The 56491-nt window shown below is 68.7% G+C and carries 58 protein-coding genes and 1 pseudogene (1 of these 59 cut by a window edge); 16 read left to right on the top strand and 43 right to left on the bottom strand.

What is annotated here, in order from left to right:
- From OXS27_RS18745 to OXS27_RS18700, 10 genes are all read right to left on the bottom strand, one after another.
- Window positions 1–1001, bottom strand: the start of a protein-coding gene (locus OXS27_RS18745; protein ID WP_267358222.1) for a response regulator. 1387 nt of this gene lie to the left of the window's left edge; 1001 of the gene's 2388 nt are visible here — the first part of the coding sequence; its start codon is at window positions 999–1001; its stop codon lies off the left edge, out of view.
- A gap of 50 nt (window positions 1002–1051) precedes the next feature.
- Complete coding sequence (gene rarD / locus OXS27_RS18740; protein ID WP_267358221.1) at window positions 1052–1948, bottom strand: EamA family transporter RarD; 897 nt, start codon at window positions 1946–1948, stop codon at window positions 1052–1054.
- 108 nt (window positions 1949–2056) lie between these two features.
- A complete protein-coding gene (locus tag OXS27_RS18735) occupies window positions 2057–3751 on the bottom strand; it encodes a methyl-accepting chemotaxis protein (protein ID WP_267358220.1) in 1695 nt (564 codons plus the stop codon).
- A 346-nt stretch (window positions 3752–4097) separates the two neighbouring features.
- Entirely contained in the window at window positions 4098–4700 is a 603-nt protein-coding gene (locus tag OXS27_RS18730) for a pyridoxamine 5'-phosphate oxidase family protein (RefSeq protein WP_267358219.1), read from the bottom strand.
- Complete coding sequence (locus tag OXS27_RS18725; protein ID WP_243918587.1) at window positions 4697–5029, bottom strand: lipid-A-disaccharide synthase N-terminal domain-containing protein; 333 nt, start codon at window positions 5027–5029, stop codon at window positions 4697–4699. The genes OXS27_RS18730 and OXS27_RS18725 overlap by 4 nt, the downstream gene beginning before the upstream one ends.
- The gene (locus OXS27_RS18720) at window positions 5023–5790 is read right to left on the bottom strand and encodes a glycosyltransferase (protein ID WP_267358218.1); all 768 of its coding nucleotides are present in this window, start codon (window positions 5788–5790) and stop codon (window positions 5023–5025) included. Before OXS27_RS18720 ends, OXS27_RS18725 begins: the two co-directional genes overlap by 7 nt.
- Window positions 5787–7508: a glycosyltransferase family 39 protein gene (locus tag OXS27_RS18715; protein ID WP_267358217.1), complete on the bottom strand. Its 1722-nt coding sequence runs from the start codon at window positions 7506–7508 to the stop codon at window positions 5787–5789. The genes OXS27_RS18720 and OXS27_RS18715 overlap by 4 nt, the downstream gene beginning before the upstream one ends.
- Before the next feature lie 263 nt (window positions 7509–7771).
- Window positions 7772–9205: an MmgE/PrpD family protein gene (locus OXS27_RS18710; protein ID WP_267358216.1), complete on the bottom strand. Its 1434-nt coding sequence runs from the start codon at window positions 9203–9205 to the stop codon at window positions 7772–7774.
- Window positions 9202–10386 (bottom strand): cystathionine beta-lyase, encoded by a 1185-nt coding sequence (metC, locus tag OXS27_RS18705; protein ID WP_243918593.1) that lies wholly within the window; start codon window positions 10384–10386, stop codon window positions 9202–9204. Before metC ends, OXS27_RS18710 begins: the two co-directional genes overlap by 4 nt.
- Window positions 10387–10493: 107 nt before the next feature.
- On the bottom strand, window positions 10494–10667 hold the full coding sequence (locus OXS27_RS18700; RefSeq protein ID WP_243998565.1) for an Rmf/CrpP family protein: 174 nt from the start codon (window positions 10665–10667) through the stop codon (window positions 10494–10496).
- A 102-nt stretch (window positions 10668–10769) separates the two neighbouring features.
- On the opposite strand from OXS27_RS18700, the gene OXS27_RS18695 reads away from it, so the two are divergent.
- The gene (locus tag OXS27_RS18695; RefSeq protein ID WP_243918603.1) at window positions 10770–11039 is read left to right on the top strand and encodes a hypothetical protein; all 270 of its coding nucleotides are present in this window, start codon (window positions 10770–10772) and stop codon (window positions 11037–11039) included.
- Between the two features lie 175 nt (window positions 11040–11214).
- On the opposite strand, the gene ntrC is transcribed toward OXS27_RS18695, so the two are convergent.
- The 3 genes from ntrC to dusB are packed head-to-tail and all read right to left on the bottom strand — an operon-like array spanning window position 11215 to window position 14894.
- The gene (ntrC, locus tag OXS27_RS18690; protein ID WP_243918605.1) at window positions 11215–12681 is read right to left on the bottom strand and encodes a nitrogen regulation protein NR(I); all 1467 of its coding nucleotides are present in this window, start codon (window positions 12679–12681) and stop codon (window positions 11215–11217) included.
- 48 nt (window positions 12682–12729) lie between these two features.
- Complete coding sequence (locus tag OXS27_RS18685; protein WP_243918607.1) at window positions 12730–13872, bottom strand: ATP-binding protein; 1143 nt, start codon at window positions 13870–13872, stop codon at window positions 12730–12732.
- On the bottom strand, window positions 13869–14894 hold the full coding sequence (gene dusB / locus OXS27_RS18680) for a tRNA dihydrouridine synthase DusB (protein ID WP_267358215.1): 1026 nt from the start codon (window positions 14892–14894) through the stop codon (window positions 13869–13871). Before dusB ends, OXS27_RS18685 begins: the two co-directional genes overlap by 4 nt.
- A 168-nt stretch (window positions 14895–15062) precedes the next feature.
- Here dusB and OXS27_RS18675 point away from each other — a divergent pair, with 168 nt between their 5' ends.
- A complete protein-coding gene (locus tag OXS27_RS18675) occupies window positions 15063–16391 on the top strand; it encodes a bifunctional 2-C-methyl-D-erythritol 4-phosphate cytidylyltransferase/2-C-methyl-D-erythritol 2,4-cyclodiphosphate synthase (protein ID WP_267358214.1) in 1329 nt (442 codons plus the stop codon).
- 3 nt (window positions 16392–16394) lie between these two features.
- Here the strand turns inward: OXS27_RS18675 and OXS27_RS18670 are convergent, their stop codons facing one another.
- Window positions 16395–16793 carry an MAPEG family protein gene (locus OXS27_RS18670; RefSeq protein WP_267358213.1) on the bottom strand — a complete coding sequence of 133 codons (399 nt, stop codon included), beginning with the start codon at window positions 16791–16793 and terminating at the stop codon, window positions 16395–16397.
- Window positions 16794–16896: 103 nt separating this feature from the next.
- Here OXS27_RS18670 and OXS27_RS18665 point away from each other — a divergent pair, with 103 nt between their 5' ends.
- Window positions 16897–17394: a CinA family protein gene (locus OXS27_RS18665; protein ID WP_267358212.1), complete on the top strand. Its 498-nt coding sequence runs from the start codon at window positions 16897–16899 to the stop codon at window positions 17392–17394.
- Between the two features lie 14 nt (window positions 17395–17408).
- Window positions 17409–18626, top strand: a pseudogene (locus OXS27_RS18660) (FAD-dependent oxidoreductase).
- Window positions 18627–18902: 276 nt separating this feature from the next.
- Here OXS27_RS18660 and OXS27_RS18655 read toward each other — a convergent pair.
- The 7 genes from OXS27_RS18655 to OXS27_RS18625 all read right to left on the bottom strand — a co-directional run bounded on the left by OXS27_RS18655 (window position 18903) and on the right by OXS27_RS18625 (window position 25958).
- The gene (locus OXS27_RS18655; protein WP_243918617.1) at window positions 18903–19361 is read right to left on the bottom strand and encodes a type II toxin-antitoxin system RatA family toxin; all 459 of its coding nucleotides are present in this window, start codon (window positions 19359–19361) and stop codon (window positions 18903–18905) included.
- A gap of 16 nt (window positions 19362–19377) precedes the next feature.
- A complete protein-coding gene (lipA, locus tag OXS27_RS18650; protein WP_267358211.1) occupies window positions 19378–20355 on the bottom strand; it encodes a lipoyl synthase in 978 nt (325 codons plus the stop codon).
- A 137-nt stretch (window positions 20356–20492) separates the two neighbouring features.
- Complete coding sequence (locus tag OXS27_RS18645) at window positions 20493–21224, bottom strand: MIP/aquaporin family protein (protein ID WP_243918621.1); 732 nt, start codon at window positions 21222–21224, stop codon at window positions 20493–20495.
- 193 nt (window positions 21225–21417) lie between these two features.
- Window positions 21418–22923 carry a glycerol kinase GlpK gene (glpK, locus tag OXS27_RS18640; RefSeq protein ID WP_267358210.1) on the bottom strand — a complete coding sequence of 502 codons (1506 nt, stop codon included), beginning with the start codon at window positions 22921–22923 and terminating at the stop codon, window positions 21418–21420.
- A 54-nt stretch (window positions 22924–22977) separates the two neighbouring features.
- Entirely contained in the window at window positions 22978–24510 is a 1533-nt protein-coding gene (gene glpD, locus OXS27_RS18635) for a glycerol-3-phosphate dehydrogenase (protein WP_267358209.1), read from the bottom strand.
- A gap of 84 nt (window positions 24511–24594) precedes the next feature.
- Window positions 24595–25416 carry a DeoR family transcriptional regulator gene (locus tag OXS27_RS18630; RefSeq protein ID WP_267358208.1) on the bottom strand — a complete coding sequence of 274 codons (822 nt, stop codon included), beginning with the start codon at window positions 25414–25416 and terminating at the stop codon, window positions 24595–24597.
- A gap of 293 nt (window positions 25417–25709) precedes the next feature.
- Window positions 25710–25958, bottom strand: a complete 249-nt coding sequence (locus OXS27_RS18625) for a hypothetical protein (RefSeq protein WP_243918650.1) — start codon at window positions 25956–25958, stop codon at window positions 25710–25712.
- Window positions 25959–26166: 208 nt separating this feature from the next.
- Between OXS27_RS18625 and OXS27_RS18620 the strand changes: the two genes are divergently transcribed.
- From OXS27_RS18620 to OXS27_RS18585, 8 genes are all read left to right on the top strand, one after another.
- The gene (locus OXS27_RS18620; protein ID WP_243918630.1) at window positions 26167–26661 is read left to right on the top strand and encodes a chemotaxis protein CheW; all 495 of its coding nucleotides are present in this window, start codon (window positions 26167–26169) and stop codon (window positions 26659–26661) included.
- A 6-nt stretch (window positions 26662–26667) separates the two neighbouring features.
- Window positions 26668–28194: a protein-glutamate O-methyltransferase CheR gene (locus OXS27_RS18615; protein ID WP_267358204.1), complete on the top strand. Its 1527-nt coding sequence runs from the start codon at window positions 26668–26670 to the stop codon at window positions 28192–28194.
- 325 nt (window positions 28195–28519) lie between these two features.
- Window positions 28520–29071, top strand: coding sequence for a chemotaxis protein CheW (locus tag OXS27_RS18610; RefSeq protein WP_267358202.1), 552 nt, complete (start codon window positions 28520–28522; stop codon window positions 29069–29071).
- A gap of 89 nt (window positions 29072–29160) precedes the next feature.
- A complete protein-coding gene (locus tag OXS27_RS18605) occupies window positions 29161–30834 on the top strand; it encodes a methyl-accepting chemotaxis protein (RefSeq protein WP_267358200.1) in 1674 nt (557 codons plus the stop codon).
- A 13-nt stretch (window positions 30835–30847) separates the two neighbouring features.
- The gene (locus OXS27_RS18600) at window positions 30848–33061 is read left to right on the top strand and encodes a response regulator (RefSeq protein ID WP_267358198.1); all 2214 of its coding nucleotides are present in this window, start codon (window positions 30848–30850) and stop codon (window positions 33059–33061) included.
- Window positions 33058–34125, top strand: a complete 1068-nt coding sequence (cheB, locus tag OXS27_RS18595; protein ID WP_267358196.1) for a chemotaxis-specific protein-glutamate methyltransferase CheB — start codon at window positions 33058–33060, stop codon at window positions 34123–34125. Before OXS27_RS18600 ends, cheB begins: the two co-directional genes overlap by 4 nt.
- Window positions 34122–35843, top strand: a complete 1722-nt coding sequence (locus OXS27_RS18590; RefSeq protein WP_267358194.1) for a response regulator — start codon at window positions 34122–34124, stop codon at window positions 35841–35843. Before cheB ends, OXS27_RS18590 begins: the two co-directional genes overlap by 4 nt.
- Complete coding sequence (locus tag OXS27_RS18585; RefSeq protein ID WP_243920229.1) at window positions 35840–37726, top strand: response regulator; 1887 nt, start codon at window positions 35840–35842, stop codon at window positions 37724–37726. The genes OXS27_RS18590 and OXS27_RS18585 overlap by 4 nt, the downstream gene beginning before the upstream one ends.
- A 479-nt stretch (window positions 37727–38205) precedes the next feature.
- Here the strand turns inward: OXS27_RS18585 and rplQ are convergent, their stop codons facing one another.
- The 5 genes from rplQ to rpsM all read right to left on the bottom strand — a co-directional run bounded on the left by rplQ (window position 38206) and on the right by rpsM (window position 41775).
- Complete coding sequence (gene rplQ, locus OXS27_RS18580; protein WP_243920231.1) at window positions 38206–38616, bottom strand: 50S ribosomal protein L17; 411 nt, start codon at window positions 38614–38616, stop codon at window positions 38206–38208.
- Between the two features lie 200 nt (window positions 38617–38816).
- Window positions 38817–39836, bottom strand: a complete 1020-nt coding sequence (locus tag OXS27_RS18575) for a DNA-directed RNA polymerase subunit alpha (protein WP_243920233.1) — start codon at window positions 39834–39836, stop codon at window positions 38817–38819.
- A 109-nt stretch (window positions 39837–39945) separates the two neighbouring features.
- Entirely contained in the window at window positions 39946–40818 is an 873-nt protein-coding gene (locus tag OXS27_RS18570) for an MBL fold metallo-hydrolase (RefSeq protein WP_267358191.1), read from the bottom strand.
- Window positions 40819–40843: 25 nt separating this feature from the next.
- Window positions 40844–41233, bottom strand: a complete 390-nt coding sequence (rpsK, locus tag OXS27_RS18565) for a 30S ribosomal protein S11 (RefSeq protein ID WP_007557606.1) — start codon at window positions 41231–41233, stop codon at window positions 40844–40846.
- Window positions 41234–41406: 173 nt separating this feature from the next.
- Window positions 41407–41775: a 30S ribosomal protein S13 gene (rpsM, locus tag OXS27_RS18560; RefSeq protein ID WP_012319166.1), complete on the bottom strand. Its 369-nt coding sequence runs from the start codon at window positions 41773–41775 to the stop codon at window positions 41407–41409.
- A 254-nt stretch (window positions 41776–42029) separates the two neighbouring features.
- On the opposite strand from rpsM, the gene OXS27_RS18555 reads away from it, so the two are divergent.
- Window positions 42030–42386 carry a hypothetical protein gene (locus OXS27_RS18555; RefSeq protein WP_243920236.1) on the top strand — a complete coding sequence of 119 codons (357 nt, stop codon included), beginning with the start codon at window positions 42030–42032 and terminating at the stop codon, window positions 42384–42386.
- Between the two features lie 15 nt (window positions 42387–42401).
- Here the strand turns inward: OXS27_RS18555 and OXS27_RS18550 are convergent, their stop codons facing one another.
- From OXS27_RS18550 to OXS27_RS18470, 17 genes are all read right to left on the bottom strand, one after another.
- Window positions 42402–42632, bottom strand: a complete 231-nt coding sequence (locus OXS27_RS18550) for a hypothetical protein (protein ID WP_243920238.1) — start codon at window positions 42630–42632, stop codon at window positions 42402–42404.
- A gap of 93 nt (window positions 42633–42725) precedes the next feature.
- Complete coding sequence (locus OXS27_RS18545; RefSeq protein ID WP_243920240.1) at window positions 42726–43328, bottom strand: adenylate kinase; 603 nt, start codon at window positions 43326–43328, stop codon at window positions 42726–42728.
- Window positions 43329–43497: 169 nt separating this feature from the next.
- On the bottom strand, window positions 43498–44844 hold the full coding sequence (gene secY, locus OXS27_RS18540) for a preprotein translocase subunit SecY (RefSeq protein WP_243920242.1): 1347 nt from the start codon (window positions 44842–44844) through the stop codon (window positions 43498–43500).
- Window positions 44845–44998: 154 nt separating this feature from the next.
- Window positions 44999–45502 (bottom strand): 50S ribosomal protein L15, encoded by a 504-nt coding sequence (gene rplO / locus OXS27_RS18535; RefSeq protein ID WP_243998621.1) that lies wholly within the window; start codon window positions 45500–45502, stop codon window positions 44999–45001.
- A gap of 10 nt (window positions 45503–45512) precedes the next feature.
- Entirely contained in the window at window positions 45513–45704 is a 192-nt protein-coding gene (rpmD, locus tag OXS27_RS18530) for a 50S ribosomal protein L30 (RefSeq protein WP_020096280.1), read from the bottom strand.
- Between the two features lie 12 nt (window positions 45705–45716).
- Window positions 45717–46304 carry a 30S ribosomal protein S5 gene (rpsE, locus tag OXS27_RS18525; protein ID WP_043355033.1) on the bottom strand — a complete coding sequence of 196 codons (588 nt, stop codon included), beginning with the start codon at window positions 46302–46304 and terminating at the stop codon, window positions 45717–45719.
- Between the two features lie 158 nt (window positions 46305–46462).
- Window positions 46463–46825, bottom strand: a complete 363-nt coding sequence (rplR, locus tag OXS27_RS18520) for a 50S ribosomal protein L18 (protein ID WP_010686176.1) — start codon at window positions 46823–46825, stop codon at window positions 46463–46465.
- Between the two features lie 10 nt (window positions 46826–46835).
- Entirely contained in the window at window positions 46836–47369 is a 534-nt protein-coding gene (rplF, locus tag OXS27_RS18515; RefSeq protein ID WP_243920245.1) for a 50S ribosomal protein L6, read from the bottom strand.
- A 23-nt stretch (window positions 47370–47392) separates the two neighbouring features.
- Complete coding sequence (gene rpsH / locus OXS27_RS18510; RefSeq protein WP_007557585.1) at window positions 47393–47788, bottom strand: 30S ribosomal protein S8; 396 nt, start codon at window positions 47786–47788, stop codon at window positions 47393–47395.
- A gap of 10 nt (window positions 47789–47798) precedes the next feature.
- Entirely contained in the window at window positions 47799–48104 is a 306-nt protein-coding gene (gene rpsN / locus OXS27_RS18505) for a 30S ribosomal protein S14 (protein ID WP_243920247.1), read from the bottom strand.
- A 40-nt stretch (window positions 48105–48144) separates the two neighbouring features.
- Entirely contained in the window at window positions 48145–48711 is a 567-nt protein-coding gene (rplE, locus tag OXS27_RS18500; protein ID WP_243920249.1) for a 50S ribosomal protein L5, read from the bottom strand.
- On the bottom strand, window positions 48704–49018 hold the full coding sequence (gene rplX / locus OXS27_RS18495; RefSeq protein ID WP_243920250.1) for a 50S ribosomal protein L24: 315 nt from the start codon (window positions 49016–49018) through the stop codon (window positions 48704–48706). The genes rplE and rplX overlap by 8 nt, the downstream gene beginning before the upstream one ends.
- On the bottom strand, window positions 49018–49386 hold the full coding sequence (rplN, locus tag OXS27_RS18490) for a 50S ribosomal protein L14 (protein WP_007557579.1): 369 nt from the start codon (window positions 49384–49386) through the stop codon (window positions 49018–49020). Before rplN ends, rplX begins: the two co-directional genes overlap by 1 nt.
- Before the next feature lie 470 nt (window positions 49387–49856).
- Entirely contained in the window at window positions 49857–50234 is a 378-nt protein-coding gene (locus tag OXS27_RS18485) for a hypothetical protein (RefSeq protein WP_267358176.1), read from the bottom strand.
- A gap of 127 nt (window positions 50235–50361) precedes the next feature.
- Window positions 50362–51069 (bottom strand): amino acid ABC transporter permease, encoded by a 708-nt coding sequence (locus OXS27_RS18480; protein ID WP_267358174.1) that lies wholly within the window; start codon window positions 51067–51069, stop codon window positions 50362–50364.
- Complete coding sequence (locus tag OXS27_RS18475) at window positions 51066–51827, bottom strand: amino acid ABC transporter permease (protein WP_267358172.1); 762 nt, start codon at window positions 51825–51827, stop codon at window positions 51066–51068. Before OXS27_RS18475 ends, OXS27_RS18480 begins: the two co-directional genes overlap by 4 nt.
- A complete protein-coding gene (locus OXS27_RS18470) occupies window positions 51814–52617 on the bottom strand; it encodes an ABC transporter substrate-binding protein (RefSeq protein WP_267358170.1) in 804 nt (267 codons plus the stop codon). Before OXS27_RS18470 ends, OXS27_RS18475 begins: the two co-directional genes overlap by 14 nt.
- 740 nt (window positions 52618–53357) lie before the next feature.
- Between OXS27_RS18470 and rpsL the strand changes: the two genes are divergently transcribed.
- From rpsL to fusA, 3 genes are all read left to right on the top strand, one after another.
- Window positions 53358–53729, top strand: coding sequence for a 30S ribosomal protein S12 (gene rpsL, locus OXS27_RS18465; RefSeq protein ID WP_007557568.1), 372 nt, complete (start codon window positions 53358–53360; stop codon window positions 53727–53729).
- 128 nt (window positions 53730–53857) lie between these two features.
- Complete coding sequence (rpsG, locus tag OXS27_RS18460; RefSeq protein WP_007557567.1) at window positions 53858–54328, top strand: 30S ribosomal protein S7; 471 nt, start codon at window positions 53858–53860, stop codon at window positions 54326–54328.
- Window positions 54329–54358: 30 nt separating this feature from the next.
- Window positions 54359–56434, top strand: a complete 2076-nt coding sequence (gene fusA, locus OXS27_RS18455; protein WP_243920257.1) for an elongation factor G — start codon at window positions 54359–54361, stop codon at window positions 56432–56434.
- The last annotated feature ends 57 nt before the right edge of the window (window positions 56435–56491 follow it).

Below are 56491 nucleotides of genomic sequence, written 5' to 3'. Positions count from 1 at the left end.
AGCACGTCGTTGATCAACGACAGGAGATGGCGGGCGGCCGCCTCGATCTTGCGCAGGTCCGGCAGGAGGGCGGCCTGGCCGATATCCTCCAGTTCCTCGCCGAGCATCTCGGAATAGCCGATCACCGCCGAGAGCGGCGTGCGCAGTTCATGGCTCATGTTGGCGATGAACTGGCTCTTGGCGAGGTTGGCGGCCTCGGCGGCTTGGCGCGCCCGCTCCACCGCCTCCTCGGCTTCCTTGCGCTCGGTGACGTCGACGCAGGTGCCGACCCATTCCCGCAGGGAGCCGTCTTCGGCCAGCACCGGAACGCCGCGCACCTCCATCGCACGCCAGGCCCCGTCGTGGCGGCGCAGGCGATACTCGACCTCGTAGGTGGATCGCGCCTCCACGCAGGCCGCCCATTCGTCGGCGGCGTGGCCCCGGTCGTCGGGATGGACCGCATCGAGCCAGCCCCAGCCCTGGTAGGCCTCCTCGGTCTGCCCGGTGTAGATGCTCCAGCGGACCTGCGGCGGGGTCAGCTCGCCCGCGGCGTTGGTGTTCCAGATCACGGCCGCGGAGGCATCCACCAGCGCGCGGAAGCGCTGCTCCGAGTGGCGCAGGCGCTCCTCGATGGCGCGGCGGCCGGAGATGTCGGTGTTGGTCCCGTACCAGCGCAGGACCCGCCCGGATGCGTCGCAATGCGGCCGGGCCTTCGACAGGAACCAGCGGTAGACCCCGTCCTGGCCGCGCAGCGGGAACGTGTCCTCCCAGGAGGTCCCGAGGGCGATGGCGGCCTGATAGCGCTCGGTCACCGCCGCGACATGGTCGGGATGATGGACCTTGCTCCAGCCCCAGCCACGCATCTCCTCGAGGGAGGTGCTAGTATAGTCGTACCAGCGCTGATTGTACCAGATGATCGTGCCGTCGGCCTCGGCGATCCAGGCGAGCTGCGGCAGCGTCTCGGCGAGGATCCGGTAGTCGGCATCCGTGACGGCCTCGGCGCCGCCCTCTCTGTCGCTCATCGGCTGCGCATCATCCCCTATCGGCCCCGAAAGACCCGTACCGGTATGCCTTATACACGCATCGCGTCTGGATCCGACCGCACCGGTGCGGAGGCCGGATTGCGCCGGCCCCGGAAGGCATCGATCGTGTAGAGGACGAGCGCCACCCAGATCAGGGCCAGCATCAGGGCGCGGTGCGGCTCCACGCGCTCGCCGTAGGCCAAAACGCTGAGGCCGAGCAGGCAGGTCGGGGCGACGTATTGCAGCAGGCCGAGGGTGGTGAGGCGCAGCCGCACCGCCGCGGCGGCGAACCAGATCAGCGGCAGCGCCGTCGTGAGCCCCGTCAGCATCAGGAGCGCGCGGCTTGCGGTTTCCGCAGGCAGGAACGGCTCCGGCGTGAGGACGAGCCACACGATCGCCGCCGGCAGGAGCAGCAGAGTCTCGGCCAGGAAGCCGACCAGCGCGTCGACCCCGACGATCTTCCGGACGAGCCCGTAGAGCGCGAAGGACACCGCCAGCGACAGGGACATGAGCGGCAACTCGCCGGCCCAGATCACCGCGACCCCGACGCCGGCTGCCGCGACCGCGACGGCCGCCGCCTGCATCGGCCGCAGCCGCTCGCCGAGCACCACCCGCGCGAGCGCCACGCTGACCAGCGGGTTGATGTAGTAGCCGAGGCTCGCGTCGAGCAGATGCCCGCTGCTGACGGCGTAGAGGTAGATCAGCCAGTTCACGCCGATCATCGCGGCCGAGAGCAGAAGCAGGGCGTGGCGCGGGCGCAGGGGCAGCGGCAGGATGAGGCGGTGGCGCGCCGCCAGGATCAGGGCCAGGGTGCCGGCGAACAGGCTCGACCAGACGATGCGCTCGGCCAGAATGTGGTTCGGGCTGTAGGCCCCGAGCAACCGGAAATGGATCGGGACCACCAGGCCCCAGCTCAGATAGGCGGCGAGCGCGTAGACAAGGCCCACGGTGTTCTCCCGGGCGACCCGGTCGGGCGGCCGGGAGCCGGGGCTTTAACCCGGGTAGGGTGACGGCGTCAGTGGGACGGATGCAGGGCTGCCATCAGGGAGATGGCGTCACGCCGCCCGGATCGTGGCGAGGAAGCGCCGGACCTCGCCGCCGAGATCCTCCGACTGGCGCGCCAGCGCGGCCGTGGCGGCGAGGACCTGATGGGCCGCCGCACCGGTCGCCTCCGAGGCCTCCGCGACGCCCGCCATGTTGCTGGTGACTTCGCTGGCGCCGGTGGCGGCCTGCGTGACGTTGCGCACGATCTCCTGCGTGGCCGCCCCCTGCTGCTCGACCGCGGCCGCGATCGAGGTGGCCACCGTGTCGATCTCGCGGATCCGTGCCGTGATCGTGGCGATGACCGAGACCGCCTGGCCGGTCGCCCCCTGGATCTGCCCGATCTGCTCCGAGATCGCTCCCGTCGCCCGGGCCGCCTGGGCGGCGAGTTCCTTGACCTCGCCCGCCACGACGGCGAAGCCGCGTCCCGCCTCGCCGGCGCGGGCCGCCTCGATCGTGGCGTTGAGCGCCAGCAGGTTGGTCTGGCTCGCGATGGCGGCGATCAGCTCGACCACGGCGCCAACCTTGCCGGCGGCGGCGCTGAGGTCCTGCACCAGGGCTGCGGTCTGATCGGCCTCCGCGACGGCATTCTGGGCGAGCGTGGCGGAGCCGCTGACTTGCCGCCGGATCTCCAGCACCGAGGAGCCCAGCTCCTCGGCCGCGCTCGCCACCGTGGTGACGTTGGTGGCGGCCTCCTCGGCGGCGGCCGCCACATGGGTCGAGCGATCGGCGGTCCGCGCGGCGGTGTCGGTCATGGTCCGGGCGGTGGCCTGCAGGGTGGCGACCGAGGCTGAGACCAGGCCGATGATCCGACCGACCGTCGCCTCGAAGCCGTCGGCGAAGGTCAGCAGCGTGCGGCTGCGATCGGCGGCCGCCGCCGCGTCGGCCACCCGCTTGGTCTCCGCCTGCTCGGCCGTCCTGCGGGAGACCAGGGTCTTGATCCCCTCCACCGCCTTGCCGATGGCGCCGATCTCGTCCCCGCGCCGAGCCTCCGGAACCTCCGTGGTCAGTTCCCCCTCCGACATCGCCTGCAAGGCAACCGTCAGACGGCCGAGCGGGCGCGTGACGCCGAGATTCGTCACCATCAAGCCGATCAGAATGCTGACCGCAATGCCGGCCGCCGATAGGCCGATCACCCAGAGCAGGGTCGATCGGATGTCGGAGCTGAGCGTCGCCGAGCCCGTCTCGATCGCGGCACCCAGATCGTTCGTGAAGGCGTCGAGTTCGGTGAACAGCGTTGTCTGCAGAGGATCCACCTTCTTGTGGGCGAGGGTCAGCGCCTGGGCGCTCATGCCCTTCTTGACCATGGCGCACATTTCGCCGGTGAACTTGGCGTAGGTATCGAGTAGCTCGGCGATCCGTTCGGTCCGGTCGTGAAAGGCCGCCGGGGCGTTTCGGCGCACGCCGTCGATGAGCTTGCCGGCCTCAGCCGGAAGCAGCTCGAAGGCCGCGCCGATCCGGTCGGACTCGTCTGGATCGGCCTCGCCGAGGGCGCGGAAAGCCACGTAGCTCATCTGATAAACGGTGCGGCCGAGGCGCGCCGCCATCGTGGCGGCGGTGGCATCGCGGCCGAGATAGGTGCTGTAGGTCGCGTCGGCAGCGACCATCCGCTTTGAAATATAATACAGATAACCGGCTGAATTCGCGGCGATGAAGGTGAAGGCGAATACAATCTTCAGTGATATGGAATTTCTGAACAGACGATTCACGGCCAAAGCTCCGAGAAAATCTGTGCTTATATCGCGCGCACTAAAGAAGTCGATAACAATTCTGCCCATTGATGGGCGTCAGATCAAAATCGGGACAGCCTCGATAGGATCTCTATTCAGCGATGCAGAGAGATCAATTAATGCAATTTATAGTCTATGATCTTGTCTCGCGAAAGTCGCGCGAAACATCATAGCTGACCATCGCACGATGTGCTTTTGCCGACGCGCTGATCGACCCACGGATCGCGCTCCCCCACGCGACGATGCCCTCGCCCATCAGCTGCCGTAGGACGAGGCTACGATCGGGGCGCGGGCTTCGCGCGATCTGCCGGAGCGTGTGGTCCAGTCAGGGTGCGAGCCATGTCCCGCACCAGCCGGACGCATCTCTGCTCCACGCCGCCCGGCGATGGCCGCGGCGATCGAGATAAAGGAACTCCAACCGCTCGGCCCTGAGCAGCACGGCGGCGAAATGCGGCCGGCCGACCGTAGCGGCGGCGGTCTCGTCCGGCATCGTGTAGGCGTCCCCGGCCGGGAGCGTGGTCCCAGGGCCGGGCTCGGCCCCGTAGCAGACCCGGCTCATCGCTCGCGATCCTGTCCAGGCCGCCTCCGCCACGGCATCGTCGGTGTGGAGGGTGGCGTGGCCCTCCACGCGGATCTGGGTCTTGGCCGCCGCATCATACGCCATGAGCGCGCAGGCCGGGTTCACGGCGATCTCGGCTGCCTTGCCGGACCGGCGATCGCAATGGAACCGGAGGGTCCCGGTTTCCGGATCGGCTTCGCGCAGCACCACGGTGCGCAGTCGCGGCGCGCGATCCGTGCCGAGCGTCGCCAGCGCCGGCAGGTGGAACCCGCTGCGCCCCAAAGCGGCGCCCTCGGCCAGGAGCCGCCAGAGTTCGGCGAAGCTGGCATCGCGGTCGTCGTAGAAGGCCGGCAGCGGCGGGCGGGTCATGCCGCACCTCGTTTCCGTTGCCGCTCGCGGAAGATCAGCGCGAGGTTGCGCAGATAGATGCCGGTGGACAGGCTCTGGCCGATGATGATCACCGGTTCGCGCCGGACGAAGCCGTAGACCAGGGTCATCAGCCCGCCGAGGATCGACAGGAACCAGAAGGACAGCGGCATCACGCTCCGCCCTGCCCGCTCGCTGGCGATCCATTGCAGGATGAAGCGCGAGCCGAACACCACTTGGGCGACGATGCCGAACACCAGCCAGAAATCCATCCGGGTGATGAACACGTCGTAGAAGTAGTCCGGCAGATCGTGGGCGAGCTGGATCAGCATCCGACGTCCTGGTCTGCCGGCGTCCCGGCCGGCGCGGCGATTTCGTCCGGGTGCGGGTCGGCGCGCTTGCGCCGGATCAACCACCAGACACCCGCGAGATCGAGCAGCCCGACCCAGAGGCGGTCGAACAGCCCGTAATTCGAAACGCCGGTCAGCCGCGGCCGGTCGACCACGTCGCGGTGGACCACGGCAAAGCCTTCCCGGGCAACGAGCGCCGGCATGAACCGGTGCAGCGCGTCGAAATAGGGCAGTCGCAGATAGACGGCGCGGCGAAAGACCTTGAGGCCGCAGCCGGTGTCACGGGTGGAATCCTTGAGGATGCGCCCGCGCACGCCGTTGGCGATCCGCGACTGGAGCATCTTGAACGGCCCGTCCTTGCGCCCGCGTCGCTGGCCCTGGGCGAGCCCGGTTCCGGGACCGGCAGCATCGAGGGCTTCGAGCAGGATCGGGATGAAGGCCGGATCGTTCTGGCCGTCGCCGTCGAGGGTCGCGACGGTCTCACCGCGCGCCGCCAGGACACCGCTGCGTACGGCAGCGGACTGGCCGCCGCCCCGGCTATGGCGCAGCACCCGGAACCAGGGCCGCCCCACCCGCGCCGCAGCCAGCGCCGTCGGGGTGGCGTCGGTGGAGCCGTCATCGACGCAGATCAGCTCGAAGGCGAGGCCCGCGCAGGCAGCCTCGATCTCGGCCACCAGAGGCGCGACGTTGCCGGCCTCGTTGCGCATCGGCACGACGACGCTGAGACGGAGGGGCTCGCTCACGGTGCCACCCCGTAGGCCGTCACGAACACCCGCCGGCCGGTGTTGAGGTTGAAGCCCTCGACCTCGGCCATCGGCGCGGGCGCCCCACTGCCCACCGGCCAGGCGGCGTTGAAGTCGTCGCGGTCCCGGGCCTCGACGAACAGCAGCCGGCAGCCGCCAGCCTCCAGGAACTCCCGTGCCGCCGACCCGTCCGGCGGCAGGGCGAGGCCGGTGCCGATCAAGAAGACGAGGCTCGGCTCCCGGTAGCCGAGGCTGGCCACCTGCGGAGTGGCACAGGGCATCCGGTCGCGCAGGGCGGCGAGACGCGGCGAGACCTTGAGGGCCGGCAGCGAACGCTGCGCCACCCCCAGCACCGCCGGACCGAGGAGGCACGAGGCGAGCACCCCGAGCACCAGGGCGCGCTCGGCGGACCCCTGCGCGAAGGCCAACCACGCGAGCATCGCTACCGCGCAGGCGGCGGCGAGCAGGGGCAGCGCCGGCCAGGGGATCGTGTGGCTGTCGAGGCGCCAGCCGACGATGCACAGGCCGATGGTCAGCGCCACGGGGATCGCCGGCACCAGCAGCGCGGTCAGGCGGGCGCCGCGCAACCGTGGATCCAGCGCCCCCCGGGACAGGGCCAGTACGGTGAGGATCGCCAGCCACGGCATCAGCGGCAGGACGTAGTGAGGCAGTTTGGTCGGCACCGCCTCGAAGATCAGCCACGCGGGTAGCACAGCGGCGATCAGGAAGGCGATGGCGGGCTCGCGCCGGGCCCGCCACGCGAAGGGCAGGCTCATGGCGGCGAAGACGGCACCGGGCCAGAAGATCGCGAAGAACGCGAGCGTGTAGGCCCCGGGCGGTCCCCAGTGCCGCTCAGCCGCGCCGCCGACCTTGCCGAGCATGTCGTGCCCGATCGCCTCGGCGTAGAAGGCGCTGCCGCTCTTCCACGCGATGGCGGCGAACCAGGGGGCGACCACGGCCAACGTCAGGACGAGGCCCGGCAGCGGCCGCAGGGGCAGCAGCCAGCGCCCGGAACGCGCCACGACCGACAATCCGAGCGCCGGCAGGGCGACGAAGAGCGGCACCATCGGCCCCTTCACCAGGATGCCCAAAGCCATCCCGAGCCAGAAGGCGGCAAAGACCGGGCCGGACGGTGACCGGCCCGCGCGCGCCGCCAGCCACGTCCGGGCCAGCGCGCCGAGGCTCGCCGTGGCGCAGGCCGCGAGCAGCGCGTCGGTCTTGGCGAGATGCGCCTCGGCGTTGAGCATCAGGCAGGCGCCGTAGAGGGCGGCGGTGAGCAGTGCGGCGCGGCGCGGCAGGAAGGCGAGCGCGGCCCAGTAGGCGAGCAGCACCGAGGCGGCGGCGCCGATCAGCGAAGGGATGCGGTAGAGGGCGATCTGCGTGCGGGCATCCGGCACGCCGAGAGCCTCGCCGGCCGCTACCGCGGCGGCCTGGGCCCAGTAGATCCCCACCGGCTTCTTGTTGCGCGCCTCCCCCTGGAAGCGGATGTTCACAAGATCGCCGGTCTCCAGCATCTGCTTCGACGCCTGGGCGAAGCGCGGCTCGTCCCGGTCCATCGGCTGCAGCGCGATCTGGCCCGGCAGGAACAGGATGCAGCACAGCGCCAGCAGGGCGGCGACGGCGCGGACGTGGGTCAGGCTCAGCGTGTCGAGCCCGCGGCCGATCCGATCGGCGGGTGCGAGGCGCGTGGTGCCGCCGGCGGAGAGGCTCGTGGTCATGCCGGGCCGGTCAATCAGGATCGCGCGGGAAGGTCAAATGCACCGGGCGGCTCGACGCAGCGGATATCCGTATCGGGGGGCATTCGGTGCCGCTGCGCGGCGATTCCTGTGCTGGGTCCCGGGTCGCAATCCGCTGGCGCTCCATGCGCCCGTGAGAGGGCGGCGCGTTTCAAGGAAAACTGCCCCCTTTTCCCGGACAGGGGCAGCGTCGCGGAACCTGATCCGGGACCCAGCACGCGCAGCGCCGCGCAGCGGCACCTTCCTCAAGCAACCAGCAGCGGCCGCAATTCGCGCATATCGGCCACCGCCTCCAGCGCGTTGACCCGCGCGATCAGCCGATCGGTCTTGTCCGGCCCGAGCACCGGCGCCATCAGGTCGCGCGCCTTGGCGTTCACCGCCTCCGTGCTCAGCGGGTTCTCCTTCGTGCCGGGCGGATGCCGTGTGTGGTGCTCGACGATCCGGCCGTCCGCCAGCGTGATCGTCACGATGGCGCCGCGCGGGGCGGCCGGATCCATCAGGGCCGGATCACCCGCGACGTCCACCTTGGCGCGCTCCGCCGCGATCGCGGGATCGTGCATCAGGCCGGCATCGTGGCTGTCGGCGAACGAGACCGCCCCCTTCACCAACGCCAAAGCCACGAGGTGCTGGCAGCTGACATCCGGCATGGCGCTCGCCCCGACGATGCCGACGGCATCGGTTGGCAGCTTCACCAGGATGTGGCGCACGGAATCCGGCGTCAGGCCGTATTGCCGGCGCAGCGTCAGCGTCGCGTCCAGCGGCGATTGGATCGGGTAGCCGACCGAATAGGTCTTGATGGCGGTTTCGGTGACGAAGAAGCGGCTGCCCAGCCCCTCCAGCATCGCGTCGGGCTTCGGCGCGGTCGAGAGCGCGTTCAGCAGGTTGTGGCGGCCGTCGAGCACGTCCGACACCCCCGTCAGCCCCGCCTCGACCATGCCGACCGCCGTGACGCCGTTGCGCGCGCCCATGCCGGCGAAGTCGAACGCCTTCTCGACATGGTCGTGATCGCGCACCCAGCTCCACAGGCCGGAAACCTGCTGGGCCGCGTAGGACAGCGCGAAGCGCATGCGGCGCTCGTCGAGGCGGGCCAACGAGGCGGCGGCACCGAGCGCCCCGAAGGTGGAACTGGTGCCCTCCGCGCTCCGGTGCGTGCCGCGCACATGGTCGGGTCCCAGCGCCAGGAGCAACCGGCAGCAGAGATCGTAGCCCAACGCCACGGCCCGGACGAACTCGGCGCCGGAATTGCCGTGCAGCTCGGCCAGCGCCAGGGCCGCCGGCACGGTGGCGCAGCCGGGATGGGCCTTGGTCACAGGCTCGAAATCGTCGGTCTCGTCGGCATGGGCGCACATGGCGTTGGCCAGCGCCGCGTTCACCGTCGTGGTTCGGAAATCCGACGCGACGATCCCCGCCTGCTCGGTGCCGCCGAGGGTGCGAACATAGGCGAGCGCCATTTCGCCGGGCCGCATCCGGGCGCCCGACACCATGGCGGCCAGGGTGTCGAGGATCCGGTGCTTGCAGGCGATCAGCACCTCCGGCGGCAGGGTCTGGTCCCGGGCCGCCGCCATGTAGCGGGCGAGCCGCCCGGTCACCTCTGCATCGGCAGCGATGGCCGCACAGCTTTGAACGAGGGCCAGGGCGCCGGCACCCTGGATCAGCCGCCGCCGGGTCGGTGCGCTCACGCGTTCGCCCGCAGGCGCGCGAAGCCAGCGTCGAGATCGGCCTTCAGGTCCTCGACGTCCTCCAGACCGATATGGAAGCGCAGGGCTGGGCCGCCCGGCGCCCATTGCGTGGCGGTGCGGTAGCCGGCGCAGTCGAACGGGATCACGAGGCTCTCGAAACCGCCCCAGGAGAAGCCCATCCCGAACAGCTCCAGCCCGTCCAGCAGGGCGGCCACGGCCGCCTCCGGCACGGGCTTGAGAATCACCCCGAACAGCCCGGAGGCGCCGGAGAAGTCGCGCTTCCAGATCGCATGGCCGGGATCTTCCGGCAGCCCGGGATGGAGCACGCGCAGCACCTCGGGCCGCGCCTGGAACCACCGGGCCATCTCCAGCCCGGCGCGGCCATGCTCGCGCAGCCGGAGGTTCATGGTGCGCATGCCGCGCAGGGCCAGGAAGATGTCCTCGGCGCCGGCGCACATGGCGAAATGCTCGAAGGTGCGCCGCACCGCCGGGTAATACCGGGCGTTGGCGGAAGTCAGGCCGATCAGCAGGTCCGAGCCGCCGCTCAGGTATTTCGTGCCGGCCTCGACCGCGATGTCGACGCCCCGCTCATGGGGCGGAAACAGCAGCGGCGTCGCCCAGGTGTTGTCCATGATCACGCAGGCGTCGCGGGCATGCGCGACCTCGGCGATGGCCGGGATGTCCTGCATCTCGAAGCTCTGCGAGCCAGGCGCCTCGACCAGAACCGCCTTCGTGTTCGGCCGCATCAGCGCGGCGATGCCGGCGCCGATCGTGGGATCGTAATAGGTCACCTCCACGCCGAACCGGGACAGCACGCCGTCGCAGAACTGGCGGGTCGGCCGGTAGGCGGAATCGGTGACGAGGAGGTGGTCGCCCGCCGAGACCGCGGCCATCAACGCGACGGTCAGCGCCGCCAGCCCCGAGGGCGTCACGACCGTGCCGGCGGCGCCCGCGAGTTCGGTCCAGGCCTCGGTGAGCGCGTCCATCGTGGGCGTCGCCGAGGTGCCGTAATTGTAGCGCCCGCGCCGGTTCTTGATGGCATCGTAGGTCGGGTAGAGGACCGTGGACCCGCGGTAGATCGGCGTGTTGACGAAGCCGTGCTGCGCGCCCGGATCGCGGCCCGCATGGACGAGGCGCGTCGCGGGCGCGAAATTCTTTTCGGGCTTGGGCGTCAGGGACATCGGGGACCGGTGATCGCGTTGCTCTGCGACGCACGAAGCCCCCGGCATCCGATGAGGTCAAGCCGGCGGCGTCATCCGGCTGCACCCGTCAGGACAGAATTTCGCGCTCAGGGCTTCTCGGGCGGATCCGTATTCGCGGCCTCCTCGTAGGCCTCCATCCAGCCGGCGCGCTCCTCGGATCCCTCCGGATAGGGGCAATCGCTCACGGGCTTGCCGTAGAGGCGGGCGTTGCGGCCTTGGATGAACGGGCTGTCGCTCGCGGTGGCTTGGACGTTCGTCAATATCGCCTCCCGAAGATTGGCGGTGGAAGCCCTGGAGTGGGGCTTCGTTAACGGCCGCGGCGCTATTCTGTTGCCGTCTCAAGTCGCGTATCGGATCGTCGATTGCGTATCCTGCGTTCCCTCATCGGCGGCATTCTCGTCCTCGCCTCCACGGCGACGGTCGTGTTCGTCAGCGCCGACCGGCTCGCGCATCTGGCGCCGGCGCCGGTGGTCCGCGCCGCCCAGGCCGAGCCCTCCGCCACCGGGTCCCTGCCTGCGCCCATCAAGGCTGCCCCGGCGCCGAAGCCGGCTGCGCCCGGCATCCCGAACGGATTCGACACCGAACGGCTCCATGCCCTGATGCGGGGCGATCCGATCCTGCCGGGGCGGTAAGGTGCAGGCGGGATATCGCTTATCCCACCCTGGACCTCATCCTGAGGTGCCGGAGCGAAGCGGAGGCCTCGAAGGAGCCTTCCAGCTGGCCGCGCGATCCCTGGAGCCCTCCTTCGAGGCCCGCTGACGCGGGCACCTCAGGATGAGGGGGATGGATTGCAGTAGCTCGGAAGGCCTACCGCGCCGTCCGAAACACCTGCAGGTCGAGATCCCGCACCTTCTTGCGCAGGGTGTTGCGGTTGACCCCAAGCAGCTCCGCAGCGCGGATCTGGTTGCCGCGGGTGGCGGCGAGTGCCGCGCCGATCAGCGGGCCTTCGATCTCCCGCAGGATCCGGTGATAGAGGCCGGGCGGCGGCAGCGTGTCGCGATAACCCGAAAAATAATCCGAGAGGTGCCGCTCCACTGCGCTCGACAGGCTCTCCGATTCGCCGCCGGCCTTGCGGCCGGCCCCGTTGGTGGACGACGACGCGGGCGCGGCCAGCGGCAGCGTGTCGAGCTCGGCCTCGATCACCGGGCCGGTGATCGTGTCCTGCGGATAAAGGGCGGCGAGCCGCCGGACGAGGTTCTCCAATTCGCGGACGTTGCCGGGCCAGCGGTAGCGCTTCAACCGCTCCATCGCATCGCCGTCGAGGGACTTCCGGGTCAGGCCCTCGCGCTCGACCATCACGAAGAAGTGGCGGACGAGGTCCGGCACGTCCTCGGATCGTTCACGCAAAGCCGGCAGCCGCAGCGGCACGACGTTGAGCCGGAAGAACAGGTCCTCGCGGAAGATGCCCTGCTGGATCGAGATCCGCAGATCCTTGTTGGTCGCCGCGATGATGCGCACGTTGGTCTTGATCGGCACCCGGCCGCCGACCGTGGTGTACTCGCCCTGTTGGAGTACGCGCAGAAGGCGCGTCTGCGCCTCCATGGGCATGTCGCCGATCTCGTCGAGAAACAGCGTGCCGCCCTCGGCCTGCTCGAACCGGCCGGCCGAGCGCTGGAGCGCGCCCGTGAAGGCGCCCTTCTCGTGGCCGAACAGCTCGGATTCGATCAGGTCGCGCGGGATCGCCGCCATGTTGACCGGCACGAACGGGCCGGTGCGGCGGCGGCCGTAATCGTGCAGCGCCCGGGCGACCAGCTCCTTGCCGGTCCCGGATTCGCCGGTGATCATCACGGTAAGGTCGGTCGGCATCAACCGGGCGAGCGCCCGGTAGATCTCCTGCATGGCGGGCGAGCGGCCGACCAGCGGGATGTCCTCGTTGTCCGGCGGCGCGCCGGACGGCGCCGCGCCGCGGGGCCGCGACAGCGCCCGGCCCACGATCGCGATCAGCTCCTTCAGGTCGAAGGGCTTGGGCAGGTACTCGTAGGCGCCCCGCTCCGAGGCCCGGATCGCCGTCATGAACGTGTTCTGCGCACTCATCACGATGATCGGCAGCTCCGGCCGCACCCGCTTGATGCGCGGCAGCAGGTCGAACACGTTCTCGTCGGGCATCACCACGTCGGTGATGACGAGATCGCCCTCCCCCTGCGCGACCCAGCGCCAGAGGGTCGCGCAATTGCCCGTGGAGCGGACCTCGTAGCCCGCCCGGGACAGCGCTTGATTGAGGACGGTGCGGATGGCGGCGTCGTCGTCAGCGACGATGATGTGGCCGTTGGGCATGACTCTCTACTCAGAGCTCCGACGGGGGCCGGACGGGGGAATGCGACTTCACGGATCGACCGCCGATTCGCGACCGTCGCGGGCGCTCGACATCGGCAGGAGGATGCGGAACGTCGTGCGGCGGGGGGCGGGATCGCACTCGACGATCCCTCCGTGATCGCCGACGATCTTGGCCACCAATGCAAGACCGAGGCCGGACCCCTGCGCCTTGGTGGTGACGAACGGGTCGAACAGGTCCTGCAACAGCTCCGCCGAGATGCCGGGACCGTTGTCGCGCACCGCCACCTCGATCGGCAGGCTGACCCGCTCGCGGGAACCCGGCACCTGCAGGCGCAGGCCGGTGCGGAAGGCGGTCGACAGGGTGATCTCGCCCTCGACCGCGTCCGGGCCGATCGCCTCGGCGGCGTTCTTCACGAGGTTGAGGATCACCTGGATCAGCTGATCGCGGCTGCCGAGCACCGGCGGAAGCGACGGATCGTAGGTTTCGACGAAGCGGATGTGACGCGCGAAGCCCGACTGGGCGGAGCGCTTCACCTGATCGAGCACCCCGTGGACGTTGACGGCGCCGCGATCGGCCGGGCGCTCGTCGCCGAACAGCTCCATCCGCTCGACGATACGCACGATCCGGTCGGACTCATCGCAGATCAGCCGGGTGAGCAGCCGGTCCTCTTCGGCACCGGTGCCCTCTAGGAGCTGCGCGGCGCCGCGGATGCCGGCGAGCGGGTTCTTGATCTCGTGCGCCAGCATCGCGCCGAGCGCCACCATCGAGCGCGCGGCGCCGCGATGGGTGAATTGCCGGTTCATCTTGTCGGCGATGGTGCGCTCTTGGAGCATCATCACCACGGCATCGCCGTCGTCGCCGAGCGGGGTGGCGAACACGTCGACGCTTCGCTCCAGCCCAAGGCGGGGCTGGGTCAGCTCGACCCGGTACTCACTGACGCTGGCGCCCCGGCGCCGCACCTCGGCCACCAGGGCGATGATCGGGGAGGCGAACGGGATGATGTCGCGCAGCCGGCGACGCTGCATCAGGCGCGCGGAATAGTCGAAGAACGCCTCGGCGGCGTGGTTGCAATGGAGGATCTGCTCGTCGGCGCCGATGGTCAGGACCGGTAGCGGCAGGGCGTTGAGCACGGCCTCGGCGGCGGTGTCGCGCCGTCCGCCGATTGCCTGCGGGGGGCGTTCGTCGCTCATGCAGCCTCCCGCACCGTGATCGCCGGACCCGCGAAGGCCCGGGCCAGCAGGTCCAATGCAGCCGCCGGATCGGTCGTGGTCAGGAGCGCCGACCGCTCGGCCGGCTCCAGCGCCCCGCCGGTCTCGGCATAGGCGGCGAGGTGTTTTCGCGCGTGGCGCACACCCATCGCGTGGCCGTAGAGCGACAGAAGGCCGGCATAATGCTCGGCGGCCAGCGCGGCCTGCTCGGTGCGTGACGGTTCGGGGACCGGCCGGCCGGCCAGCGCCGCCGCGACCTGTCCGACGAGCCAGGGCCGCCCGGTCGCAGCCCGGCCGATCATCACCCCCGCGGCGCCGGAGGCTGCGAGGCAGGCGCGGGCGCTCGCAAGGTCGGTGACGTCGCCGTTGGCGATCACCGGGATCGCGACCGCCTCCACCACCGGCCGGATCGCCGCCCAATCGGCCGTGCCGGTGTAGAATTGCTGCCGGGTCCGCCCGTGGACCGTGACGGCGTTGAGGCCCAGCCGCTCCGCCCGGGCCGCGAGGTCGGCGGCGTTGCGGGTCGTGTCGTCCCAACCGAGGCGCATCTTGACGGTCACCGGCACGGAGACGGCGTTCCGAACCGCGGCAAGAAGCCGTTCCGCGTGGTCGAGATCGCGCATCAGGGCCGAGCCCGAGGCGATGCCGGTCACGATCTTGGCCGGGCAGCCCATGTTTACGTCGATGACATCGGCGCCACTGGCTGCCGCGAGCCGCGCGGCCTGCGCCATCGGCTCCGCCTCGCAGCCCGCGAGCTGGACCACGTGAAGGTCGACGCCGGACCCGTCCGCGCGCAGGGTCGCCTCGCCGGCGCCGCGCGTCAGCTCGCGCGCCGCGACCATCTCGGAGACGACGGCGTCGGCGCCGCAGCGGCGGGCGATCCGGCGCATGTGCAGGTCGGTGACGCCGGAGAGCGGTGCCAGCAGGCAGAGCGGCGCAGGCTGTGCCCCACCCTCCACCGGCCGTCCCCCGCGCAGCGCGCTCAAATAATGATCAGTCGCCATTCTGCCCAACAATGAGGCAAGGCCCGTCCGCTGGCAAGCGGGGCCGCGCGTTGATTTCGAAGCCTCCCCCGCTTAAACGACGGGCTTGCTCATCGGCAGGGCAGCCGCGTCACGGCAGGTCCGCGTCCGGCCCGCGATCCCGCCCCAGCTTCCACGAGTCCGTCGCCCATGTCCGCCACCGGCACGCCTGCCACCGGATCCGCACCCGCGGGATCCGGCGTCGCCGCGGTGGTGGTGGCGGCCGGTCGCGGCATCCGCATCGGCGGCGGCACGCCCAAGCAGTATCGTCGCGTCGGCGGTCAGGCGGTCCTCACGCGCACGCTGGCGGCGCTGGCCGCCCAGGACGCCATCGACCGGATCCAGCCGGTGATTGCCGCCGACGCGGCCGAATTTTTTCAGACGTGCCTGGAGGAGCTCGATGCCGGGCTCCGCGGCAAGATCGCCGAGCCGGTCGAGGGTGGCGCGACGCGCCAACTCTCGGTCCGGGCCGGTCTCGAAGCTCTGGCCGGCGCGGCGCCCGAGATCGTGCTGGTCCACGACGCCGCCCGCCCCTACGTCGACGCGCCGCTGATCGCCCGGGCGATCGCGGCCGGGCGCGACCATGGCGCGGCCGTGCCGGGCGTGCCGGTGACCGACACGGTCAAGCGGGTCGTCGACATCGCCCCGGGCATCGGCCGGGTGCACGAGACGCCGCCGCGCGAGCATCTGCGCGCCGTCCAGACCCCTCAGGCCTTCGTGTTCGGACCGCTGCTGAACGCCCATCGGGACGCCGCCGCGCAGGCCCTCGACGGCTTCACCGACGACGGCGCGCTCGCCGAATGGGCGGGCTTGCCGGTGGTGGTGTTTGCGGGCGACATCGCCAACCGCAAGATCACCCAGCCTGCCGACCTGATCGAGGCCGACCGCACCTTCGCGGCCGGTTCCGCCGAAACCCCCGCGCCGGGAGCCCGCACCATGACCAGCTACGTGACTCGTCTCGGCACCGGCTTCGACGTCCACGCCTTCACCACCGGCGACCATGTCTGGCTCGGCGGCGTGAAGATCCCGGCCGATCGCGGCGTGCTGGCCCATTCCGACGGTGACGTGGCGCTCCACGCACTGACCGATGCTCTGCTCGGTGCCATCGCGGACGGCGATATCGGCACCCACTTCCCGCCCTCCGAGGAGCGCTGGCGCGGCGCGTCGTCCGATCAGTTCCTGGCCCATGCCTGCGAGCTGGTCCGCGCCCGGGGCGGCCGGATCGACCACCTTGACATCACGGTGCTGGCGGAGGCACCGCGCATCGGCCAGCACCGCGAGGCGATCCGGGCGCGCATCGCCGAAATTGCCGGCGTGCCGCTCTCGGCGGTCTCCATCAAGGCGACGACGACCGAAAAACTCGGCTTCGTCGGCCGGGCCGAGGGGCTGGCCGCTCAGGCCGCCGCGACGGTGCGGCTGCCCGAGGAGGACGGCCCCAGCCTCGACGCGCAGGCCGAGACCGCGATGCGGCAGGGGTGAGGCTCAGCCGATCCGCAGCAGCAGCGCAACCGCCGCGATGGCAAGCGCCGCCATCGTGAGCAGGATGCCGCCACCCCGGCAGGCGAACTGGCGCGGGGAATTCGGGGCCGCGAACATCCCGATCGGGTGCAGGATCCGGCCGACCAGCAGGGCGATCAGCAGAGCCTGAACCAGCCCGTGGCCGCCGCCGCTCGCCTCCAGCAGGCCGATGACGATCAGCGCCAGCGGCACGTATTCGGCGAAGTTCGCGTGCGAACGGACGCGCTTGAGCATGGCCGCGTCACCGCCCTCGCCCAACAGGACGTTGTTGGACACGCGGCTTGCCATCACCCATCCTGAGAGGCCTAGATAGAAAAGGGCGAGCAGCCCGGCGTAGAAGGCCGTGGTCGCGGGGAAGGTCATCGGCATTGGATCTCCGGATCGTGCCGAGCTGTCCTTCGGATGGGACAGGCTTCGCGCCACACCCCGAGATAGGGCGCGGCCGCCCCATGGGAGCCTGTTGGCGATGATCGACGACACGGAACTCCTGGCCCGCGCCGAGGCGCTGGTGGCGGCCTACACGGCGGCGAAGCGCACCATCGCCACGGCTGAATCCTGCACGGGTGGCCTCGTGGCCGGCCTGCTCACCGCGGTGCCAGGCTCCTCGGCGGCAGTCGAGCGCGGGTTCGTCACCTACTCGAACGAGGCCAAGGCCGAAGCGATCGGTGTATCGATGGACCTGATCCGCCAGCACGGCGCCGTCAGCGAGCCGGCGGCGCGGGCGATGGCCGCCGGCGCGCTCGCGAACTCCCGGGCCGATGTCGCGGTGGCGATCACCGGAATCGCCGGCCCCGGCGGCGGCAGCGCGGAGAAGCCGGTCGGCCTCGTCCATTTCGGTCTCGCCGTGCGAGACGGCGGCGTGCGCCACCTCGAACGGCGCTACGGCGATCTCGGGCGCGCGGGCATCCGCCGGGCCGCCGTCGCCGATGCGCTCGGCCTTCTGGAGGACGCTCTTCGCGACTGAAGGAGGGACGCTTCATGGAGAGGGTGACCACCCGCCTCTGCATCGTCGGCGGCGGCCCTGCCGGGATGATGGCCGGCCTGCTCTTCGCCCGCGCCGGGATCGACACGGTCGTGCTGGAGAAACACGCGGATTTCCTGCGCGACTTCCGCGGGGACACGATCCACCCGTCCACCCTCGATCTGATGGACGAGCTGGGCTTCACCGACCGCTTCCGCGCCCTGCCCCAGCGGCGCGTCGAATATTTTTCCGGAGTGGTGGCCGGACGCAGCTAACGCGTGGCGGATTTCAGCCGGCTGCCGACCCGCAACCGTTTCCTGTCCTTCATGCCGCAATGGGATTTCTTGGACTTTCTGGCCGGCGAGGCGGGGCGTTACCCGTCCTTTCGCCTGATCCGCCGCACGGAGGCCCAGGAGCTGATCGAGGCGGATGGCCGAGTCGCGGGCGTGCGCGCCGAGGGCCCTGACGGCCCGGTCGAGATCCGATCCGATCTCGTGCTCTGCGCGGATGGCCGGCACTCGGGCATGCGGGACTGCGCCGGTTTCACGCCCCGGGCCTTCGGCGCGCCGATCGACGTACTGTGGTTCCGCCTGCCCCGCCGGGATGGCGATCCCGAGGCGGCGGCCGGGCGTTTCGGGCCGGGGCGCATCCTCATCACCCTCGACCGGGGCGATGCGTGGCAATGCGCCTACGTGGTGCCGAAGGGTGGCGATGCGGCACTGCGGGCGAAAGGACTGCCGGCCTTCCGGGCCACGGTGGCGGACATCGCGCCGTTCCTGGCCGACCGCACCGCCGAGATCGCCGACTGGGACGACGTCAAGCTCCTGACCGTCACGGTCGATCGGCTGGAACGCTGGCACCGGCCGGGGCTGCTCTGCATCGGCGACGCGGCCCACGCCATGTCGCCGGTGGGCGGGGTCGGGATCAACCTCGCGATCCAGGATGCGGTGGCGGCGGCCAATATGCTGGCCGAGCCGTTGCGCGCGGGGCCCGTCGCCGAGGCCGATCTCGCCCGGGTCCAAGCCCGGCGGATGTTTCCTGTCCGGGCCACGCAGGCGCTGCAGCGGGTGATCCAGTCGCGGGTGATCGCGGCCTCGCTCAAAGCCGATGCGCCGTTCCGGGCGCCGCTGGCGCTGCGGATCCTTGATGCCGTGCCGCCGCTGCAGATCCTGCCGGCGCGGATGATCGGGATGGGGGTGCGGCCAGAGCATGTGCGCGTGCCGGCGCGGGCCTGAGACCGTCTCGGCGAGCGGCCCTCACCCCGGTCATCCCACCCTGTCACCTCATCCTGAGGTGACCGCGAAGCGGGCCGCGAAGGGAGGGCTCCAGGGATCGCGCGGTTTCTGGAGGGCTCCTTCAGGGCCTCCGTTGTGCTCCGGCGCCTCAGGATGAGGGGGTTGGATTGGATACCCCGCGTTCGCAGACCGGCCCGTTGGAGTTCCGCTTCGCTGCGCTCGCGATGACGGCCGCTGCGCTCGCGATGACGGCCGCTACGCTCGCGATGACGGCCGCTACGCTCGCGCCCCGTACATCCGGTCGGCCCGCCCCTCGAACGCGTCGGTGAACTTGCGAAAGGCCCGGTCGAACATCGTGCCCATGAGCAGCCCCAGCGTGCGGCTCTTGAACTCGTAGGTGATGAAGAAGTCGATCGCGCAGCCGCCATTCGGCGCTTCCTTGAACAGCCAGCGGTTCTCCAAGTGCCGGAACGGGCCGTCGATATACTCGGCCACGATCTTGAGATTGGCCGGCTCAAGGCTGACCCGGGTGGTGAAGCGCTCGCGGATCGCCTTGTAGCCCACACCCATCTCGGCGATCAGCACCTGACCGCCCTCCGGCATGTCCTGCCGGCGGATCACCCGCAGGGACTCGCAGAGCGGCAGGAACTCGGGGTAGCGCTCCACGTCGGCGACGAGGTCGTACATCTGCTGCGGCGAATGCTTCACCGTGCGGGTGACCCGGAAGGACGGCATCGTGTTCGGGTTTCCTTCAGGCCGAGAGCGCGGGCGACACTTTCGCCAGACGCGCAGCCTGCATACGCGCGAAATCTTCACCCGCATGGTGCGACGAACGCGTCAGGGGCGTGGCCGAGACCAGCAGGAAGCCCTTGGCGTAGGCGGTGGTCTCGTAGGCTTTGAACTCGTCGGGGGGGACGAAGCGCACGACCTCGTGGTGCTTCTTCGACGGCTGCAGGTACTGGCCGATGGTCAGGAAATCGACGTCGGCCGAGCGCAGGTCGTCCATCAGCTGAAGCACCTCGTTCCGCTCCTCGCCGAGCCCGACCATGATGCCGGATTTGGTGAAGATCGACGGGTCAAGCTCCTTGACCCGCTGGAGCAGGCGGACCGAATGGAAGTAGCGGGCGCCGGGCCGCACCGTGAGGTACTTGGCCGGCACCGTCTCCAGGTTGTGGTTGAACACGTCGGGCTTAGCGGCGACCACCACTTCCAAAGCGCCGTCCTTGCGCAGGAAGTCGGGCGTCAGGATTTCCACGGTGGTTCCAGGACTCGCCCGGCGGATCGCCGCGATGGTCCGGGAAAAATGCTCGGCGCCGCCGTCCTTCAGATCATCGCGGTCGACCGAGGTGATCACCACGTGGTGCAGGCCGAGCTTGGCGACCGAATCGGCAATTTTCTCGGGTTCGTGCTGATCCAGGGCATCGGGCAGGCCGGTGCGCACGTTGCAGAAGGCGCAGGCCCGCGTGCAGGTGTCGCCCATGATCATGAAGGTGGCGTGCCGCTTCTCCCAGCATTCGCCGATATTCGGGCAGCCCGCCTCCTCGCAGACCGTGACGAGCCCGTGCTCGCGGACGATCTTCTGCGTCTCGGTCCAGGCCTTCGAGCCCGGCGCCTTCACGCGGATCCAGTCCGGCTTCTTGGCCTGGACGGGCTGATCGGGCCGGTGCGCCTTCTCGGGATGGCGGACCGGCCGCGGATCATTCTTCAGGATGTCGAGGACGACGGCCATGGGTCGGGGGCTGCCACACCGCGTGGAGGCGCCCAAAGGCGCGGTCGGGATCGCCCTGACTTAAGCCCCAAGGCCCCGCGCCGCAAACCGCCGCGACGCAGGGACGCCCCGCGGCGGTTGAGGGTATGGCGGTTCCGTCAGATCCCGAGGGTGCGCACGAACAGCCCAGCCAGCGCCGCGCCGATGACCGGACCGCCCACCGGAATCAGAGCGTAGCTCCAGTCCGAAGTTCCCTTCCCGGCGATCGGCAGCACCGCGTGGGCGATGCGCGGGCCGAGGTCGCGGGCGGGGTTGATGGCGTAGCCGGTGGTCCCACCGAGCGACAGGCCGATGCCCCAGACCAGCATGCCGACCATGTAGGGCGCCACGCCCCTCGGGATCGCCCCGGTGGCGCCCAGGGTGTTGGTCACGAGGGCCGAGATGGTCAGGATCAGGAAGAAGGTGGCGATGATTTCGGAGATCCAGTTGGACTTCGCATCGCGGATCGCCGGGCCTGTGCAGAAGCAGGCCAGCTTGAGATCCTGCTCCGGCGTCGCCGCCCAATGCGGGAGGTAGTGGATCCACACGATCACGGCGCCCACGAAGGCGCCGAGCATCTGGGCCGGGATGTAGATTGCGAGCTTGCTGAAATCCCCGGACGTGACCGCGCCCGCCACCGTTACGGCGGGATTGAGATGCGCGTCGGGGCTGCCGGTAGCGTTCGCGACGAAGATGCCGGCGAGCACCGCAAACGCCCATCCGGCCGTGATGGCGATCCAGCCCGCATTCTCGCCCTTCGATTTCTTGAGCAAGGCGCCGGCCACGATCCCGTCACCCAGCACGATCAGCGTCATCGTGCCGAGAAATTCACCCTGGAATGGCGAAGTCATCGTGTTGTCTCCCCCGTTTGTTGGTGCTTTTTGAAGTTTTGGCCTGGCGCAAACGCGCTCTCCTCCCCCCTTTCGGTGAGGAGTTTGGGGATCGGAGATCCCGCTTGGGGGTCGTGCAGGATCGAGCGGCGCGGTGCCTTCTGAACCACCCCCACCCCTGGTCCCTCCCCGCAACGGGGAGGGAAAAGCGTCCTCAATCCGCGTCGGTCTTCCAATCGAACGACCGCTGCACCGCCCGGCCCCAGGCGGCGGCGATCTTTTCGCGTTGGCCGGCATCCATCTTCGGCGTCCAGCGCTTGTCGACGCCCCAGTTGCGCTTGAGGTCGTCGAGCCCCTTCCAGTAGCCGACCGCCAGACCCGCCGCGTAGGCGGCACCGAGCGCCGTTGTCTCGGCCACCTTCGGGCGCACCACCGGCACGTCGAGCATGTCGGCCTGGAACTGCATCAGCGTGTTGTTGGCGACCATGCCGCCATCGGCTCGCAACTCCTTGACGGGGATGCCGGAATCCTTGGCCATCGCGTCCAGAACCTCGTGGGTCTGGAAGGCGGTCGCCTCCAGGACCGAGCGGGCAATGTGGCCGCGGTTAACGTAGCGGGTCAGGCCGATGATCAGCCCGCGGGCGCCCTCGTTCCAGTGCGGCGCGTAGAGGCCCGAGAAGGCCGGCACGAAGTAGACGCCGCCATTGTCCTCGACCGTGGTGGCGAGCGTCTCGACCTCGGCGGAATCCTTGATCATGTGCAGGTTGTCGCGCAGCCACTGTACCAGCGCGCCCGTGATGGCGATCGAGCCTTCGAGCGCGTAGGCCGGCTTCTGGCCGTCGAGGCGATAGGCCAGCGTTGTGACGAGGCCGGCCTTCGACGGGACAGGCTCGGTGCCGGTGTTCATCAGCGCGAAGCAGCCGGTGCCGTAGGTGTTCTTGGCCTCGCCCGGGCTGAAGCAGGTCTGGCCGAACAGGGCCGCCTGCTGGTCGCCGAGGATGCCGGCGATCGGCACGCCCGCGAACGGCGCCTTGGTCTCGCCGTAGACCTCGCTCGACGAGACGATTTTCGGCAGCATCGCCCTTGGGATGCCGAAGGTTTTCAGCATGCCCTCGTCCCATTCGAGGGTCTTGAGCGACATCAATTGCGTGCGGCTGGCATTGGTCACGTCGGTGACGTGGAGGCCGCCCTCCGTGCCGCCGGTGAGGTTCCAGACGAGCCACGTGTCGATGTTGCCGAACAGGACGTCGCCCGCCTCGGCCTTCTCGCGCGCGCCGGGCACATGGTTGAGGAGCCAGCGGAGCTTGAGACCCGAAAAGTAGCTTGCCAGCGGCAGGCCGGTCAGGTCGCGGAACCGGTCGCGGCCGCCGTCGCGGGCGAATTCGGCCACGAGGCGGTCGTTGCGGGTATCCTGCCAGACCAGGGCGTTGTGCAGCGGCTTGCCGGTGGTCCGGTCCCAGATGACCGTGGTCTCGCGCTGGTTGGTGATGCCGATCGCCGCGAGGTCGGAGGGCTGGAGGCCACCCTTCTCCAAAGCCTCGCGCATCACGGCCTGCGTTTTCGTCCAGATCTCGGTGGCGTCGTGCTCGACATGGCCGGGGGCCGGGTAGATCTGTGCGTGCTCGGCCTGGGCCAGCGCGATCACGCTGCCCTCCCGGTCGAACACGATGAAGCGGCTGCTGGTGGTGCCCTGGTCGATGGCCCCGACGTAACGGCTCATCGTTCCCTCCCCTGTTATGCCCGACCGGTCTGCGCCGGAGCGGGTCCGAAATCGTCAGGCCGCCGCGGCCCTGCGGTCGAGGTAGGCGGCAAGCCGCGCCGCACTGTCCGGGCTCGTGCGCAGGCCGAGCTTCGAGCGCCGCCAGAGGATATCCTCGGCGGTGACCGCCCATTCCTCGCCGCGCAGGTAATCGACTTCCGCCGCCGTCAGCCCGCCATCGAAGGTCTCGCCGAGATCCGCCACGGAGCGGGCAGTCCCGACGATGTCGCGGGCCCGCGTGCCATAGGCCCGGGCGAGGCGCCGGGCGGTCTCCTCCGGCAGGAACGGTTTTTCCGCTCGGAACTTCGCCAAAAACTGGTCGAAGTCCGAATCCTTCATCGCGCCACCCGGCAGGACGGCGTCCCCGGTCCAGGCCTTCTTGAGATGCGGGAAGTACGGCTTCAGCTTCTCCAGCGCGTGTTCGGCGAGCCGCCGGTAGGTCGTGATCTTGCCGCCGAACACCGACAGCACGGCGGCCTTCCCACCCTGGTCCTCGACGTCGAGGACGTAGTCGCGGGTCACCGCGGAGGCGTTCTCGGCGGCGTCGTCGTAGAGCGGGCGCACGCCCGAATAGCTCCAGACCACGTCGGCCGGAGAGATCTTGGTGTCGAACGAGCGGTTGATGCAGCCGCACAGGTAGTCGGTCTCCTCCGAGGAAATCGAGACTGGGCCGGGCTCGCCATCATAGGGCACGTCGGTGGTGCCGATCAGCGTGAAGTCGCGCTCGTAGGGGATCGCGAAGATGATGCGCTTGTCGGGCTGCTGCAGGATGTAGGCCTGATCGCCGTCGAACAGGCGCTTCACCACGATGTGGCTGCCCTTGATCAGCCGCACCGCCGCCCGGCTGTTGATGCCGAGCGTGCCGCCGAGCGTCGCGCTGACCCAGGGGCCGGCAGCGTTGACAACGGCCCTGGCGCGGATCGTCCGCTCGGCCCCGCCGCGCTCCTCGCGCAGCGTGGCGACCCAGCCCTCACCCTCGCGCCTTGCCGAGACGACACCGGTGCGGGTCAATACCGTGGCGCCGCGCTCGCGGGCATCCATGGCGTTGAGCACGACGAGGCGGCTGTCCTCGACCCAGCAGTCGGAATACACGAAGCCGCGCGTCAGGCGCTTCTGTAGCGGCGCGCCGTAGGCGGAGCTGCGCAGATCGACTCCGTGGGAGCCCGGCAGGGTCCGCAGCCGCGCGAGATGGTCGTAGAGGAACAGGCCGAGCCGCAGCATCCAGGCCGGGCGCAGGCCCTCGTCGTGGGGCAGCACGAAGCGCAGCGGCCAGATCACGTGGGGGGCGAGCCGCAGCAGCCGTTCGCGCTCGGCCAAAGCCTCCCGAACGAGGCGGAATTCGTAATATTCGAGGTAGCGCAGGCCGCCATGGATCAGCTTCGTCGAGGACGAGGAGGTGAACCCGGCCAGATCTCCGCGCTCGGCCAGCAGCACCGACAGGCCGCGACCGGCCGCGTCCCGGGCGATGCCGGTGCCGTTGATGCCGCCGCCGACGACCAGAAGATCGTAGGCGTCGGACGGCTCGCGCTGGCGCGTTGCTGCCGCCATGGTTCCTCCTGCCCCGCCCTGATGGCGAGTTGGAGATATATTGACGCAGCCGAACGCTTTCGCAAGCGAAAAATTCGATGTTCGTTACGGTTCGTCTGTCCCTTCGGCGACCGCAAGGGTCACGCCGTGACGCTCCAGCAACGCGACGGTGTCAGGCGGCGGCGGCTGATCGGTGAAGAAGGTGTCGATCTGGTCGAGGCGCCCGACCTGGACCATCGGCCGCCGGGTGAATTTGGTGTGGTCTGCCACGAGGAAGGTTTTCCGCGCGTGCGCGAGGATGGTCTGCGTCGCCCGTACCTCCTCGTAATCGTAATCGAGGAGCGCGCCGTCGGCGTCGATGCCGCTGATGCCGATGACCGCCACGTCGACCCGGAACTGGCTGAGGGTGTCGCAGGTGAGTTGGCCGAGCACCGCGCCGTCCCGGTTGCGCACGGTGCCGCCGGCCACGACGATGCGGAACTCCGTCGCCTCCCCCAGGGAGAGCGCGACGTGGAGATTGTTGGTGATGATGCTCAGATCGTCGTGCCGGATTAATTCCTTAGCGACCGCTTCGGGCGTCGTGCCGATATTGATGAAGACCGAGCAGTGCGATGGGATCCGGCTCGCCGCGAGCCGGCCGATCCGGGTTTTCTCCGGCAGCAGGGTCACCCTGCGGTCGGCGTAGTCGATGTTCTCGACGCTCGACGGCAATCCGCCGCCGCCGCGGTAGCGCTCGAGCCGGCCCTCGGCGCTCAGCTCATTGAGATCGCGGCGGATCGTCTGAACGGTGACGCCGAACTGCGCCGCCAGGGCCTCAATGGTTACGAAGCCCCGCTGGCGCACCGCCGCCACGATGGCGCTGCGCCGTCCCTCGACGCCGGTCGCCTCGATCCTGTCCTCGGACCTCCGGTCGAGCGGTCGTGTCATCGTTCCTCCCGTGTCGTTCCGCCCGGCCCGCGGCGTGCACCTGGTCTCAGGCGATGTTCGGTTCCGAACATTTTTGTGGTGATGCTTGTATTCGCCCGAGCGTGAACCGCCTGTGTCGATCCGGCAAGGCCCAGAGCGGACCAACAAGAACGCCACCTGCGGAGACGGACGGCTGAAGTATGGTTCCGATCACTGCACCCAGGTGGAGGTGCGGATACGAAAAAGGCCTGCCGCAGGTGCGGCAGGCCTGATCGAGCGGGCTCGGCCGCCCCGTGGCGGCGAGCGCCGCGACCTCACATGTGGTGGCGCATCCGGCGGTGATGCCGCATCCGCTTGTGCTTCATCATGCGCTTGCGCATCATCGGCCGCTCGGCTGCCGGAGCGGCGCCCCGCTCCATCGCCGCAGCCTCGCCGGCCCGCTCCATGCCGCCGCGCGGGCCACCGGCCTGCGAGCCCGAATTGTTGTAGGGCGCGTTGCCCTGCGCGTAGGCGGAGCCCGCGAGGAGCGTCAGCGACGCGGCGGCCAACAGAAGTTTCCTCATCATCAATCCCTGGCATAGTCCGACGCAGGCGAGGCGCCGACCATCATAGATGCGGCACTGCTGCGTCGGAAAATAAGCGGCTGAGCCAAGACTTGGTTCCCGTCGCCGCTCCGCGCCCGCGGCGTGATTGCCGGGATCATGAACACAGCCTATTGCGCCCTTCGTGTCGTCCGGGATCCGACGGACGATCAGGGGGGAGCGGACGACCTTGGCCAGCAACGGAACGGCCTATCTCCTCCTCGATGTCGCCGGAACGCCCTGCGCCTTGCCGCGCGACGCGGTCTCCGAGGTGCTGCCGCTGCCGGATCTCCACGCCCCGCCCGCGGCCGGAGGCTGGCTGACGGGCTTCCTCAATCTTGGTGGCGCGCCGGTGCCCGTGATCGACCTCGCGTCCCTTCTCGGCCTGCGTCCGGCGGGGGCGCCGGCCGGCCTCTACGCGCATCTCGTCCTCGTCCGGGATGAGGCCGTCGCGTATTGTGTGGATCGGGCCGCCGATCTCGTCACCGTACCCGACTTCGCGATCCGCCCGGCCGGCGAGGACGGGACGCTCAACGGCTGCGTGGCGGCCGAACTCGTTCTCGGCGAGCGCCTCGTCCACGCGCTGGCGCCGACGCGCCTCCTGACCGCGCAGGAGCGTGCCCGGGTCGCTGCGCTCGCCCGGGCCGCCGCCGAGCGCCTCGCTGCCCTGCCCGTTTCCGCCTGACCCGCGATGTCCCGTCCGGGCCCGCCCTGCCCCGATCCGGGGGCCGATCCCGCCTACGCGGCGCTGAAGGCGCGGATCATCGCGCGCACCGGCCACCACTACTACGTCGACAAGGACGATCTCCTGATCGAGCGTCTGCGGCGGCGCTTCCGCGAGGTGGGGGCGGCCGACTGCGCGGCCTACGCCGCCCTCCTGTCGGAGGGCGCGCAGGGCGAGGCCGAATGGGCGCGCCTCGAGGCCGAGATCACCGTCGGCGAGACGTTCTTCTTCCGCTACGCCGAGCAGTTCCAGGCGCTGCGCGAGCGGATCCTGCCGGCGTTGATCGCAGCCCGCGCATCGGAGCGGACGCTGCGGATCTGGAGTGCGGGCTGCTCGACCGGGGCCGAGCCCTATTCCCTGTCGATCCTCGTGCAGGAGTTGCTGGGCGACGCTCTGCCGAATTGGCGGGTCTCGATCCTCGCAACCGATATCAGCGCCGAGGCGCTCGCCACCGCCCGCGCCGCCGAATACGGCCGCTGGGCCCTGCGCACGATGCCGCCGGCGGAGCGGCTGCGGTACTTCACCCGCCTGCCCCCGGCGCCCGGGATTCGGCGTGAGGGCGGCTATGCCCTGCGGCCGGAATTCCGGGGTCTGGTGCGGTTCGAGCGCGGCAACCTGCTCACCCTTGCCGATCCGCAGGCGCGGGACGGCGAGCGGTTCGACCTGATCCTCTGCCGGAACGTGCTGATCTATTTCGACGCCCGGACGGTCTCCGCGGTGGTGCGCGGCCTCGGCCGCAGGCTGCGGCCGGACGGCTGGCTGCTCCTCGGCCACGCCGAGCCGAGCCCCGCCTTCGCGGGATTCCTCGATGCGGTCAGCCTGCCTGGGACGGTGGCCTATCGCACCCTGTCCGATGCGCCAGCATTGCCGCCCGTCGTGCTCGCTGAACCGGAGCTCCCGTCGATCGCGCCACCGGTGGTTCGTGGCGGCGCGCTCGCGGATGCCACGCTTACGGACGCCCCGGGGCTGCCCGCCGTATCTGCCGACGAGGCGATGCCGCGCGCCGTCATATCGGCCGGCGCTGCGCAGCGCGCACAGGCTCTCTTACTTCACGACGTGTCTGATCAGGGCGTGTCCGAGCGTGATCGCATCCGCGTCCTCGCGGATGCCGGGGATACCGGGTCGGCATGGCGGGCGCTGCGCATCGCCCTCGACCGCGATCCGACCGATCCGGCCCTGCGCTTCTACGAGGGCCTCCTCGCCCGGGCGCTGGGCCGCGACGCGGAGGCCGAGCGGGCGCTGCGGGCGGCCCTCTATCTCGACCGGAGCTTCGTGATGGCCCACTACCATCTCGGCCTGTTGCTGATCGCCCTGGATCGCCCCGGCGAGGCGGCCCGCGCCCTCGACAACGCCATCGCGCTGAGCCAAGCCCTCGCCGAAGCCCGGGGATCCGACACGGTGCTGCCCGAGGGCGACGGCGTGTCCGCCGGGGACGTCGCTGTAGGGGCAGCCGCGGCCCGCGCGGCGCTCGGCCGCGGCAGCAGGAGTTCCTGATCGTGCGGAGTCATGAAGTGCCGTCAGATCGCGCTGATGGATGGCTGCGCGTCCCCCTCCCCCCTCTGCGGGGGAGGATGGGCCCTGCGTCAGCAGGGGTCGGGAGAGGGGAAGCCCGGCTTCAGAAAAGGGCGCAGCCTTCATGCAGGGCAGACCTCCATCCTGCACCGTCGCTCCCCCCTTGCGGGACTTCGTCCCGACCCTCCCCCCTCCGGGGGCCACCCTCCCCCGCAGAGGGGGGAGGGAAATGCGCGGCGGCCTTCGGTCCCGACTATCCTGAAGCCGCGCGTCTCGGCCTGCGACGCCCGACCATCGTGGCGCCCTAATGGAACCGAGCGCGACCAGACAGGATCCAGGCGCGGCCTCGCGTCTCCGATCGGAGGACGAACTCCGAGCCGAACGAACCGCAGCGCTGGCCCGGCGCGGTATCAGCGCTTCGAATACCGATGCCGGCCTCGACCACCTCGTCTGCTCCTGCGGGAGCGAGCGCTACGGCCTGCCGCTGAAAGCCGTCGCGCAGGTCCTGCCGATGCGTCCGCTCACGCCCATGCCGGGGGCGGTGCCGTCGCTCATCGGCCTCATCGCCCTTTCGGGGCGGATCGTCGGCGTCCTCGGCCTCGCCCGGGCGCTCGGTCGGCCGGAACCCGCGGGCGAGCCCGGTCATGTCGTGGTGCTGCGCGGAACCCCGGCCCATCAGCCCCTCGCCCTGGCGGTCGATCGGGTGCTGGAGATCGCCCCCGCGGCGGCGGCGGCGACGAATCCCGGCGGGTTGGGCAACGAGGTCGCTTCAGGCTATGCCCCCGGCGTGGCAGGTGCCGACCGACCGGACTTCGTCATCATCGATCTTCCTCGCCTCCTGCGTCGCGCCCTGCCCTGACGGGCTCGCGAAGCAGGTTCCGTAGACACAGCCGCTGGTTTTCTCGAGACCTGCGCCCCACCACGCCCCCAACCGGAGCCAGCCCGACCGTGAATCTCTCGATCGGTAGACGCATCCTCCTCGGCTTCTTCGCCGTCACGGTCGTGATCGTGGCGCTCGGGCTCTACGCTCTGGAGCAGATCGGTGCGGTGCGCGACACGACCGACGCGATCGTCCGGCGCGATATGACGGTGCTGCGCCAGATCGACGACCTCGGCAATGAGGCCCGCGATCTCGGCCTGCTGCGCCGGACCGCCGTGATCGCGATGCTGACGTCGACGCAAGGCCGCCAGGTGCGCACGGACGACACCGTGGCGGCCTGGCGCCAGACCGCCACCCAGATCGAGAACCGGCTCGCCACCACGATCCAGCTCTCCACCGAGTACCGGGCCTACTCGGCCTCCACCGAGCGTGTGGCGGCGTGGGACCGGATCGCCGCGGCGGCGGCCGATGTCCAGCGCACCTTCCGTGAGGTCAAGAGCCTCGGGGAAGCGCAATTCGCGGCGATCGCCAAGCAGGATGTCGCCGGCGTCGAGGCTCGCAACGACGAGATCGCCCGCCTCCAGACGCCCTTTCTGGAGGGGATCAGGAACCTCAGGACCCTGCTCGACGGTGGCATGGCGCTGGGCCAGCGTGCCGCCCAGGAGGTCTACGACCGCTCCCGCCTCTCGATCTACCTGACGCTCGCCGCCGCGATCGTGCTGGCGATCCTGGTCACGTGGATGATCAGCCGCGCGGTGGTGCGCCCGCTCGAGACCGTCATGGCCTTCGTGGAACGGGTCGGCGGCGGGGACCTGTCGGGCCAGCTGCCGATGACCGGCCGCGACGAGATCGGGCGGCTCGCCACCACGCTCAACGCCATGGTGGCCGGCCTCTCGGACCTCGCCAAGACCAACCGGGCCGCCACCGCCGACCTGAACGCCGCCGCGGCCGAGATCCGCGCCTCGGCCCAGGAGCAGGCGGCCTCCGTTGAGCAGCAATTTGCCGCCGTGCAGGAGACTGCCGCCACGGTCGACGAGATCACGCATTCGGGCGCCCAGATCAGCAAGCGCGCCACCGAGGTGATCGCCACCGCGCAGGCCACCGCCCAGACCTCCCGGCAGGGCCTGCGCGCCGTCTCCGACACCGCCAAGGCCATGGATGCGATCCGTGAGCAGGCCGAGGCGGTGGCCGGCAACATCGTCAGCCTGTCCGAGAAGACCCAGACGATCGGCGACATCATCGAGACGGTCAACGACATCTCGGAGCGCACGCATCTCCTCGCCCTCAACGCCGCGATCGAGGCGGCCGCGGCCGGCGAGAGCGGGCGCAGCTTCGCGGTGGTCGCCTCGGAGATGAAGCTGCTGGCTGATCAGGCCAAGGCGGCGACCGGTCAGGTGCGCGGGATCCTGGGCGAGATCCAGCGGGGCATCAACACCTCGGTGATGCTCACCGAGGAGGCGGTCAAGCGCGCCGCCGCCGGCAAGACCCGCTCGGACACGACGCAGCGGACCATCGAGGAGATCACCGCCCGGGTGGAGGAGAACGTCCAGACCTTCCAGCAGATCGTCGCCTCGACGAACCAGCAGCAGCTTGGGATCGAGCAGGTGATGGGTGCGCTCCAGAACATCCGGCAGGCGAGCCAGCAGACCGCGGCCGGCACGAGGCAGGTCGAGTCCGCCTCGGCCAACCTCACGGAGCTGGCCCAGGCGCTGATGGCCCTCGCCGAACGCTACCGGCACTGAGGCCGGCCGCGCCTTGACCCAGGACATCCGCCAGCTCCTGCTCGCCGCCTTCGATGTCGAGCACCGGGAACACGTCGCGGCGATCCGCGTGGCGCTCGGCAGCGCCACGCCGGACTGGAACGACGTGTTTCGCCGGGCCCACAGCCTGAAGGGGGCGTCGCGCGCCGTCGATCTGCCCGCCGTCGAGGCGGTCGCGCATCGCCTGGAGACGCTGTTCGAGAAGGTCCGGACCGGTGCCGCCCTCGACCGGGAAGCGGCCAACGCGGTCCACCTCGCCCTCGACCGGATCGAGAGTTACGTCGCCGGTCTGCAGGACGGCGCGGGGCCCGACATGCCGGCGGACGCCCTCTCGGCCCTGGGGCAAGTTCTGGGACGGCAGGGCGAAGCGGCTTCCGCCGAATCGGTCGCTGTGCCACCCGACACTCCGCCTCCGTCCGCCGCGCCGACTTCGGAGCCCGCCCCGAAGCCGGCGGCCGAGCCGGCCGATCCCGGTGCCGCGCTGCTGCGGGTTCCCGTGGAGGCCGTGGAGGCGATGGCTCGGGCAAGCCACGATCTCACCAGCACGCTGGCCAGCCGCACCTCGGCGGCCGACAGCCTGGCCCGGCTGGCCAGGCTCGCCCGGGGCCTGCGCGCCAACGCGGAGGCGCTCGCCGCCGGGGCGGATAGCGACGGAACCGCGCTGCGTGCCTTCGCGGCCGAGATCGGCGCCTTCGCCCGGGAGGCGTCGGACCTGTCCCGGCGCCACGCGGTTGCGAGCAGCGCCATCGACGGGGCCGCCGCCCAGGTCCGCGCCGCCGCCGAGCGCCTTGCGTTGGTGCCTGCCGAGACGGTTCTGGCCCCGCTGGCGCGCTCCCTGCGGGAGACCGCCCGGGAACAGGGCCGCGAAGTCGATCTGGACCTGCGCGGCCTCGACCTGCCGGTCGAGCGCGGTACGCTCCAGGCGCTCAAGGACCCGCTGCTCCACGCCCTGCGCAACGCCTTGAGCCATGGCTGGCAGAGCCCGGAACAGCGCCGCGCCGCCGGCAAGCCCGAGGCTTTGGGGCTCGGCCTGGAGGTGGCGGTGCGCGGCGCCCGACTTTCCGTCACGGTGTTCGACGATGGGCCTGGGCCGGATCTGGCCCGGATCGAGGCCACAGCCCGGGCACGCGGTCTTCTCGCCCCGGAGGCGGTCGCCGATCCCGAGACCCTGCTGCGCCTCGTCTTCGAGCCCGGCTTCTCCACCGCGGAGGCTGTCGATACCCTGTCGGGCCGCGGCTACGGCCTCTCGGTGGCGGCCGATGCGGCGCGCCAGCTTCTGGGCAGCGTCCGGCTGGAGTCGCGCACCCCCTTCGGCACCGCTCTGATCTTCAGCCTGCCGCTCTCGGCGGCCCGGCGCAGCCTGCTGCTGGTCGAGGCGGGCGGACGCACCTACGCGCTGCCGGGCAATGCCGTGGAGCGCCTGTTGCGCGTGAAGCGGACCGAGATGCCGGTGGCGATGGGCCGACCGATCCTGCGGCTCGGCACGGGCGATGCGGCCACGAGCCACCCGGTGACCGACCTCGCCGCGATCCTGGGCGAGGCTTCGGTTTCGGACGATCTCGAAGCCTTGCACGCCGTGGTGCTTCGAACAGAGGCCGGCCGTTTCGCGATCACCGTCGACCGCCTGCACGATGTCCGCGCGCTCCTGGTCCTGCCCGCCCCCGCCTTCGGTGCCGATCCGGGCCTGATCGCCGGCACGGCGGTTCTACCCGGCGACATCCCGGTGCTGGTCCTCGACCCCGACGGTCTCGCGGCGCGCGCGGCTGTCGCACCATCGTCCGGAACGATGGGGCAGGCTCAACGTTCGACGACACGTGATCCCGCACCGCGGGCCGCCGCGCGGGCGACTATTCTGGTCGTCGATGATTCGATCACCACCCGGACGTTGGAGAAGGGCATCTTGGAAGCGGCCGGCTACCGCGTGGTCGTCTGCGTCGACGGTCAGGACGCCCTCGACCGGCTGCGCGCCGAGGTCGAGCCCGTGGATCTCGTCCTCGCGGACGTGGAGATGCCGCGTCTCGACGGGTTCGGCCTGCTTCAGGCCCTGCGAGCCGATCCGCGCTTCGCCCGGTTGCCGACGATCCTGATGACCTCCCGCGGCGACGCCGCCGACGTGGCCCGCGGCCTCGATCTCGGCGCCGATGCCTACCTGACCAAGCAGAAATTCGACCAGCGTCAGCTGCTCGACACGATCGGGCAGTTCCTATGACCCCGGTCCGCGTCATGCTGGTGGAGGACAGCCTCGTGGTGCGCGAGCTGTTGCGCCACATCGTCTCCCGCGATCCCCGGCTGGAGATCGTGGCCGCAGTCGCCTCCGGCGAGGAGGCGTTGGCCAAGCTCCAGAGCGTGCGGCCGGACGTGATCTCCATGGATATCCGCCTGCCCGGCATCGACGGGCTGGAGACCACCCGCCGGATCATGGCAGAGCATCCGACCCCGATCGTCGTAGTGGCGGATTCGGTCGAGGATTCGTCGTTGCGCATCTCGATGAATGCGCTGCGCGCCGGCGCGCTGTCGGTGGTCGAGAAGCCTGTGGCCACGACCCATGCGGGCTACGAGGCTGTGGCGGGCGAGATCTGCACGCAGTTGCGGATCATGGCCCAGGTGCCGGTGATCCGACGCCGGCCGATCGGCACCGAATGGGCGGGCCGCACCGCTGCGGCTTCCTACGCGCCACCGTTCGAGCTGCCGGGCCTGGCGCCGAGCGTTCTTGGAATCGCCGCCTCCACGGGCGGCCCCCCGGCACTTGCTCGGGTGATCGGGGCGCTGCCGCGGGACTTCTCGCTGCCGGTGCTGGTCGTGCAGCATATGGGCCCCGCCTTCATGGACGGGTTCGCGACCTGGCTCGACAGCGTCGTGGCCCTTCCGGTCGGCATCGCCCGGGACGGGGAGCGCGCCGAGCCCGGGCGGGTCTACGTCGCCCCCGGTGACCGGCACTTGGAACTCGGGTCCGGCCGAATCCTGCGGGTGATCGACGCGCCGCCGGTCTCGGGCCAGCGCCCGGCCGCCACCGTGTTGTTCCGCTCGATGGCGCGGCAGGCCGGGGCGTCGGGGATCGGCGTGCTGCTCACCGGCATGGGCGAGGATGGGGCGGTCGGCCTCGCCGACATGCACAAGGCCGGCGCCCAGACGGTCGCCGAGCATGAGAGCACCGCGGTCGTGTATGGCATGCCGGCGGCGGCGGTACGCCTGGGGGTTGCCCGCTCGGTCCTGCCCCTGGATCGCATCGGCGACCACGTCCTGCGCATCGTGGAGCCGGGGGCGCGGCCGTGATCGGACCCGAGACCGGCCCGCCCGAGGGACCCGCCCGGATCCTGCTGGTGGAGGATTCGGAGACGCAGGCCCTGGAGTTCCGCCTGCTCCTGGAGACGCATGGCTTCTCGGTGGAGCGCTGTGCCACGGCCGAGACCGCTCTCGACCATCTCAACCGCCAGCAGCCCGACCTCGTGGTGGCGGATTACCACCTGCCGGGCATGAATGGCGACGAGCTGATCCGGCAGATGCGCCTGTCCCTGCGCACCCGGGCATTGCCGGTTCTGATGCTGACCGGTGGAAATGGCGGCGAGCGCCAGGGGCTCGAGAGCGGCGCCGACGCCTACCTGCCGAAATCCGCCGACCGCGATCTGCTGATCCTGCGCATTCGCGCTCTGCTGCGCGAGCGCCGTGCGGCCGGCGACAGTGAGGGCCCAGGCGCCGCCGCCTTCCGGCGGGGGCGGATCCTCGTGATCGACGGCAGCGCCACCTATCGGACCTTCCTGGCCGGCCTGATGGGACAGGACGGGCACCATGTGGCGAGCGCCAACGGGCCTGATGCCGCGCTCGCTGCCCTGGACGCTGCCGAGGGCGAGCCGTTCGACTGTGTGACGGTCGACCTCCTCGGCCATGCCTATGACGGTCTCGCCTTGTGCCGGGCGATCAGCCAGCGCCGGGCGGGACGGGCGGCCGGAGCCGGCTTCCACCTCGTCGGGATCGCGGGCAGCGACCCGGCCAAGGACTTCCTGGTCGAGGCCTTCGCGGCCGGCGCCGACGACGTGATCGCCAAGACCGATGCGGAGGTGTTGGCGCTCCGGGTGCGCGGCTTCGTTCGGCGCCGCCTGCTCGAGGAAGACGACCGGCGCATCGCCGGCCAGTTCGGCGAGCGTGAGCGGGCCGTGGAGCGGGCCCGCGCGGAGGCCGAGGCCTCCGAGGCCCGGGCGCGTCTCGCCGACGCCCTGGAGCGGGCCAACCGCGATCTCGCCACCGCCAACCGGCAGCTCACGGATGCGCAGGCCAAGCTGGTCCAGGCCGCCAAGATGGCCTCGCTCGGCGAGCTGGTGGCCGGCATCGCCCACGAGATCAACAACCCGTTGGCCTTCATCCTAGCCCATCAGGGCACGGTGGAGCGCCTCCTCGGCGAATTGCCGGAGGCTGCCCCCGAATCCGCCGGCCGCCTCATCGAGAAGGCCCACCAGCGTGTCGGCTCGATGCGGATGGGATTGACGCGCATTCAAGACCTCGTCCTGAACCTGCGAAAATTCTCCCGCCTCGACGAGGGCGAGCGCGCCCTCGTGAATGTCCCGGAGGCGATTGAGACCGTGCTGGCTCTGATCCAGCACAAGCTCGGCGACCGGATCGTCATCGAGCGGACGTTTCGCGGCCGGGCCGAAATTCAATGCACCCCGGCTTTGCTCAATCAGGTCGTGATGAACATCCTCGGCAACGCCGCCGACGCCATGCCGGAGGGCGGCACGATCTGGATCGACACCTTGTCGACCCCGGAGTTCGACGAGATCCGAATCAGCGATACGGGTCCGGGAATACCGGAATCCCTACGTGAAAAAATCTTCGAGCCGTTCTTCACGACAAAGCCGGTCGGAGCCGGTACCGGGCTCGGTCTTGCGATTGCTTACAGTGTCGTTCAAGCGCATAGCGGCTCGCTGACCGTGGAGACGGCCCCGGGTGGGGGAGCCTGCTTTGTGATCGGGATCCCGCGGCAGGCGGCTGGTGCATGAGTGACGGTACGGCAGGTGTGGGGACGATCCTGGCCGTCGATGACGAGCCGGACATCCTGATCGCCCTGGAGGATCTGTTCGAGGATTCGTACCGGGTGCTGACGACCGCGCGTCCCGCCGAGGCGCTGGAGATCCTGCGCGCGGAGCCCGACATCGCCGTGGTCCTGTCGGATCAGCGCATGCCGGGACTGACCGGCGACGCGATGCTCGCTGAGGCCCGCACCTTCCACGACGCACAGGCGATCCTCCTCACCGGCTATGCCGACATCACGGCGGTGATCGCCGCCCTCAACCGCGGCGGAATCGTCGGCTACGTGACGAAGCCCTGGGATGCGAGCCTGCTGCGCTCCACGGTCCGGCAGGCCTTCGAGCGGCACCACCTCGGCCGGGACCTCGCCACCGAGCGAGCGCTGCTGCGCGGTCTGCTGGACCATGCCCAGGACGCGATCAGCTTCAAGGATGCCCAACGCCGCTTCGTGCGGCTCAACGCCCGCAAGGCGGCCCTGCTGGGCCACGACATCGCGGCCTGCCTCGGCCGACGCGAGGAGGAACTCGCCGGCTCCCGGGGCGCGGCGGTGATCGAGGCCGACGCGGCGGCGATCCGGGCTGGCACGGTGGCCGAGACGCTGGTCAGCGACGGACCGACCGGGGCCGAGCAGTGGAGCCACGTGACCCGGGTCCCGATCCGCGACGTGGGCGGTTCGATCAGCCACCTCGCGGTGATCGAGCGAGACGTCACCGAGCAGCGGACCCTGGAGGCGCGGCTGCGACAGTCCGACAAGATGCAGGCGCTCGGCACGCTGGCGGGCGGGATCGCCCACGACTTCAACAACCTTCTGACCGCGATCCTCGGCAGCTTGGAACTCGCCGCCCCGAAGGTCGTCGACCTGCCCCGGGTCCAGCGGCTGATCGAGAATGCCCGGGGGGCAGCCGAGCGCGGTGCCTCGCTGACGAAGCGGCTCCTCAGCTTTAGCCGCGCCCACGATCTTCAGGCCCGGGCGGTGGACGTGAACGCCCTGATCGTCGGGATGAGCGACCTGTTCGGCCGTAGTCTCGGGGGCCTCGTCACCGTGCGGACCGATCTGGAGGACGGTCTGCCGGCGGTGCAGGTCGATCCCGAGCAGCTCGAATTGGCGGTCCTCAACCTGTGCATCAACGCCCGGGACGCGATGCCCGAGGGCGGTGCAATTACAGTGGCGACCCGGCGGCTCGACATCATCGCAGACCCCGAAATCGCCGATGGCGCCTATCTCGGCCTCAGTGTCACCGACGAGGGCACCGGCATCCCGGAGGAGATCCTACGTCGGGTCTGCGAGCCGTTCTTCACCACCAAGGCGGTCGGCCAGGGCACCGGGCTCGGGCTCGCCATGGTGTTCGGCCTCGCGCAGCAATCGAAGGGTCGCCTGGCGATCGACAGCGAGGTCGGCCAGGGGACACGGGTCGAATTGGCCCTCCCCTTCGCGGCCGAGGCGCCCCAGCAGGCCACCGAGGTAACCGGGGTGGCTCCGGCTGCCGGACGGCGTGCCCGCGTCCTCATCGTCGACGATGACCCGCAGGTGCGGCACGTGACGGCCTCGTTCCTCACCGGGTTCGGCCACAGCACCACAGAGGTGGGCGATGGTGAGTCGGCCCTGCAACATCTCCAGCGGGACCGCTGCGACATCGTCGTGGCCGACCTCGCGATGCCCGGCATGAGCGGCGTCGAACTCGCCGCTGCGATCCGCGACCGCTACCCGGGCCTGCCCGTCCTGATCCTGACGGGCCATGCCGACGCGATGCAGATCCCCGAGGATCTGCCGGTCCTGTCGAAGCCTTTCCGCTCGGCCGACCTCGCCGAGAGGGTCGCGACGCTCCTCGACGCGGCGGATCGGGGAACCCGCTGACACGGTCGGGAACCAGCCGAATGCCGGCTCATTATCTCTTCGTGGGAGCCGGATGCTCCCGACTATCGAAGAGGAGGTGGACCATGAGCAATCACGGCATCTTCCCGCGCCGCCGGCGCGATAACGACCCGGACCAGGATGGTCCACCGGACGAGATCCGGCAGGGATAGGAGTTTTCGGAACGCGGCGCGGTCGAGTTCCCAGTCTCAGGCGTAAGAGACTGCCAGTTTGAACTCCCGCTGACCTTCCAGAACGTGGACCCTGCTTCAGACCCGTCGGCGCAAGCCGGCGGGTTTTTTTCGTCGCGGCGCCGTCATCACGAGTGCCGCGACCGACGACCGCGGGATCGCTCCAGACGGAGTAAATCGCGGCCTGCCTGACGCCGATTCCAACGACGAAGCGCTGAAACGAAAGACGCCGCCCCGGAGGTTCCGGGACGGCGTCTCGAAGAGCTTGGGCGTCAGGGACGCTCCAGATTATCAGGCGGCCTCGGCAACCTGGCTCGGACCGGAATCCTTGCCGCGGGCCTCGACGTCGCGATCCACGAACTCGATTACCGCAAGCGGAGCGTTGTCGCCCTTGCGGAAGCCGGCCTTCATGATGCGGAGATAGCCACCCGGACGACCCTGGTAGCGCGGGCCGATCACGGTGAAGAGCTTCTTGACCATGTCGCTGTCGCGCAACTGGGCCATCGCGAGACGGCGGGTGTGCACGCTGTCGATGCGGCCGAGGGTGACGAGCTTCTCGACGACGGGACGCAGGTCCTTCGCCTTCGGCAGGGTCGTGATGATCTGCTCGTGCTTGAGCAGGGCGACCGACATGTTGGCGAACATCGCCTTACGATGCTCGGCGGTGCGGTTGAAACGACGGCCGCGATAACCGTGACGCATGGTGCGGGCTTCCTTTTCATCTCGGCCGCCGTGCCACGGTACGGCCGGGTGCCTCATTGAGGCTGTTGGTTGTAGTCCGCTTGACCCCGCGGCGGGTTTTTTCGGGACTTCGCGTCAGCTCCGCGAAGTCCCTGAATTAAGACGGCCAAACAAGCAGCGCCGTGCAGCGCTGCCCTCGTTCAGCTCGAGGCGGCTTCGCCTCAGTAGTGCTCTTCGAAGCGCTTGGCGAGATCTTCGATGTTCTCCGGCGGCCAGCCAGGGATGTCCATGCCGAGGTGCAAGCCCATGCCGGCCAGCACTTCCTTGATCTCGTTGAGCGACTTGCGGCCGAAGTTCGGGGTCCGCAGCATCTCGCCCTCGGACTTCTGGATCAGATCGCCGATGTAGACGATGTTGTCGTTCTTCAGGCAGTTCGCCGAACGGACCGACAGTTCCAGCTCATCGACCTTCTTGAGCAGCGCCGGGTTGAAGGGCAGCTGCGGCGCGAGCGGCGCGGCCTCTTCCTTGCGCGGATCCTCGAAGTTCACGAAGACCTGCAGCTGGTCCTGGATGATGCGCGCGGCGTAGGCCAGCGAATCCTCCGGCGAGACCGCGCCGTTGGTCTCGACCGTCATGGTCAGCTTGTCCTTGTCGAGATCCTGGCCCTCGCGGGTGGTCTCGACGCGGTAGCTGACCTTGGTCACCGGGGAGAACAGCGCATCCACCGGGATCAGACCGATCGGGGCGTCCTCGGGGCGGTTGCGCTCGGCCGGGACGTAGCCCTTGCCGGTGGCGACCGTGAACTCCATCCGGATCTCGGCGCCGTCATCCAGCGTACAGATCACGAGTTCGGGGTTCAGGATCTGAATGTCGCCGACCGTGCCGATGTCACCCGCGGTGACGAGGCCCGGGCCGGTCTTGCGCAGGGTCATGCGCTTGGGTGCATCGGTCTGCGAGCGGATCGCGATGGTCTTGATGTTGAGGACGATGTCGGTGACGTCCTCGCGCACACCGGGGATCGACGAGAACTCGTGCAGGACGCCGTCGATCTGCACCGAGGTCACGGCCGCGCCCTGGAGCGACGACAGGAGCACCCGGCGGAGGGCGTTGCCCAGCGTCGTGCCGAAGCCGCGCTCGAGCGGCTCGGCGACGACCGTGGCGACCCGCTTGGGGTCGTCGCCGGTCGTGACCTGCAGCTTGTTCGGCTTGATCAGTTCCTGCCAATTCTTCTGAATGACCACGATCCTACCTTTCGTCCATGCCGGGGAAACGCGACGCCCGTCCCCGCGCTTCGGCCGTCCGGCGCCGCTCCCTGGCGCCCCGAACGGTCCCTGAAATCCGTATTCGTCGTTACTCGCCGCCCACCCACAGCACCGGCACGAAGCTGTAGCCAGCCTCGTCCCGATCCACGTAGCCCAGCGCCGGGAATTCGAGATGGCCGCCGGCGATGAGCGTACGCTCGCTGGCCACCTCGTTCAGGATCCGCTTACGCGTCTCCCGCGCTTCGTCGCCGTCGACATCGAACCCGACGCCGGCCTCCGGGTTCTTGAACTGGATCGCCGGCAAGTGCACCACGTCGGTCCACATCAGCAGCGACTGTCCACCGGAGACGATGCGAAAACCGCAATGGCCCGGCGTGTGGCCGGGCAGATGGATCGCCGTGATCCCCGGAAGTACCTCGCCGCCCCGGTGCTCGCGCACCCGGCCGGCATAAGGCGACAGCGCCTTGCGGGCGCCCTCGAAATAAGGCTTTGCCTCGTCCGCTGCCTTGGCCAGGGCCGCGTCCGGCAGCCAATGGGCCGCCTCGTCGGCATGCAGCACGATCTCGGCATTTGGGTACCGCGCCGCGTCGCCCGTCACGAGCCCGCCGACATGGTCGGGATGCAGGTGGGTGACCAGCACCGTGCCGATCTCCTCCGGCTTGACGCCGGTGAGCGCCAAGGCCGCTCCTGCCCGCCCGAGGGTCGGAGCCGGTGCGAGATCGCCGTATCCCGTGTCGATCAGGGTCGGCTTGAGGCCGGGACCCGTGATCAGGAAGGCGTTCAGCGTGATCTTGGGCTGCTCTGTCCGGAAGCCCGCCAGTTGGAGCCGCCCAGCCTCTTCCTTGGAGATGCCCGTGACGAGATCGAGGCTGGCTTGAAACCAGCCGTCGTTGAGCACGGTGACCGTGAGGTCGCCGAGAGTCCAACGCAGCACGCCCGGAAGCGGCTTCGATCCCGTCATGTGCTTCTCCACCACGCGGCTTCGATCAGACGCGACGGCGCTTGCGCGGCCGGCAGCCGTTGTGCGGGATCGAGGTGACGTCGCGGATCGAGGTCACCGTGAAGCCCGCGGCCTGGAGGGCGCGCAGAGCCGATTCGCGGCCCGAACCCGGACCCGACACTTCGACCTCGAGGGTGCGCATGCCATGCTCAGACGCCTTGCGAGCGGCATCTTCGGCAGCAACCTGGGCAGCGTACGGGGTCGACTTGCGCGAGCCCTTGAAGCCCATGGCGCCGGCAGACGACCACGAGATGGTGTTGCCCTGCGCGTCCGTGATGGTGATCATCGTGTTGTTGAACGAGGCGTTCACGTGAGCGACGCCCGACACGATGTTCTTGCGTTCGCGACGACGGACGCGTTGCGGTTCTTTAGCCATTTTGGTCTCACTCTTCCTTCAAGCGCGCCCGTAATGCCAGGCGCTCGGGATTCTTTTTGGGACTTAGCTGATCCACCCCTGCGGGCCCGTCGAGCCAAAACCGGGCACCCCTGTGGGACACCCGGCGCGGCGATCAGGAGGCCGCGCGAAGCACCGCCTCCCAACCCCAAAAACTACTTCTTCTTGCCGGCGATCGGCTTCGCCTTGCCCTTGCGGGTGCGGGCGTTGGTGTGCGTGCGCTGGCCGCGGACCGGCAGCTGCTTGCGGTGACGCAGGCCGCGATAGGCGCCCAGATCCATCAGGCGCTTGATGTTCATCGAGACTTCGCGGCGCAGATCGCCTTCGACGAGATAGTCGCGGTCGATCGTCTCGCGGATCTGGAGAACCTCAGCATCGGTCAGCTGGTTGACCCGACGCTCGGCTGGGATGTTCACCTTCTGGGTGATCTCCTCGGCCTTCTTGGCGCCGATGCCGTGGATGTACTGGAGCGCGATGACAACGCGCTTGTTGGTCGGGATGTTAACGCCTGCAATACGGGCCACAATCACACTCCATGTCGAGCCCGGCATGCCGGGCGGGTGTCATGCGCGTCCGGTGGAGGCCGGCCCCTGCGCACGTGAAACGACAACGTGGCCCGCGGGCGACCCTGGACAGGGTACCTCGGACCATCGGTCGGCTGGACGAAGGACGGCCTGCTAGCGTGCGGGCGTTCGGATGTCAACGATGTGTCGGCGCGGCATGGGCCCGCCATGCGTCGAACGCGGGACCTGAGACCAAATAATTTAGAGGATCGACAATGGCGGTTTTGACCAGCGACGGCGCAACCCTGCGGGCCTTCGCTGATTCGGTGCTGCGCACCGCGGAGGAAGTTCTGGAGGAGATCCTGCCCGTGACCCTCGCGGTGATCGGTGGGGTGCTCGCCGAAGCCGAGCCCGGCTCCGTAGCGCTTCAGGATGCAGAGGACGGGTTGCCCCTTCTTTGGGGGACCTTCGCCGGTCGCCGCATGGTGTTCCGCTACAACCCGATGACGGCCATGATCGAGCTGCGCGAAGGCACCGCCGAGGGCAACCCGTACCGTCTGTTCGGCCACCGCGCGCTTCCAATGGACATCGTCAACTTCTTTGGAAGCCTACGCCGGGAGGGGCGGATCTGACGCGCGCCTGGAACTTCAGCGGAAGCCCTGATTCCGCAGCCGGCAAGAGCCACCCATATCCTGGTAGCCCGCCGGGCAGCGACGTACGCATGCCCCCGCCGCGAATTTGAGCGGCGGCCTGCAGGCGTGGCGGAAGCGCTTCTCGCCGTACACGAAGGACTGGGCCGGGCTTTGTGCCAGGGCCAGTCGGGGAGAAACCGCCACTGCGATCAGGAGGATTGCGCTGGCGAGATGACGGAGCGTCATGGCGTTTCCGATCGAGGATGCGCCTTCAAACCCTCCGGCAAAGCGGAGGTTTCAGGTCCTTCGTTCCACCAAGCGGTCGACGGCCGGCGGCTGTCAGGACGCCACCGGCTCCTCGTGGGGCTCTAGCACCGCCATCAGGTCAGCAGTGACCTTGTCGATCGGCTGCATGCCGTCAATCGTCTCCAGCATGCCCTTCTCGGCGTAATAGGCCGAAAGTGGTGCCGTCTGGGCGCGATAGGCCTCCAGGCGCTGCTTGAACACCTCCGGCGTGTCGTCCTTCCGCACGGCCTGGCCCTTGGCCAGAGTCTCGGCGGCGCGCCGCTCGATGCGGCCGACGAGCGCGTTCTCGTCCACCTTCAGCTCGATGACGGCGGATAGGCTCATGCCCTTGCTGGCCAGCATGGCGCTCAGCGCCTCGGCCTGCGCGACGGTGCGGGGGAAACCATCGAGGATGAAGCCGCGGCGGGCATCCGGCTCCTCGATCCGATCGGCGACGATCCCGACCACGATCCGGTCGGAGACGAGGCCACCCGATTCCATCACGGCCTTGGCCTCCAGGCCGACCGGCGTGCCGGCGGCGACCGCTGCGCGGAGCATGTCGCCGGTGGACAGTTGCGGAATGCCGAAGCGCTGTACGATTCGCTCGGATTGCGTACCCTTCCCCGCACCAGGCGGTCCGAGCAGAATGATGCGCATGGCGTTGTCCTCGTTCGGCCCACGCTCAGTGAGCTCTATCCGCCGTGGCGAAGCCTCCCTGGCATCGCCGGATTTGGGAATGGTCTAACGGGTCGCGGGTACGCTGGCACCCAGACCTTTGGGCCAGAGGCGGGAGAAGACTTGGCTCCGCCGCGCCTCTGTATCAGCCTCAGCGCCGACGTTGCGTGGTCGAGGCGCCACGCAGCTTAGCCTTCTTCACCAGACCCTCGTACTGATGCGCCATGAGGTGCCCGTGGATCTGCGCCACCGTGTCCATCGTTACCGACACGACGATGAGCAGCGAGGTGCCGCCGAAGCCGAGGCTCGCCGCCGCGTAGGACGACAGGATTTCCGGGCACAGACACACCAGCGTCAGGTACAGCGCGCCGATCACGGTGATGCGGGTCAGTACCTTGTCGATGAAGGCGGCGGTCCGCTCACCCGGGCGGATGCCGGGGATGAAGCCGCCATGCTTCTTCAGGTTGTCGGCCGTCTCCTGCGGATTGAAGACCACCGCGGTGTAGAAGAATGTGAAGAAGATGATCAGGGCCGCATAGAGCACCAGGAACAGCGGCGTGCCGTGACCGAGATAGGCCGTGATCGTGCCGAGCCAGCCGGTGGCACCGCCATTCGCCGAGAAGCTGGCGGCGGTAGCCGGAAGCAGGAGCAGCGACGAGGCGAAGATCGGCGGGATCACGCCCGCGGTGTTGAGCTTGAGCGGCAGGAACGAGGTCTGGCCCTCGTACATGCGGTTGCCGACCTGCCGCTTCGGATAGTTGATCAGCAGACGGCGCTGGGCCCGCTCCATGAACACGATGAAGTAGACCAGTGCCACCGCGGCGACGCCGACACCCAGGATGATGATCGGGGAGAGCGCGCCAGTACGGCCCAGTTCGAGGGCGCCCGCGATCGCCACCGGCAGATGAGCGACGATGCCCGCGAAGATGATCAGCGAGGAGCCGTTGCCAATGCCGCGCGAGGTGATCTGCTCACCCAGCCACATCAGGAACAGCGTGCCGCCGGTCAGCGTGATCACCGTCGAGGCCAGGAAGAACGGGCCGGGGTCGATCGCCGCCGAGGAGCCCTGAAGGCCGATGGCGATGCCCCAGGACTGTACCAGCGCCAGAACCACCGTCAGGTAGCGGGTGTACTGGTTGATGACCTTGCGGCCGGACTCGCCCTCTTTCTTCAGAGCCTCCAGGCTCGGGATGACCGATGTCAGGAGCTGCACGATGATCGAGGCCGAGATGTACGGCATGATGTTGAGGGCGAAGATCGCCATGCGCTCGACGGCACCGCCGGAGAACATGTTGAACAGGCCCAGCACGCCGCCCGCCTGCTGCTGGAAGTTGCGGGCGAACTGCTCCGGATCGATGCCGGGGATCGGGATGTACGTGCCCAGCCGGAACACCACGAGGGCGCCCAGCGTGAACCAGATGCGCTTCTTAAGCTCATCGGCCTTGGCGATCGCACCGAAGTTGAGATTGGCGGCAAGCTGCTCGGCGGCTGAGGCCATAAGCGTCGCGTCCTGGACATGTCGCCGGGCGAAAGATGCCCGGATGAAACGAAAAACGGCGGCCCGCGTGGTCGCAGGGCCGCCGCTCGAAGGATCGGCTTAAAGGGTGCGCCGGGCCCGTGCAACGGGTCCCGGAGTCGCCCCATCGCCTCCGTCAGGCCGTGGCCGCCTCGCGGCTGCCGCGGGTGGAGGCACCCTGAGCGTAGACGGTGGTGACCGAGCCGCCGGCCTTCTCGACCGCCTCGACGGCGGACTTGGAGGCGCGGGTGACCTCGAAGCTGAGCTTCTCAGTCAGTTCGCCAACGCCGAGCAGCTTCACGCCGTCACGGGGACGGGCGATGATGCCAGCGGCGACCAGGGTCTCGACCGTGACGGTCGCGGCCTTGTCGAGCTTGCCAGCGTCAACCGCCTCCTGGATCCGACCGAGGTTCACCTCGTTCAGGTCCTGAGCGTAGAGGTTGTTGAAGCCGCGCTTCGGCAGGCGACGATGCAGCGGCATCTGACCGCCCTCGAAGCCCTTGATGGACACGCCGGTCCGGGCCTTCTGACCCTTCACGCCGCGACCCGCAGTCTTGCCCTTGCCGGAGCCGATGCCCCGGCCGACACGCATCCGGTCCTTGGTGGCGCCGGGATTGTCGCTGATCTCGTTAAGTTTCATCGGGACCTCCTCACGCCACGTCGCCGTGGACGCGCACGAGGTGCGCAACCTTGCGGATCATGCCGCGCACGGAGGGAGTATCCTCCAGCTCGGACACGCGGTGGAGCTTGTTGAGCTTCAGGCCGATCAGCGTCTGGCGCTGGCTGGCCTCGCGGCGGATCGGCGAACCGATCTGTTCGATACGGACGGTCTTCTGTGCCATCGGACCCTCCCCTTACGCGACCGCGGCTTCGGACTGGTCGGCCGGATCGGCATCGCGGCGACGCGACTGGAGCGTCGAGACCTTGATGCCGCGGCGGGCCGCCACGGAGCGCGGGCTGTCCTCGTTCTTCAGCGCCTCGAAGGTGGCGCGGACGAGGTTGTAGGGGTTCGACGAACCCAGCGACTTGGCAACAACGTCCTGCATGCCGAGCGTCTCGAACACGGCGCGCATCGGGCCGCCGGCGATGATGCCGGTACCCTGCGGGGCCGCGCGGAGGATCACCTTGCCGGCGCCGTGACGACCATTGACGTCGTGGTGCAGGGTCCGGCCCTCGCGGAGCGAGACGCGGATCAGACCGCGCTTGGCGGCTTCCGTCGCCTTGCGGATGGCCTCCGGCACCTCACGGGCCTTACCGTGGCCGAAGCCGACGCGGCCTTTCTGGTCGCCGACGACGACGAGGGCTGCGAAGCCGAAGCGACGGCCACCCTTCACCACCTTGGCGACACGGTTGATGTGGACGAGCTTGTCCACGAACTCGCTGTCGCGCTCCTCGCGATCATCGCGGCGGCCGCGGCCCCCGCCTTCCCGTTCACGTGCCATGGTTTTTACCTGTTCATCTCACTGGCGCGGCCGGCGGAGCCGCTCGCTCGATTGAGTGTCGAATGCCGGACACGCAGAGCATGTCCGGCCCGCCGTCGTTCAACGGTCCCGATCGGGGCTCACAGATGGCAGAGGCGCCGTCGGCGAGTCCCAAAAGATCAGAACTCCAGGCCACCCTCGCGGGCAGCCTCGGCCACGGCCGCGACGCGGCCATGATAGATATAGCCGGAGCGGTCGAAGATCACCTTCGTGACGCCCGCGGCCTTGGCGCGCTCGGCCACCAGCTTGCCCACCGCCTTGGCGGCGGCGACATCGGCGCCGGTCTTGAGTTCGCCCTTGAGTGCCTTGTCGATCGACGAGGCGGCGGCCAGCGTCTTGCCGGCGACGTCGTCGATGACCTGCACGTAGATCTGCTTCGACGAGCGGAACACCGAGAGCCGCGGACGGCCATTGGCGGCCGCCCGCAGCGCGCGACGGACGCGCGCCTTGCGGCGATCGAGGGCTTCGAGCTTGCGAGACATGATGCCCTCCTTACTTCTTCTTGCCTTCCTTGCGGAAGATGAACTCGCCCGCGTACCTCACGCCCTTGCCCTTGTAGGGCTCGGGTCCGCGGTAATCGCGGATCTCAGCGGCGACCTGACCGACCTGCTGGCGGTTGATCCCGGTGATCGTGATCTCGGTGGGCTTCGGGGTAACGATCGTGATCCCGGCGGGGATCTCGTACTCGATGTCGTGGCTGTAGCCGAGCGACAGCTTGAGGGCCTTGCCGGCCATGGCAGCGCGGTAACCGACGCCGGTGATCTCAAGCTTCTTCTCGAAGCCCTTCGATACACCCTCGACGATGTTAGCGATCTGCGCCCGCGACGTGCCCCACAGGGAGCGCGCCGGCTTGGACTGGTTGACGGGCTGCACCTCAATGGCGCCGTCCTTCATCGCCACATTGACGAGCGAAGGAACGACGAACGAGAGTTCACCCTTCGAACCCTTCATCTTCACCGTCTGACCGGTGACGGTGGCGGTAACGCCTGCCGGCACGGGGACCGGCTTCTTGCCTACGCGAGACATGGGATGACCTCCTTATGTCCCGATCAGAACACGGTGCAGAGCACTTCACCGCCGACGTTGCGCTCGCGCGCCTCGTGGTCGGCCATGACGCCCTGCGGGGTGGAGACGATGGTCACGCCGAGGCCGTCGGCCACGTGCGGAAGATCACCGACCGACGAATAGACCCGGCGGCCCGGCTTCGAGACGCGCTTGATCTCACGGATCACCGGGCGCCCGTCGTAATACTTGAGCTCGATGGCGAACTCGGTGCGGCCGTTGCCGAGGTCGGTCGCCGCATAGTCGCGGATGTAACCCTCGGACTTCAGCACGTTCAGGACGTTGGCGCGCAGGCGCGAGCCGGGTGTCTGAACGACGTTGCGACGGCGCAGCTGGCCGTTGCGGATGCGGGTGAGCATGTCGCCCACGGGATCGTTGACCATGGGGACCTCCTTACCAGCTCGACTTGACCAGGCCGGGGATCAGGCCCCGGTTGCCAAGCTCCCGCAAGGCGATGCGCGAGACGCCCATCTTACGGTAATAGGCGCGCGGCCGGCCGGTCATGCCGCACCGATTGCGGATGCGAGTGGCCGACGAATTGCGCGGCAGTTCCGCGAGCTTGAGGCGCGCCTCGAAGCGCTCCTCCATCTCGAGACCGTCGTTGTTGGCGATCTCGAGGAGTGCCTTCCGCTTGGCCGCAAAGCGCTTCACCAGCGCCTTGCGGGCCTCATTCTTCTCAACTGAGCTTTTCTTCGACATGTGGTCTATCTCCGGTGTCCGCGTCTGAAGCCCGAGGGCTTCACTGCCGGAACGGGAACTGGAAGGCGGCGAGCAGGGCCTTGGCCTCGGCATCGGTCTTGGCGGTGGTCGCCACGACGATGTCCATGCCCCAGGTCTGCTCGGCCTTGTCGTAGGAGATCTCCGGGAACACGAGGTGCTCCTTGAGACCGAGCGCGTAGTTGCCGCGGCCGTCAAACGAACGCGGGTTCAGGCCGCGGAAGTCACGCACGCGCGGCAGCGCAATGGTGATCAGCCGATCCATGAACTCGTACATGCGCTGCTTGCGCAGGGTCACCTTGCAGCCGATCGGCATGCCCTCGCGGACCTTGAAGGTCGCGATGGCCTTGCGGGCCTTGGTGATGACCGGCTTCTGGCCGGCGATCAGCGCGAGGTCGCCCGCAGCCACTGACGCCTTCTTCGAGTCCGCAGTGGACTCGCCGACGCCCATGTTGATCACGATCTTCGTGATCTGCGGCACTTCCATCGGGTTCTTGTAGCCGAACTGCTCGATCAGCTTCTGGCGCACCACCTCGTCGTAGTGCTTGCGCATACGCGGGGTGTAGGCGTTCTTGTCGGCCTCAGCCATCGATCTGATCCCCCGTGGTCTTGGCGAACCGGACCTTGCGCCCGTCTTCGAGGATGCGGAAACCCACGCGGGTCGGCTTGCCGTTGGCATCCGCGACCGCGATGTTCGAGAGCTGGATGGCGGCCTCCTTGGAGATGATGCCGCCTTCCTGGTTCTGGGTCTGCTTCTGATGCTTCTTGATCAGGTTGATGCCGCGCACGAAGGCCCGGCCTTCCTTCGGCAGAACCTGGATCACCTCGCCCGAGCGACCGGAGTCGCGGCCGGTGAGCACGACGACCTTGTCGCCCTTCTTGATCTTGGCAGCCATTACAGCACCTCCGGAGCCAGGGAGATGATCTTCATGTGGTTGCGTGCGCGCAGCTCGCGCGGAACCGGTCCGAAGATACGGGTGCCGATCGGCTCCTTCTGATTGTTGATCAGGACCGCGGCGTTCTTGTCGAAGCGGATCACCGATCCGTCGACGCGCTTCACGGCCTTGGCCGTCCGAACGACGACCGCCTTCATGACGTCGCCCTTCTTGACGCGACCGCGCGGGATCGCCTCCTTGACCGAGACGACGATGACGTCGCCCACGCCGGCATATTTACGCTTCGACCCGCCGAGGACCTTGATGCACATCACACGGCGTGCACCCGAGTTGTCGGCAACGTCCAGATTCGTCTGCATCTGGATCACGTGCGTGACTCCTTGTTTCAGGCGGGTTTCCGCACGCGGACGGTATTGCCCGGCGGACGACGCCTGATGGGGATCTGATGTCCCCGGCTCATGTGTTCGACCGCGCTGGCGGTGTCTGACGACACCGGCGCGGTCACCGCGTTCATAGGGTGCGAGCACCCATCGAAATTGTCGCGAAGGCCGGGCGCATACTACGGGCGGGCCGGGAAGGCAAGCCGAACGGCAAGAATTTCGGCGCGGCGGCTCACGACGCGCGCCCTCCCCCCAGTCGCATTCTACTGGCGCTTGGTGCGCCTGGGGCGGGGTGTGACGGTCGGATCTGCAACCGACCTTATGCCCGGCCGGCGACACGACAAGCGAGTCTGATTCCGGTCCGCGCTTACGGACCGGTCGCGGAGATCACGCGATGCAACGAAAAGGGCCGGTGCGCAGATCTGCACACCGGCCCCTATGGCACAAACGCAGTTCGATCAGGCGGGCTGGCCTGCCGATTCGAATAGGAAGCCGTCCAGGCTGGGGATCGTGACCGCTGCCCCGCTGGCAGGCTTCGACAGGCGCCACGGCCGCTCGCCCCGTGCGCGGATCGCCTCGGAGGGGCGAAGGCGGCGCACGGTGCCATCCTCCCGTATCTCCTCGATCCCCAGGAAGCCGTAGACCTGAAGGCGGGACGCCGTGAGCTTGGTCGCCCGATCCTCGGCGGCCAAGACCATGCTGCCGGTGGCGTAGAGGGCGTCCAACAGGGAACGCTGCTCGCTGCGGCGCCGATCGCGCGCCTCCCGCTCGCCCGGTGCTTGGGCAGGAAGGGGCCGCCGGAACGGAACGACGTTGCTGACCGCGACGCAACCCATACGCAAGACCCTCGACGCGAACTTGGGGCGGCCCGGCCACCCGTTGATCGCGACACTTCGACGGTTTGCTTTAAACTTCCGTAGACCATGGGGAGGCGCCGCTGCCCCGATCCGGCACGCCGGGGCGTCATGCACGCGTGCCGCGGCTCAGCCAGGAGGTCCGCCGGGCCCCCCGAGCCAGCACCGCCACCAGTCGGTCGAGGGCGAGGCAGAGTGCGCCGTAGACCGCCCCGACGAACAGGAAGATCTCGGCTGGGTAGACCATGGCGCGGTTGTTCACCTGCGCGGCCACGAAGGACAGTTCCGGCATGCCGATCACGTAGGCAAGCGACGTATCCTTGATCAGCGCGGTCCATTGATTGACGAAGGACGGCGCCATGGCGCGCAGGGCCTGCGGCAGGACGATGACACGCAGCACCTGCCGTCGGCCGAAGCCGAGCGCGAGACCGGCTGCCCACTGGCCGCTGCCGATGCTCTCGATCCCGGCCGCGACTCCATAGGCGAGGTAGGCACCGCCGACGAGCGCGAGCGCCGTCACCACGGTGCCGATCTCCGGAACCGACACGCCGAACAGGATCGGCAACAGGAAGTAGCTCCAGAAGATCAGCATCAGGATCGGAATGGCCCGGAAGAAGCCCAGACCGAGGACCAATGTCCGCCGCCCCGCGCCCGCGCTCATCGCGAGCCCGATGCCGAGCAACAGTCCGAGCACTGCCGAGACGAGACCGGACAGGCCGGAGAGAATCAGCGTCAGCGCAAGGCCGCCGATCGGCCCGTCGGGCCAGGCCCCGACCAGCAGGTAGCCGAGATTGTCGGTGATGACCGCGAGGTTCATGCGCGCGACGCCTGCGCCGCCGCACGGCGGACCAGGGCCTGCCCGGCCGCCTCCACCAGCGCGACGGCGCCGATATAGAGGAGCGTCGCGATGCCGAAGGCCTGGAAGGTCTTGAAGGTCTCGGTCTCCGCCTGACGAGAGGCGTAGGACAGTTCCGCGAGGCCGATTGTCATCGTCAGCGCAGTGTTCTTGATCGTGTTGAGGTACTGGCCGACGATCGGCAGCCACGCGATCCGTAGCGCCTGCGGCAGCACGATGTGCCGGAAGGCCTGGACCGGCGTGAGGCCGAGGGCCAGGGCCGCCTCGCGCTGAGTCGACCGCACGCCGTTGATTCCGGCACGTCCCTCCTCGGCGATGTAGGCGCCTGCATAGACGGTCAGGCCTACGAAGCCCGCAAGCGTCTCGTAGGCGGGCCAGCTGAGGGTTGCAGGTCCAAGGTCGAGGATGTGGGGCGCGTTGAGCCACGCCGTCATCCCGCTCGGCAGCAGAGCCGCGACCGCGAAGTACCAGACGAAGAGCTGGACCAGCAGCGGCGTGTTGCGCACCAAGCCGACGAAGACCGCCACCGCACGCCGCGGCGCCGGCCCGCCCACCTCCCGCAGGCAACAGGCCGCGAGCCCCAGCACCGTGCCCGCGCCGCTTACGGCCGCCGACAGGGCTAAGGTGACTTCGAAGCCCTGCAGCAGCCAGAGAAGGTAGCGCGGCGCCAAAAGATCGCCGAACAGGCTCACGGCGCCGATCCGGTCAGTCGTGCTCACCGATTCGGAATAGGCGCGGCAGCGGCTGCTCGGTGTTCGGGCCAAACCAGCGGTCGTAGATCACCGCCGCCTTGCCGCTCTTCTCAAGATCCCGCAGGGTCTCGTTCACGAGGTTGCGCAGGCGTGTCTCACCCTTTGGAATGCCGACGCCGATATAGTCGCTGGATATGCTGAAGGGCGGGATCTCGTAGTTCTGACGGTCCGGCACCTTTGCCAGCAGCCCGACGAGCTTCGGCCCGTCCTGGGTGATCGCCTGGACGTTGCCATTCCGCAGGGCCGTGAACGCGAAGGGCGTGTCGTCGTAAGCGACCACCGTGGCCTTCGGGAAATCTCGGCGCAGAACGATCTCGTTGACGGTGCCCTTATCGGCGCCGATGCGCAGGCCGTTCAGCTGATCGGGCGACGACAGCGTGCCTTTCTTGGCCAGGAACTGCTGGCCGGAGGCGAAGTACGGGATGCTGAAGTCGAGCTGCTTGGCCCGCTCCTCGGTGATGGTGAAGTTCGCCAGCACGAGATCGACCTTGCCGGAGGTCAAGAGCGGGATGCGATTCGCAGGGTTGGTGGGGCGCACGTCCAGTTTTACGCCGATCCTGTCGGCGATGGCCTGTGCGAAATCGACGTCGAGCCCGGCAATCTGTTTGGTGGCCGGTTCGACGAAGCCGAAGGGCGGGTTGCTGTCGAAGGATGCGACGCGCAGCACGCCGTCCTTCTTGATGTCATCGAGCCGGTCGGCCTGGGCCGCGCCCACCGACAGGAGGGTTGCGAAGGCGAAAGCGAAGAGGCGGCGCACACGAAACTCCAAAAACCGATTCGGTGTCGAGCCAGATCCACGCTCAAGATTTCGGCGTGCAGCACCCAGCTCGAACGCGAAGAATGAAGACGATCGATCGCGTGAAACGAGTTGCGCGCGGATCTATCGAAGAACTCCGTGCCTTGTCCAAGCGAACTCCTGCATGGTTCTCCAGGAAGCCTATGGGAATCAACCGTCGAGCTTTCCGTTCTTCAGGGGCATGGGAGAATGGATTGCCATGTGAACAGCCATCAATGCGGTGGGTCTTCTTCGCAGATGGAAGACACGCTTCACAACACTTGGCCTGCAAACCGGGCGGACCCAGCGGTTGGGATTGACCCCGGCGACGCGCGCGAAGGATGATGCCGCCCGAAGGCCCGTTTCGCGCGGTCGCGACCACGCCTTGACCGAACTTTAACCTCCTACGCGGCGCAGATTTATCCAGCCAATGCATTGACCTGCCGCGCAACGGCGGCTAGAAGCGCGCCACTTCGGATGGCCATCGGCTGCCGACGGCTCTTCGGATTCACTTCCGGATGCCGCCGCCATCGCTCCGCGCTCCGAGGAATCAAATCGCCTGACGCTCTAAGTCAGATCCGTAGGTACGAGCGCGTTCGTTTTCGGGCGTGCTCCTCTGCCCACACCGCGCCGAGGGGCTCTGACCAGCCCTCCGGCGCATATTCGTATTGCGGACTGCTCTTCGCGGTCCGGACCTAGGTGACCGAGGAAGAGGGCACAGGATGCCGACGATCAACCAGCTGATCGCCCAGCCGCGGAAGATCCAGCGGAGCCGCAATAAGGTTCCGGCGCTTGACGCTTGCCCGCAGAAGCGCGGCGTCTGCACCCGCGTTTACACGACGACCCCGAAGAAGCCGAACTCGGCGCTTCGTAAGGTCGCCAAGGTGCGGCTCACCAACGGCTTCGAGGTGATCGGCTATATCCCGGGTGAGGGCCACAACCTTCAGGAGCACTCCGTGGTGATGATCCGCGGCGGCCGCGTGAAGGATCTTCCGGGCGTGCGCTACCACATCCTGCGCGGCGTGCTCGACACGCAGGGCGTAAAGAACCGGAAGCAGCGCCGGTCGAAGTACGGCGCCAAGCGGCCGAAGTAAGGTTTGCGTCCGAAGCAGGTTTCGCTTCGGACCACGATTTCCACGGCCTCGTAAGGATGTCACCGGCCCTCGGGCTCAGGTGGCCTGCGCGGGGTGCTTAAGACCATATTGTTCGAGAGCTGAAGCCAATGTCCCGTCGTCACTCAGCAGAGAAGCGCGAGATCATCCCGGACCCGAAGTACGGGGATGTGGTGCTGACGAAGTTCATGAACTCCATCATGTACGAGGGCAAGAAGTCGACCGCCGAGCGGATCGTCTACGGTGCCTTCGACATCGTCGAGAATCGCGCCCGCGCGAACCCAATCGAGGTGTTCCGCGCCGCGCTGGACAACGTTGCCCCAATGATCGAGGTCCGTTCCCGCCGCGTCGGCGGTGCGACCTACCAGGTCCCCGTCGAGGTGCGCACCGAGCGTCGTCAGGCGCTGGCGATCCGCTGGCTCATCCAGGCAGCCCGCTCGCGCAACGACCGGACCATGATCGAGCGCCTCTCAGCCGAGTTGCTCGACGCCGCCAACAACCGCGGCAACGCCGTTAAGAAGCGGGAAGACACGCACCGGATGGCGGAAGCCAACCGCGCCTTCTCGCACTACCGCTGGTAAGCGGTTCCGCCGTCTCTCAGGAGCAATCCGATGCCCCGCACGCACGCGATCGAGGACTACCGCAACTTCGGCATCATGGCCCACATCGATGCCGGCAAGACCACGACCACGGAGCGGATCCTCTACTACACCGGAAAGTCCCATAAGATCGGCGAAGTCCATGAGGGCGCCGCCACGATGGACTGGATGGAGCAGGAGCAGGAGCGCGGCATCACGATCACGTCCGCCGCGACGACGTGCTTCTGGCGCGACAAGCGCCTGAACATCATCGACACTCCCGGCCACGTGGACTTCACCATCGAGGTCGAGCGTTCGCTCCGCGTGCTCGACGGCGCCGTTTGCGTGCTCGACGGCAACCAGGGTGTCGAGCCGCAGACCGAGACCGTGTGGCGTCAGGCCGACAAGTACGACGTGCCGCGTGTCGTGTTCGTCAACAAGATGGACAAGATCGGCGCCGACTTCTTCAAGTGCGTGGCCGACATCATCAGCCGCGTCGCCGGCAAGCCGGTGTGCCTGCAGCTGCCGATCGGCGCCGAGTCCAACTTCCAGGGCGTGATTGACCTCATCAAGATGAAGGCGATCGTCTGGTCGGGTGAGGCGCTCGGCGCCAACTACGACGAGGTCGAGATCCCGGCCGACCTGAAGGATCAGGCGGTCGAGTACCGCACCAAGCTGGTCGAGGCCTGCGTCGAGCTCGACGACGAAGCCATGGCCGCCTACCTCGACGGCACCGAACCGACCCAGGATGCGATGCGCGCTCTGGTGCGGAAGGCCGTGCAGCTGCGCGCCTTCCACCCGGTGCTGTGCGGCTCGGCGTTCAAGAACAAGGGCGTGCAGCCGCTCCTCGACGCCGTCGTGGATTACCTGCCCTCCCCGGCCGACCGCGGCGAGATCAAGGGCATCGACTTCAAGACCGAGGAAGAGATCGTTCGTCACCCGACGGATTCGGATCCCTTCTCCATGCTCGCCTTCAAGATCATGGACGATCCCCACGTCGGCACGATCACGTTCTGCCGCGTGTACTCCGGCAAGGTCGAGTCGGGCGCCAACGTGCTCAATTCCTCGCGCGACAAGAAAGAGCGCGTCGGCCGCATGCTGCTGATGCACGCCAACAACCGCGAGGACGTCAAGGAGGCCTTCGCGGGCGACATCGTCGCCCTGGCCGGCCTCAAGGACACCCGCACGGGCGACACCCTCAGCGATCCGCAGAAGGTCGTCATCCTCGAGAAGATGGAATTCCCCGAGCCGGTGATCGAGATCGCCGTCGAGCCGAAGTCGAAGGCCGATCAGGAGAAGCTCGGCATCGCGCTGGCGAAGCTCGCCGCGGAAGATCCGTCCTTCCGGGTCTCGACCGATCAGGAATCCGGCCAGACCATCCTGCGCGGGATGGGCGAGCTGCACCTGGACATCAAGGTCGACATCCTGCGGCGCACCTACAAGGTCGACGCAAACATCGGCCAGCCGCAGGTTGCCTACCGTGAGAAGCTAACCCGTCGTCAGGAGATCGACTACACGCACAAGAAGCAGACCGGTGGTACCGGCCAGTTTGCCCGCGTGAAGTTCATCGTCGAGCCGAACGAGCCGGGCGCCGGTTTCTCGTTCGAGTCGAAGGTCGTCGGTGGTTCGGTGCCCAAGGAGTACATCCCGGGCGTCGAGAAGGGTTTGAACTCGGTGCTGGGCGCTGGCGTGCTCGCCGGCTTCCCGGTGGTCGACGTCAAGGTCGAACTGATCGACGGCGCCTACCACGACGTCGACTCGTCGGCGCTGGCCTTCGAGATCGCCTCCCGGGCGGCGCTCCGTGAGGCCCTTCAGAAGGGCGGCTCGGTCTTGCTCGAGCCGGTGATGAAGGTCGAGGTCGTCTCGCCGGAAGAGTATACCGGTTCGGTCATCGGCGATCTGAACGCGCGACGCGGCCAGATCCAGGGTCAGGACATGCGGGGCAACGCCAACGTCATCAACGCGATGGTGCCGCTGGCCAACATGTTCGGTTACGTGAACCAGCTGCGCTCCTTCTCGCAGGGCCGCGCCAACTTCACGATGCAGTTCGATCACTACGAAGAGGTGCCGCGCGGCGAGGCCGACAAGGTCATCGCCAAGTACGCCTAAGGTTACGCCTGAACCACCTCTTCATCCGCAACACGATTTCGAATTTAGGAGGCTCTG

It is taken from the genome of Methylobacterium sp. GC_Met_3, from assembly GCF_026540775.1.
GTDB lineage: Bacteria > Pseudomonadota > Alphaproteobacteria > Rhizobiales > Beijerinckiaceae > Methylobacterium.
The sequence above is the reverse complement of the archived record's forward strand: the minus strand, read 5'-3'. Positions and strand labels throughout refer to the sequence as shown.

Coding starts and splice junctions, on each gene's coding strand:
- OXS27_RS18730 (WP_267358219.1), bottom strand. CDS start 4,700: ATGACCCGCCCGCCGCTGCCGGCCTTCTACGACGACCGCGATGCCAGC.
- OXS27_RS18725 (WP_243918587.1), bottom strand. CDS start 5,029: ATGCTGATCCAGCTCGCCCACGATCTGCCGGACTACTTCTACGACGTG.
- OXS27_RS18715 (WP_267358217.1), bottom strand. CDS start 7,508: ATGACCACGAGCCTCTCCGCCGGCGGCACCACGCGCCTCGCACCCGCC.
- metC (WP_243918593.1), bottom strand. CDS start 10,386: ATGTCCCTGACGCCCAAGCCCGAAAAGAATTTCGCGCCCGCGACGCGC.
- ntrC (WP_243918605.1), bottom strand. CDS start 12,681: ATGCCCAACGGCCACATCATCGTCGCTGACGACGACGCCGCCATCCGC.
- OXS27_RS18685 (WP_243918607.1), bottom strand. CDS start 13,872: ATGAGCGACGAACGCCCCCCGCAGGCAATCGGCGGACGGCGCGACACC.
- dusB (WP_267358215.1), bottom strand. CDS start 14,894: ATGGCGACTGATCATTATTTGAGCGCGCTGCGCGGGGGACGGCCGGTG.
- OXS27_RS18675 (WP_267358214.1), top strand. CDS start 15,063: ATGTCCGCCACCGGCACGCCTGCCACCGGATCCGCACCCGCGGGATCC.
- OXS27_RS18670 (WP_267358213.1), bottom strand. CDS start 16,793: ATGACCTTCCCCGCGACCACGGCCTTCTACGCCGGGCTGCTCGCCCTT.
- OXS27_RS18665 (WP_267358212.1), top strand. CDS start 16,897: ATGATCGACGACACGGAACTCCTGGCCCGCGCCGAGGCGCTGGTGGCG.
- OXS27_RS18655 (WP_243918617.1), bottom strand. CDS start 19,361: ATGCCGTCCTTCCGGGTCACCCGCACGGTGAAGCATTCGCCGCAGCAG.
- lipA (WP_267358211.1), bottom strand. CDS start 20,355: ATGGCCGTCGTCCTCGACATCCTGAAGAATGATCCGCGGCCGGTCCGC.
- OXS27_RS18645 (WP_243918621.1), bottom strand. CDS start 21,224: ATGACTTCGCCATTCCAGGGTGAATTTCTCGGCACGATGACGCTGATC.
- glpK (WP_267358210.1), bottom strand. CDS start 22,923: ATGAGCCGTTACGTCGGGGCCATCGACCAGGGCACCACCAGCAGCCGC.
- glpD (WP_267358209.1), bottom strand. CDS start 24,510: ATGGCGGCAGCAACGCGCCAGCGCGAGCCGTCCGACGCCTACGATCTT.
- OXS27_RS18630 (WP_267358208.1), bottom strand. CDS start 25,416: ATGACACGACCGCTCGACCGGAGGTCCGAGGACAGGATCGAGGCGACC.
- OXS27_RS18625 (WP_243918650.1), bottom strand. CDS start 25,958: ATGAGGAAACTTCTGTTGGCCGCCGCGTCGCTGACGCTCCTCGCGGGC.
- OXS27_RS18615 (WP_267358204.1), top strand. CDS start 26,668: ATGTCCCGTCCGGGCCCGCCCTGCCCCGATCCGGGGGCCGATCCCGCC.
- OXS27_RS18610 (WP_267358202.1), top strand. CDS start 28,520: ATGGAACCGAGCGCGACCAGACAGGATCCAGGCGCGGCCTCGCGTCTC.
- cheB (WP_267358196.1), top strand. CDS start 33,058: ATGACCCCGGTCCGCGTCATGCTGGTGGAGGACAGCCTCGTGGTGCGC.
- OXS27_RS18585 (WP_243920229.1), top strand. CDS start 35,840: ATGAGTGACGGTACGGCAGGTGTGGGGACGATCCTGGCCGTCGATGAC.
- rplQ (WP_243920231.1), bottom strand. CDS start 38,616: ATGCGTCACGGTTATCGCGGCCGTCGTTTCAACCGCACCGCCGAGCAT.
- OXS27_RS18570 (WP_267358191.1), bottom strand. CDS start 40,818: ATGACGGGATCGAAGCCGCTTCCGGGCGTGCTGCGTTGGACTCTCGGC.
- rpsK (WP_007557606.1), bottom strand. CDS start 41,233: ATGGCTAAAGAACCGCAACGCGTCCGTCGTCGCGAACGCAAGAACATC.
- OXS27_RS18555 (WP_243920236.1), top strand. CDS start 42,030: ATGGCGGTTTTGACCAGCGACGGCGCAACCCTGCGGGCCTTCGCTGAT.
- OXS27_RS18550 (WP_243920238.1), bottom strand. CDS start 42,632: ATGACGCTCCGTCATCTCGCCAGCGCAATCCTCCTGATCGCAGTGGCG.
- OXS27_RS18545 (WP_243920240.1), bottom strand. CDS start 43,328: ATGCGCATCATTCTGCTCGGACCGCCTGGTGCGGGGAAGGGTACGCAA.
- secY (WP_243920242.1), bottom strand. CDS start 44,844: ATGGCCTCAGCCGCCGAGCAGCTTGCCGCCAATCTCAACTTCGGTGCG.
- rplO (WP_243998621.1), bottom strand. CDS start 45,502: ATGAAACTTAACGAGATCAGCGACAATCCCGGCGCCACCAAGGACCGG.
- rpmD (WP_020096280.1), bottom strand. CDS start 45,704: ATGGCACAGAAGACCGTCCGTATCGAACAGATCGGTTCGCCGATCCGC.
- rpsE (WP_043355033.1), bottom strand. CDS start 46,304: ATGGCACGTGAACGGGAAGGCGGGGGCCGCGGCCGCCGCGATGATCGC.
- rplR (WP_010686176.1), bottom strand. CDS start 46,825: ATGTCTCGCAAGCTCGAAGCCCTCGATCGCCGCAAGGCGCGCGTCCGT.
- rplF (WP_243920245.1), bottom strand. CDS start 47,369: ATGTCTCGCGTAGGCAAGAAGCCGGTCCCCGTGCCGGCAGGCGTTACC.
- rpsH (WP_007557585.1), bottom strand. CDS start 47,788: ATGGTCAACGATCCCGTGGGCGACATGCTCACCCGCATCCGCAACGGC.
- rpsN (WP_243920247.1), bottom strand. CDS start 48,104: ATGTCGAAGAAAAGCTCAGTTGAGAAGAATGAGGCCCGCAAGGCGCTG.
- rplE (WP_243920249.1), bottom strand. CDS start 48,711: ATGGCTGAGGCCGACAAGAACGCCTACACCCCGCGTATGCGCAAGCAC.
- rplX (WP_243920250.1), bottom strand. CDS start 49,018: ATGGCTGCCAAGATCAAGAAGGGCGACAAGGTCGTCGTGCTCACCGGC.
- OXS27_RS18485 (WP_267358176.1), bottom strand. CDS start 50,234: ATGGGTTGCGTCGCGGTCAGCAACGTCGTTCCGTTCCGGCGGCCCCTT.
- OXS27_RS18480 (WP_267358174.1), bottom strand. CDS start 51,069: ATGAACCTCGCGGTCATCACCGACAATCTCGGCTACCTGCTGGTCGGG.
- rpsL (WP_007557568.1), top strand. CDS start 53,358: ATGCCGACGATCAACCAGCTGATCGCCCAGCCGCGGAAGATCCAGCGG.
- rpsG (WP_007557567.1), top strand. CDS start 53,858: ATGTCCCGTCGTCACTCAGCAGAGAAGCGCGAGATCATCCCGGACCCG.
- fusA (WP_243920257.1), top strand. CDS start 54,359: ATGCCCCGCACGCACGCGATCGAGGACTACCGCAACTTCGGCATCATG.